Annotated in this window: 56 protein-coding genes and 1 pseudogene (2 of these 57 running past the window's edge); 34 read left to right on the top strand and 23 right to left on the bottom strand. The window is 72.8% G+C overall.

The window, feature by feature from the left end; genetic code table 11:
- Positions 1-427 carry the 5' portion of a TetR/AcrR family transcriptional regulator gene (locus AB0881_RS11820; protein WP_366616355.1) on the bottom strand. It extends 236 nt beyond the left edge of the window, so 427 of the gene's 663 nt are visible here — the first part of the coding sequence; it begins with the start codon at positions 425-427; its stop codon lies beyond the left edge, outside the window.
- Between the two features lie 54 nt (positions 428-481).
- Between AB0881_RS11820 and AB0881_RS11815 the strand changes: the two genes are divergently transcribed.
- Positions 482-1876, top strand: a complete 1395-nt coding sequence (locus AB0881_RS11815; RefSeq protein ID WP_366616353.1) for an MFS transporter — start codon at positions 482-484, stop codon at positions 1874-1876.
- A gap of 150 nt (positions 1877-2026) precedes the next feature.
- On the opposite strand, the pseudogene AB0881_RS11810 reads toward AB0881_RS11815, so the two are convergent.
- From AB0881_RS11810 to AB0881_RS11790, 5 genes and pseudogenes are all read right to left on the bottom strand, one after another.
- A pseudogene (locus AB0881_RS11810) lies at positions 2027-3019 on the bottom strand (winged helix DNA-binding domain-containing protein); the annotation flags it as partial.
- A gap of 60 nt (positions 3020-3079) precedes the next feature.
- On the bottom strand, positions 3080-3814 hold the full coding sequence (locus AB0881_RS11805) for a maleylpyruvate isomerase family mycothiol-dependent enzyme (protein WP_366616352.1): 735 nt from the start codon (positions 3812-3814) through the stop codon (positions 3080-3082).
- Between the two features lie 38 nt (positions 3815-3852).
- On the bottom strand, positions 3853-4029 hold the full coding sequence (locus AB0881_RS11800) for a hypothetical protein (RefSeq protein WP_366616350.1): 177 nt from the start codon (positions 4027-4029) through the stop codon (positions 3853-3855).
- A gap of 28 nt (positions 4030-4057) precedes the next feature.
- Positions 4058-4852: a methyltransferase domain-containing protein gene (locus AB0881_RS11795; RefSeq protein WP_366616349.1), complete on the bottom strand. Its 795-nt coding sequence runs from the start codon at positions 4850-4852 to the stop codon at positions 4058-4060.
- A gap of 23 nt (positions 4853-4875) precedes the next feature.
- A complete protein-coding gene (locus tag AB0881_RS11790) occupies positions 4876-5367 on the bottom strand; it encodes a pyridoxamine 5'-phosphate oxidase family protein (RefSeq protein WP_366616347.1) in 492 nt (163 codons plus the stop codon).
- Between the two features lie 131 nt (positions 5368-5498).
- On the opposite strand from AB0881_RS11790, the gene AB0881_RS11785 reads away from it, so the two are divergent.
- Positions 5499-6455 (top strand): alpha/beta hydrolase, encoded by a 957-nt coding sequence (locus AB0881_RS11785; protein ID WP_366616346.1) that lies wholly within the window; start codon positions 5499-5501, stop codon positions 6453-6455.
- Positions 6456-6750: 295 nt separating this feature from the next.
- Here AB0881_RS11785 and AB0881_RS11780 read toward each other — a convergent pair whose 3' ends face one another.
- Positions 6751-7179: an ATP-binding protein gene (locus AB0881_RS11780; protein ID WP_366616345.1), complete on the bottom strand. Its 429-nt coding sequence runs from the start codon at positions 7177-7179 to the stop codon at positions 6751-6753.
- Between the two features lie 101 nt (positions 7180-7280).
- On the opposite strand from AB0881_RS11780, the gene AB0881_RS11775 reads away from it, so the two are divergent.
- From AB0881_RS11775 to AB0881_RS11760, 4 genes are all read left to right on the top strand, one after another.
- On the top strand, positions 7281-8096 hold the full coding sequence (locus tag AB0881_RS11775) for a DUF5753 domain-containing protein (RefSeq protein ID WP_366616344.1): 816 nt from the start codon (positions 7281-7283) through the stop codon (positions 8094-8096).
- A complete protein-coding gene (locus tag AB0881_RS11770) occupies positions 8093-8284 on the top strand; it encodes a DUF397 domain-containing protein (protein ID WP_366616343.1) in 192 nt (63 codons plus the stop codon). Before AB0881_RS11775 ends, AB0881_RS11770 begins: the two co-directional genes overlap by 4 nt.
- Before the next feature lie 257 nt (positions 8285-8541).
- Positions 8542-8733 (top strand): DUF397 domain-containing protein, encoded by a 192-nt coding sequence (locus tag AB0881_RS11765; protein WP_366616483.1) that lies wholly within the window; start codon positions 8542-8544, stop codon positions 8731-8733.
- Between the two features lie 195 nt (positions 8734-8928).
- Positions 8929-9684: a hypothetical protein gene (locus AB0881_RS11760; RefSeq protein WP_366616342.1), complete on the top strand. Its 756-nt coding sequence runs from the start codon at positions 8929-8931 to the stop codon at positions 9682-9684.
- A 4-nt stretch (positions 9685-9688) separates the two neighbouring features.
- On the opposite strand, the gene AB0881_RS11755 is transcribed toward AB0881_RS11760, so the two are convergent.
- Together AB0881_RS11755 and AB0881_RS11750 are read right to left on the bottom strand one after the other, a co-directional pair.
- Positions 9689-11098 carry a protein kinase gene (locus tag AB0881_RS11755; protein ID WP_366616481.1) on the bottom strand — a complete coding sequence of 470 codons (1410 nt, stop codon included), beginning with the start codon at positions 11096-11098 and terminating at the stop codon, positions 9689-9691.
- A gap of 300 nt (positions 11099-11398) precedes the next feature.
- Positions 11399-11884, bottom strand: coding sequence for a hemerythrin domain-containing protein (locus AB0881_RS11750; protein WP_366616340.1), 486 nt, complete (start codon positions 11882-11884; stop codon positions 11399-11401).
- A 155-nt stretch (positions 11885-12039) separates the two neighbouring features.
- Between AB0881_RS11750 and AB0881_RS11745 the strand changes: the two genes are divergently transcribed.
- Both AB0881_RS11745 and AB0881_RS11740 read left to right on the top strand, forming a co-directional pair.
- A complete protein-coding gene (locus AB0881_RS11745) occupies positions 12040-12915 on the top strand; it encodes a TIGR03619 family F420-dependent LLM class oxidoreductase (RefSeq protein WP_366616339.1) in 876 nt (291 codons plus the stop codon).
- 31 nt (positions 12916-12946) lie between these two features.
- Positions 12947-13381, top strand: a complete 435-nt coding sequence (locus tag AB0881_RS11740) for a nuclear transport factor 2 family protein (RefSeq protein ID WP_366616337.1) — start codon at positions 12947-12949, stop codon at positions 13379-13381.
- 47 nt (positions 13382-13428) lie between these two features.
- Here the strand turns inward: AB0881_RS11740 and AB0881_RS11735 are convergent, their stop codons facing one another.
- Genes AB0881_RS11735 through AB0881_RS11725 form a run of 3 tightly spaced genes read right to left on the bottom strand, consistent with a single transcriptional unit; the run spans position 13429 to position 16165 of the window.
- Positions 13429-14193: a crotonase/enoyl-CoA hydratase family protein gene (locus tag AB0881_RS11735; RefSeq protein WP_366616335.1), complete on the bottom strand. Its 765-nt coding sequence runs from the start codon at positions 14191-14193 to the stop codon at positions 13429-13431.
- A gap of 9 nt (positions 14194-14202) precedes the next feature.
- Positions 14203-14961, bottom strand: a complete 759-nt coding sequence (locus tag AB0881_RS11730) for an SDR family NAD(P)-dependent oxidoreductase (RefSeq protein WP_366616334.1) — start codon at positions 14959-14961, stop codon at positions 14203-14205.
- A gap of 7 nt (positions 14962-14968) precedes the next feature.
- On the bottom strand, positions 14969-16165 hold the full coding sequence (locus AB0881_RS11725; RefSeq protein ID WP_366616332.1) for a thiolase family protein: 1197 nt from the start codon (positions 16163-16165) through the stop codon (positions 14969-14971).
- Positions 16166-16232: 67 nt separating this feature from the next.
- On the opposite strand from AB0881_RS11725, the gene AB0881_RS11720 reads away from it, so the two are divergent.
- From AB0881_RS11720 to AB0881_RS11705, 4 genes are read left to right on the top strand one after another with little or no spacing between them, the layout of a single operon-like run.
- Positions 16233-17393: an acyl-CoA dehydrogenase family protein gene (locus AB0881_RS11720; RefSeq protein WP_366616330.1), complete on the top strand. Its 1161-nt coding sequence runs from the start codon at positions 16233-16235 to the stop codon at positions 17391-17393.
- Between the two features lie 41 nt (positions 17394-17434).
- Positions 17435-18568 carry an acyl-CoA dehydrogenase gene (locus tag AB0881_RS11715; RefSeq protein ID WP_366616329.1) on the top strand — a complete coding sequence of 378 codons (1134 nt, stop codon included), beginning with the start codon at positions 17435-17437 and terminating at the stop codon, positions 18566-18568.
- On the top strand, positions 18568-19317 hold the full coding sequence (locus tag AB0881_RS11710) for an SDR family oxidoreductase (RefSeq protein WP_366616327.1): 750 nt from the start codon (positions 18568-18570) through the stop codon (positions 19315-19317). The genes AB0881_RS11715 and AB0881_RS11710 overlap by 1 nt, the downstream gene beginning before the upstream one ends.
- A 4-nt stretch (positions 19318-19321) precedes the next feature.
- Positions 19322-20125 (top strand): amidohydrolase family protein, encoded by an 804-nt coding sequence (locus tag AB0881_RS11705; RefSeq protein ID WP_366616325.1) that lies wholly within the window; start codon positions 19322-19324, stop codon positions 20123-20125.
- A 131-nt stretch (positions 20126-20256) separates the two neighbouring features.
- Here AB0881_RS11705 and AB0881_RS11700 read toward each other — a convergent pair whose 3' ends face one another.
- From AB0881_RS11700 to AB0881_RS11690, 3 genes are read right to left on the bottom strand one after another with little or no spacing between them, the layout of a single operon-like run.
- The gene (locus AB0881_RS11700) at positions 20257-20994 is read right to left on the bottom strand and encodes a FadR/GntR family transcriptional regulator (protein ID WP_366616324.1); all 738 of its coding nucleotides are present in this window, start codon (positions 20992-20994) and stop codon (positions 20257-20259) included.
- A gap of 50 nt (positions 20995-21044) precedes the next feature.
- The gene (locus AB0881_RS11695) at positions 21045-22019 is read right to left on the bottom strand and encodes an alpha/beta hydrolase (protein ID WP_366616322.1); all 975 of its coding nucleotides are present in this window, start codon (positions 22017-22019) and stop codon (positions 21045-21047) included.
- Complete coding sequence (locus AB0881_RS11690; protein ID WP_366616320.1) at positions 22016-23257, bottom strand: CoA transferase; 1242 nt, start codon at positions 23255-23257, stop codon at positions 22016-22018. The genes AB0881_RS11695 and AB0881_RS11690 overlap by 4 nt, the downstream gene beginning before the upstream one ends.
- 55 nt (positions 23258-23312) lie before the next feature.
- Here AB0881_RS11690 and AB0881_RS11685 point away from each other — a divergent pair, with 55 nt between their 5' ends.
- Positions 23313-25268 carry an FAD-dependent oxidoreductase gene (locus AB0881_RS11685; protein WP_366616319.1) on the top strand — a complete coding sequence of 652 codons (1956 nt, stop codon included), beginning with the start codon at positions 23313-23315 and terminating at the stop codon, positions 25266-25268.
- Here AB0881_RS11685 and AB0881_RS11680 read toward each other — a convergent pair.
- Positions 25261-26889: an NAD(P)/FAD-dependent oxidoreductase gene (locus AB0881_RS11680; protein WP_366616318.1), complete on the bottom strand. Its 1629-nt coding sequence runs from the start codon at positions 26887-26889 to the stop codon at positions 25261-25263. The two genes, AB0881_RS11685 and AB0881_RS11680, sit on opposite strands and share 8 nt — an antisense overlap.
- A gap of 96 nt (positions 26890-26985) precedes the next feature.
- Here AB0881_RS11680 and AB0881_RS11675 point away from each other — a divergent pair, with 96 nt between their 5' ends.
- Genes AB0881_RS11675 through AB0881_RS11665 form a run of 3 tightly spaced genes read left to right on the top strand, consistent with a single transcriptional unit; the run spans position 26986 to position 30934 of the window.
- Positions 26986-27774 (top strand): SDR family oxidoreductase, encoded by a 789-nt coding sequence (locus tag AB0881_RS11675; RefSeq protein ID WP_366616316.1) that lies wholly within the window; start codon positions 26986-26988, stop codon positions 27772-27774.
- 27 nt (positions 27775-27801) lie between these two features.
- The gene (locus AB0881_RS11670) at positions 27802-29898 is read left to right on the top strand and encodes an acyl-CoA dehydrogenase family protein (protein WP_366616314.1); all 2097 of its coding nucleotides are present in this window, start codon (positions 27802-27804) and stop codon (positions 29896-29898) included.
- Positions 29899-29926: 28 nt separating this feature from the next.
- The gene (locus tag AB0881_RS11665; RefSeq protein WP_366616313.1) at positions 29927-30934 is read left to right on the top strand and encodes an LLM class flavin-dependent oxidoreductase; all 1008 of its coding nucleotides are present in this window, start codon (positions 29927-29929) and stop codon (positions 30932-30934) included.
- Positions 30935-30942: 8 nt separating this feature from the next.
- Here AB0881_RS11665 and AB0881_RS11660 read toward each other — a convergent pair whose 3' ends face one another.
- From AB0881_RS11660 to AB0881_RS11650, 3 genes are all read right to left on the bottom strand, one after another.
- Entirely contained in the window at positions 30943-31134 is a 192-nt protein-coding gene (locus AB0881_RS11660) for a DUF397 domain-containing protein (RefSeq protein ID WP_366616312.1), read from the bottom strand.
- Between the two features lie 196 nt (positions 31135-31330).
- Positions 31331-31522, bottom strand: coding sequence for a DUF397 domain-containing protein (locus AB0881_RS11655; RefSeq protein ID WP_366616310.1), 192 nt, complete (start codon positions 31520-31522; stop codon positions 31331-31333).
- Complete coding sequence (locus tag AB0881_RS11650) at positions 31513-32322, bottom strand: helix-turn-helix transcriptional regulator (RefSeq protein ID WP_366616308.1); 810 nt, start codon at positions 32320-32322, stop codon at positions 31513-31515. Before AB0881_RS11650 ends, AB0881_RS11655 begins: the two co-directional genes overlap by 10 nt.
- A 137-nt stretch (positions 32323-32459) precedes the next feature.
- On the opposite strand from AB0881_RS11650, the gene AB0881_RS11645 reads away from it, so the two are divergent.
- Complete coding sequence (locus AB0881_RS11645) at positions 32460-32849, top strand: ATP-binding protein (protein ID WP_366616307.1); 390 nt, start codon at positions 32460-32462, stop codon at positions 32847-32849.
- On the opposite strand, the gene AB0881_RS11640 is transcribed toward AB0881_RS11645, so the two are convergent.
- Positions 32839-33420 (bottom strand): isochorismatase family cysteine hydrolase, encoded by a 582-nt coding sequence (locus tag AB0881_RS11640; protein ID WP_366616306.1) that lies wholly within the window; start codon positions 33418-33420, stop codon positions 32839-32841. The two genes, AB0881_RS11645 and AB0881_RS11640, sit on opposite strands and share 11 nt — an antisense overlap.
- Positions 33417-33872, bottom strand: coding sequence for a nuclear transport factor 2 family protein (locus tag AB0881_RS11635; RefSeq protein WP_366616305.1), 456 nt, complete (start codon positions 33870-33872; stop codon positions 33417-33419). The genes AB0881_RS11640 and AB0881_RS11635 overlap by 4 nt, the downstream gene beginning before the upstream one ends.
- A 161-nt stretch (positions 33873-34033) precedes the next feature.
- On the opposite strand from AB0881_RS11635, the gene AB0881_RS11630 reads away from it, so the two are divergent.
- Entirely contained in the window at positions 34034-35242 is a 1209-nt protein-coding gene (locus AB0881_RS11630) for an RNA-guided endonuclease TnpB family protein (protein ID WP_366616303.1), read from the top strand.
- A gap of 13 nt (positions 35243-35255) precedes the next feature.
- Here AB0881_RS11630 and AB0881_RS11625 read toward each other — a convergent pair whose 3' ends face one another.
- The gene (locus AB0881_RS11625) at positions 35256-36443 is read right to left on the bottom strand and encodes an FAD-dependent oxidoreductase (protein WP_366616302.1); all 1188 of its coding nucleotides are present in this window, start codon (positions 36441-36443) and stop codon (positions 35256-35258) included.
- A gap of 77 nt (positions 36444-36520) precedes the next feature.
- Between AB0881_RS11625 and AB0881_RS11620 the strand changes: the two genes are divergently transcribed.
- The 14 genes from AB0881_RS11620 (at position 36521) to AB0881_RS11555 (ending at position 51682) form a co-directional block, all read left to right on the top strand.
- A complete protein-coding gene (locus AB0881_RS11620; RefSeq protein WP_366616301.1) occupies positions 36521-37963 on the top strand; it encodes an aldehyde dehydrogenase in 1443 nt (480 codons plus the stop codon).
- Positions 37950-38780 (top strand): SDR family oxidoreductase, encoded by an 831-nt coding sequence (locus AB0881_RS11615; RefSeq protein WP_366616300.1) that lies wholly within the window; start codon positions 37950-37952, stop codon positions 38778-38780. Before AB0881_RS11620 ends, AB0881_RS11615 begins: the two co-directional genes overlap by 14 nt.
- A complete protein-coding gene (locus tag AB0881_RS11610) occupies positions 38777-40882 on the top strand; it encodes an acetate--CoA ligase family protein (RefSeq protein ID WP_366616298.1) in 2106 nt (701 codons plus the stop codon). The genes AB0881_RS11615 and AB0881_RS11610 overlap by 4 nt, the downstream gene beginning before the upstream one ends.
- A gap of 1 nt (position 40883) precedes the next feature.
- On the top strand, positions 40884-41672 hold the full coding sequence (locus AB0881_RS11605; protein WP_366616296.1) for an SDR family NAD(P)-dependent oxidoreductase: 789 nt from the start codon (positions 40884-40886) through the stop codon (positions 41670-41672).
- A gap of 167 nt (positions 41673-41839) precedes the next feature.
- A complete protein-coding gene (locus tag AB0881_RS11600; protein WP_366616294.1) occupies positions 41840-43126 on the top strand; it encodes a C4-dicarboxylate ABC transporter substrate-binding protein in 1287 nt (428 codons plus the stop codon).
- A gap of 109 nt (positions 43127-43235) precedes the next feature.
- Positions 43236-43778 carry a TRAP transporter small permease gene (locus tag AB0881_RS11595; RefSeq protein ID WP_366616293.1) on the top strand — a complete coding sequence of 181 codons (543 nt, stop codon included), beginning with the start codon at positions 43236-43238 and terminating at the stop codon, positions 43776-43778.
- Positions 43775-45277, top strand: a complete 1503-nt coding sequence (locus AB0881_RS11590; protein ID WP_366616291.1) for a TRAP transporter large permease — start codon at positions 43775-43777, stop codon at positions 45275-45277. The genes AB0881_RS11595 and AB0881_RS11590 overlap by 4 nt, the downstream gene beginning before the upstream one ends.
- A 13-nt stretch (positions 45278-45290) precedes the next feature.
- Positions 45291-46487, top strand: coding sequence for a cytochrome P450 (locus tag AB0881_RS11585; RefSeq protein ID WP_366616289.1), 1197 nt, complete (start codon positions 45291-45293; stop codon positions 46485-46487).
- Entirely contained in the window at positions 46484-46699 is a 216-nt protein-coding gene (locus tag AB0881_RS11580; RefSeq protein WP_366616287.1) for a ferredoxin, read from the top strand. The genes AB0881_RS11585 and AB0881_RS11580 overlap by 4 nt, the downstream gene beginning before the upstream one ends.
- Positions 46692-49091 (top strand): CoA transferase, encoded by a 2400-nt coding sequence (locus tag AB0881_RS11575; protein ID WP_366616285.1) that lies wholly within the window; start codon positions 46692-46694, stop codon positions 49089-49091. The genes AB0881_RS11580 and AB0881_RS11575 overlap by 8 nt, the downstream gene beginning before the upstream one ends.
- A complete protein-coding gene (locus AB0881_RS11570) occupies positions 49088-49669 on the top strand; it encodes a MaoC family dehydratase N-terminal domain-containing protein (protein ID WP_366616283.1) in 582 nt (193 codons plus the stop codon). Before AB0881_RS11575 ends, AB0881_RS11570 begins: the two co-directional genes overlap by 4 nt.
- Positions 49666-50103 carry an acyl dehydratase gene (locus AB0881_RS11565; RefSeq protein WP_366616281.1) on the top strand — a complete coding sequence of 146 codons (438 nt, stop codon included), beginning with the start codon at positions 49666-49668 and terminating at the stop codon, positions 50101-50103. The genes AB0881_RS11570 and AB0881_RS11565 overlap by 4 nt, the downstream gene beginning before the upstream one ends.
- A complete protein-coding gene (locus tag AB0881_RS11560) occupies positions 50100-51278 on the top strand; it encodes a thiolase family protein (protein ID WP_366616280.1) in 1179 nt (392 codons plus the stop codon). Before AB0881_RS11565 ends, AB0881_RS11560 begins: the two co-directional genes overlap by 4 nt.
- Positions 51275-51682 carry an OB-fold domain-containing protein gene (locus AB0881_RS11555; protein ID WP_366616278.1) on the top strand — a complete coding sequence of 136 codons (408 nt, stop codon included), beginning with the start codon at positions 51275-51277 and terminating at the stop codon, positions 51680-51682. The genes AB0881_RS11560 and AB0881_RS11555 overlap by 4 nt, the downstream gene beginning before the upstream one ends.
- On the opposite strand, the gene AB0881_RS11550 is transcribed toward AB0881_RS11555, so the two are convergent.
- On the bottom strand, positions 51679-52758 hold the full coding sequence (locus AB0881_RS11550; protein WP_366616277.1) for a Zn-dependent alcohol dehydrogenase: 1080 nt from the start codon (positions 52756-52758) through the stop codon (positions 51679-51681). The two genes, AB0881_RS11555 and AB0881_RS11550, sit on opposite strands and share 4 nt — an antisense overlap.
- A gap of 112 nt (positions 52759-52870) precedes the next feature.
- Between AB0881_RS11550 and AB0881_RS11545 the strand changes: the two genes are divergently transcribed.
- The gene (locus AB0881_RS11545) at positions 52871-53680 is read left to right on the top strand and encodes an enoyl-CoA hydratase/isomerase family protein (protein ID WP_366616276.1); all 810 of its coding nucleotides are present in this window, start codon (positions 52871-52873) and stop codon (positions 53678-53680) included.
- Positions 53677-54069: the start of an AMP-binding protein gene (locus AB0881_RS11540; protein WP_366616274.1), read on the top strand. Its footprint extends 1257 nt past the window's final position; the window shows 393 of its 1650 coding nt (coding positions 1-393); it begins with the start codon at positions 53677-53679; the stop codon falls past the right edge of the window. The genes AB0881_RS11545 and AB0881_RS11540 overlap by 4 nt, the downstream gene beginning before the upstream one ends.

Here is a 54069-nt window from a genome sequence, read left to right as displayed (position 1 = left end):
CGTCGACGGCCTCCTCCAGGCCCAGGCCGGCGGCGACGGCGGCGTCCACGATGTGCTCGGAGTACCAGAGGGCCGCCTCGGCCATGAGGTCGTCGGCGGTGAGGACCTCCACGATCCACGGGCAGCCCGCCAGCAGGTCGTGCATGGCGGTCGCGACCGTCACGAGCCGTTCGCGCGGGTCCGCGGGCAGCGGGTCGGGGCGCGGCGCCGAGGCCGCGATGTCGTCCAGCAGCAGGAGCAGCAGCTCCTCCTTGTCGCGCACGTGGTGGTACAGCGCCATCGGCGTGCTGCCGATCTCCCTGGCCAGCCCGCGCATCGTGAGCTTGCCGACGCCCTGCTCGGCCACGATCCGCCGGGCCGTCCCGACGATCTCCGCGCGCGAGATGCGGGGCGGCCTTCCGGTGGTCCTGCGCTCTGCGGTCGGCATGCCCCCATCATCGCGGCCTCGACAGCCGCGATCTTCCTCGGCTACTTTTTATACATGTATAAAAACTCCGTGGTGCTCGCGGCGGTGGCCGTCGCGCAGTTCCTCGTCGCCCTCGACATGGCCGTGGTGAACGTCGCCCTGCCGTCCATGCAGCAGTCCCTCGGGTTCGCTCCCGCCGACCTGGCCTGGGTCGTGCACGTCTACGCGCTCACGTTCGGCGGGTTCCTCCTCCTGGGCGGGAGGGCGGCCGACCTGTACGGGCGCCGCCGCCTGTTCGTCGGCGGCCTCGTCGCCTTCGGCCTCGCCTCCCTGGCCGGCGGCATGGCGCAGGCCCCCTGGCAGCTCATCGCGGCCCGCGCCGTCCAGGGCCTGGCGGCCGCCGCCGTCGCCCCCGCGGCGCTGGCCATGCTGGCCACGACGTTCCCCGAGGGCCGCGAACGGGTCCGCGCCCTCGGCGTATGGAGCGCGGTGAACGCGGCGGGTGGCGCCCTGGGCGTCCTCGCGGGCGGGCTGCTGACCGAGTACGCGGGCTGGCGCTGGGTCATGCTCGTCAACCTGCCGATCGTCGGCGCCGCCCTCGCGCTGTCCGGAGCGGCGCCCGCCGGCCGTCCCGGGATCCGCCGGCGGCTCGACCTCCTCGGGGCCGTCCTGGCGACGTCGGGCACCGGCCTGCTCGTCTACGGCGTCACCACCGCGCGATGGCCCCTGCTCGCCGTCGCCGCGGCGCTCCTGGCCGCGTTCGTGTACGCGGAGACCCGCACGTCCAGCCCGCTCCTGCGGCTCGGCATCCTGAAGAGCCGCTGGGTCGCGGGCGCGAACGTCTTCGTCTTCCTGGCGGCCGCCGGCCAGTTCGCGGCGTTCTACTTCGTCTCCCTCTACATGCAGCACGTCCTGCGCATGAGCGCCGCCGCCACCGGCGCGGCCTTCCTGCCGTTCTCCCTGGGCGTCATCGTCGGGACGGTCTTCGCGACCCGCCTGACCAACGGCCGGGGGCCCCGCGCGTCCCTGATCCCGGGCGGCCTGCTGGCGGCCGCGGGCCTGGCGTGGTTCGCCTGCCTCTCCCCGGGCGGGAACGTCTGGGCCGACGTCATCGGGCCGTCCATCGTCACCAGCATCGGCTTCGGACTCTGCCTCGGCCCCGTGGCCGCCGCCGCCACGACCGGTGTCGCGCCCCAGGAGGCCGGAACGGCGTCGGCCGTCCTCAACAGCGCCCGCCAGCTGGGCGGCTGCGTCGGCCTGGCGGCCCTTTCCAGCCTCGCCGCCCACCGCACCGGCTCCCGTACGGCCGCCGAGGCCCTCAACAGCGGCTACGCCCTGGGCCTGGCCGCGGCGGCGGCCCTGCTCGTCCTCGCCGTGCTGACCGCCCTCACCGTCCTGCCCCGCAGGCCGGCGACCGTCCCCGCCGAAGAGCCCCTTCGCGGCGGCACCCGCCTGGAGGAGCGCGCCTGATCCACCGGCCAGGGTCCGCGTGGTGGCGTCGGGGAGCCTGCCCCACCAGTGGTGGTAGCGCCGGTAGACCTCGGGCTGCCGGCCCGCCAGGAAGCGCAGCAGGGAACGGGCCTCCGCCGCGAGCCCCTCCCAGGCGTCCTCGGGGAGGGGATGGAAGGCGGTGGCCTCGATCCCCTCCCCGGCCGCCCGCCACACGCCCGCGACCCGCCCGTCCACCAGCAGCGTCGGCAGCACGTCCCCGTTCCGGCGGATGACGAGCGGCCGGTACTCCGGCGGGAGGACGTGGTCGCGGTCGGCGTGGGACAGCAGCACGCTGTCCCACATCGCCATCAGCCGCGGCGGCGCCGGCGTGTCCGCGGCGGGCCGCGGCGCCCCCGGCAGGTCGTACAGCACGGCCCCGCCGGGGCCCTCCAGCCGTTCCAGATCGTCGCCCATGGCCCGTACGGCCGCCGTGACCCGCGTCCGCCGGACGGTCGCGAACCGCGCGATGTCCGCCACCGTCCCCGGCCCGAACCCCTCCAGGTACCGGCGGACGAGCACCCGCAGCGCCGCGTCCGCCGCCTCCGGCTCGTCCAGCACCGGCCGCGCGCCCGCCGCGACGAACGACGGCCGCGCACCGAACGACCACGGCCCGCCGGCGGGCACGTGCACCAGCGGCGCGTACTGCCGCAGCAGCCGCCACGCCGTGCCGTCCATCGGCGCGCCCAGCCGCTCCGAGAGCCATCCCCGCAGCTCCTCGCCGGTCCGTGGCCGATCGGCGTACTCCAGCAGGTCCGGAAGCAGCGCCTGAACGTCCCCCGCACTCAGCCCCGCGACGGCGAAGCGCCGGTCACCGAGCCGGGACGCCCGCAGCGTGGGCTCCATGGCCTCCCGGAACGCCCGGTGATCGGCGCCGTGCACGGCGTGCAGCGTGACCCGCATCAGCGTCGTCCTGACCACGTCCCGCCGGGCCAGCGCGCCGTCCAGCTCGCCCGCGTCGAACCCGGCAAGCCGGTTCCAGAGGGCCACGTAGGGCGAGGCCGCCTCCTGCGCCTGCAGCGCCACGACCCGCCGCACCGCGTCCGCGACCCCGAGCGCCGCCCGGTCGAGCAGCAGCTGCCGTCCCAGCACGGCCCGGTTGAGCCCCCGCCCAGTGATCTTCATGCGGGAACGGTAACGCCGTCGGCGCCCACCGCCCAGACCAGGTCCGACTCTCGTTGAGCGTCAGAGGGCGTAGTTGCGGAGGTGGCGCAGCGCGATGGCGGCGTGCGGCCCCTCGGCGGCCAGCTTCGACTCCGCGGCGGGGAGCCGCCGCGCGCCCACCCGGCAGAACTCGCCGGCCTCCCCGCGGATCACCGACCCGGCCGCCGGGTCGCCGAACTCCCACAGGTCGCCGTCCGGGCCGGTCAGCTCGCAGCGGACGGGCCCGGCCCGCTCCCCGGCGGCGGCCAGGGCGTACGGCAGGGTGCGGTGGCCGAGCCAGGCGATGTGGCGCAGCCGCGCGGTGTCGGGGTAGGGGAGGGCCAGCGGGACGGTGATGTCGAGCGCGTGCGCCCAGTGCTCGGCGATCCGCGTCGTGGCGAGCGTGCGGGGCGACAGGGACGAGGCGACCCACGGCAGGCGGGTGCCGGGCGGGCAGGCGCGGATGGCCGCCAGCGCTTCGCGGGCGCCGTCCCGCCAGCGGGCCAGCAGCTCCTCGGGGGAGGTGCCGCGCTGGGCGGCGACCAGGCGGTCGGCGGCCTCGTCCACCGTGAGGCCGTCGTCGCGGGCGAACGCGGCGCTCTCGCCGGCGGCCGAGGCGATCGCGAGCTCGTTCGTCTGCGCCAGGTGGATCACCACGTCGGCGACCGTCCAGCCGCCGGCCGCCGACGGCGCGGCCCACGCCGCGGCGTCCAGGCCGGCCAGGACCCCGTCGAGGTGCTCGAACTCCGCCGCCAGATCGTCGAAGACGTCGCCCATGCCCCGACCGTACCGAATCAGATTCGGTACGGCCAGGGTCAGTGTGCGGCGAGGCGGGCGGCGAGCCCGTCGAGGAAGCGGTCGAGGCCGTAGGAGAAGCCGGCCTCGCGCAGCCCGGCCGGGTCGCCGTCCGGCCGCAGGCTCTCGGCCCACTCCCGCTCGGTGCGGCCGCTGCGGGCGAGCATGGACAGGTACGCCGCCTCGCTGATGCTCATGCCGATCACGTACGGCCCGGCCTGAGGCTCAGCGCGGGCGGCGGGCGCGGGCGCAGACCTGGCTGATCTCGATCTCGTACGGCATGCCCTCGCCGTCCAGCCGGTCGAGCACCCCGGCCCACCGGGACAGGTCGCCGCGGGTGGCGAGGCCCTCGCTCACCAGGGCCTCGCGGGCCGCCCAGGACGGGGGCCGCATGCCGGGCCGGAGCCCGATCGTGCGGCCCCGGTCGTCGGCCCGCGCCCCCTCCAGCCCGGCCGCGGTGAGCAGGTCGGGGAGGCGGCGGCCGATCGTGAGGTCGTTGCCGCGCTTGGCGTGCAGCGCGCGGTACGCCTCTTCGAGGTCCTCCAGCCCCGGCAGCACCGGCGCGCCCCTGCGCCCGGCGTCCACGTCGACCAGGTACACCGTCCCGCCCGGCCGCGCCAGGGACGCGAGGTGGTCGACGATCGCCTGCTCGCGGCCGCCGTTGTGCGCCAGCACGTGCCGCATCATGACCACGTCGAACGATCCCGGCTCCAGCCCCGTGGCGTCCGCGTCCCCCTGGGAGAACGCCGCGTTGGCGAGACCGGACCGGGCCGCCAGCTCGCGGGCCGCCGCCAGCGCGGACGCGTCCCGGTCCACCCCGCGCACGCCGCCGGACGGCCCGACGAGCCGGGCCAGGACGGCGCTGATCGCGCCCGGCCCGCACCCGACGTCCGCGACGCGGGCGCCCGGGCGGACGCCCGCCGCCTCCCACAGGTCCCGCTCGTCCTCCCGGGCGGCCTCGGCCATCTGGCCGTACCGGCCGACCTCGGCGTCGCTGAGGCGCAGCGAATAGTCGCTCATCCCCGCAGTATGCGCTCCGGGCGTCAGGCCAGCCAGCGGCCGTCGCGCATCAGGTCGCGCCCGGACAGCTCGTTCTCCTCGCGCCACGCCTGCACCCGCTGCGGAAGCACGCGGAACCACCGGTACGGCGAGCCCGCCGAACGCGGGTCGAAGCCCGTCCGCGCGGCGAACCGTTCGGCCCGCTCCGCCGGCAGCGCGCCCATCTCCAGCACCTCGACCGTGCCGTCGATCATGGCCACGTCGCGGGTGCGGCCGAGCCCCAGCCGGACGGTCCCGGAGGCGGCCAGGTTCCGGCCGGTCGGGCTCGCCGCCGGGGTGGCGAGCAGCAGCGCCTCGCCGTCCCAGTCGAACGACAGCGGCACCAGGTACGGCGCGCCGTCCGCCGACGCGCTGGCCACCCACACGTCGACGTCGTGGGCGAGCCGGTGCTCGGTGTCGCGGCGGCGCTCGGCGCGCGACCGCGCGGCGGCGGGGCCCGCCTTCTCCTCGGCCGTGTCCACGGAAGGGTCGGTCATCTCGCACTCCTGTCGTCCAGGGGGCCGCCGCCGGCCCGGCTCGGTCATCCGGTCTGATCGCCGTGCCCACAGTCTCTCGCGTCGCCGGACCCGTCCCGCCTACCCTTGCCGCACCCGAAGGGAGGGGCGCCGTGCGGTACGACGACTGGGGCGAGCGGTCGCCGCGCTGGGCCGGGATCCGCAGCGTCATGACCGAGGTCCACGGCACGCCGGTGCACTACCTGCGCGCGCCCGGCCCGCCCGAGGCGCCGGTACGGCTGCTCGTGCATCCGATGGGCGCGACCGGGACGTTCTGGATGGACGTCATCCCGCTCCTCGCGCCCCACGGAACGGTGATCGCGCCGGACCTGCCCGGCACGTTCAGCGGCCACACCGGCACGCCGCACCCCCGTGCAGCGAAGGCGCACGTCAACGCCCGGTTCCTCGCGGCGTTCACCCGCACGCTCGGGCTGGAGCGGACGCTCGTCCACGGCTGGTCCATGGGCGGGCTGGTGGCCCTCCTGTACGCAAGCCGCGCCGCCGGCGTGGAACGCCTGGTCCTGGCGAACCCGACCCTCCCCGGCCCCCTCACCACCGCGGAGGCGGCCGGCTGGCAGACCCTCGGCCGGCTCGCGCTGGCCACGGCCGTGCCGGTGCTGCGCGGCACGCTGCGCCTGTACGGCCGCAAGCTTCTGGAGGCCAAGCTCGCCAAGGGCGACCCGCTGACCTCGCCCGGCGGCAGGCTGGACCTGTCCGGCGGCGACCTGACGCGCGTGTCGCCCGAACTGGTCGAGCTCCACGCCGAGGAACGCCGGGCGATGCTCGACCGCCCGGACCGGCTGGCCGCCGCCATCGTCGCGTTCGCCTCGGCCACGGAGTCCATGTTCGTCGCCCGGCGTCCCGTACTCGACGCGATCGACGCCCTGCCCGTCCCCACCCTGCTCCTCTGGGGCGACCAGGACCCGCTCATCGAACGCCCCGTGATCGACCACCTCCTGGCCCGCCGCCCCGACTGGGAACTGCGCACGATCGAGGGCGCGGGCCACCTGATGCCGATGGAGACCCCCGCCGAATACGCCGAGGCCGTGACCCGCTGGACCGCCCCCTAGGATGCCCCGGGTTCGAGGACGCGCGCCGTCCGGCCCCTTTCGCGTCCAGCCCTCTGCCAGAAGTGAGGCAGGAAAAGCGTGAACTCGAAAACCGGCTCGACAGTTACCGAAGGAATCTCATGTCGGCTCGGCAGGCTGGGATGAGGACCAGGGCTGCCAGGACGCTGATATCGCGTGGCTACGGGAGATCGGCCAAGCGATCGATGCGGCGATCCGCGGTGCGTACGGTCGGCACGATCTGATCCCGTAGCTCGATGGGGATTTCGTGGATCGCAGGGCGGGCTCTTCTGGGGCGCTAGGGGTGTAGACGTGCCCATACCCACTTTCCACCCTTGGGGTCTCGGGTGTAGCCGCGGGCCGTGGAGAGGGCCTGTACGAGGGGTAGGCCCCAGCCGCCGTTGCTGTCGTACGACCCCTCTGTGACGTCGAGCGTTTCGAGGGTGAGTTCGACGACGGGCTTGGGGATCGGGAGCCGCCGGCTGGAGTCCCAGACCGCGATGATGATCCCTTCCATGTCCCGGCTGAGCTGGAAGCGGATCTCTCTGAGCGGGGTTGCTTCGGCGGCGTTGGCGATCAGTTCTGTGATGACGAGCATGGCGTCATCGAGAACGTGTGAATAGTCCCATTTGTGGAGCCTTTGCCCGGCCAATGTCCGCGCCAGTCCGATTGCGGCCGGTGATGCTAGCAGGGGCATGAACAGGTCGTCTGTCTTCGGTGCCAGCATTGTCGCCTCCCCGACATACTTTCCGGTTTCCGCGTCTCAGGTTGGCGTGAGCGCCCTACTGTTGCCCTGTCTCCGGAAAGGAACGAAACACAGGAGGATCAATGCCGATCGTCCGTGACCCCCTCGACCCCAAGATCTCGATGTGGCACTTCCTCGCCTTCTATATGCGCTGGTGGCGCGAGAAGGAGGGGCTGTCACTCGCACAATGCGGACAAATCATGAGTGCCGCCCGCTCGACTGTTTGCAACATGGAGGCGGGCAGGCAGCGGCCGCATGACGACCAAATGCGCCTTCTGGACAAAAAGTACAAGACGGGCGTTTTGTTTCAACTGCTTCTCTGGTATGCCCGTACGGCCCATGACCCCGACTGGTTCCGCCAGTACAGTCAGTACGAAACAGAGGGGTCCTGTCTCAGGTACTTTCATGGGCAAGCTGTCCCGCTCCCACTCCAGACCGATGAGTACACCTGGGCGCTAGTGGAGGCCTCAACCTCGCGGAACCGTGAGGACAAGATGGCCGACCGCCTTGCCCGCAAGAAGGCGATCCTTGAGCGCGAGAGCGTTCCAGACATCTGGATACTTCTGGACGAGAGCGTTCTGATCCGCCAGGTGGGTGGGCCTGAGGTGATGAAGGCCCAACTCGTTCACCTGCAGAAGATGGCCACTGAGCCGAACGTGATTCTGCGCGTGGTCCCGTTCACGGCAGGCGCGACCCTCGGACTGGATGGATCCCTCCAGATCATCAGCCTTGAGGGACGCGATATCGCGTACGCGGGGGCTCAGGGCGGGGGGCGGCTGATCGAATCACCGAGCGAGGTCAGGGCCGCGGCGGATAAGTTCGATCGTATCGGGGCGAAAGCCGCCTCCGAGGATGGGTCTCTTGACATCATCCAGCAGTATCTGGAGCGATACGAATGATCGTGCAGTGGCGGAAGAGTTCTCACAGCGGCGGAGTGGACGACGATGCTTGCGTTGAGCTGGGGCGGCTGGCTCAGGGTGTTGGGGTGCGGGACTCCAAGAACCCGACCGGTGGGCACTTGAGCTTGACCGCTGATCAGTTTGCTGCGCTGGTTGCGGGGATCAAGCAGAGGCCGTACGGCCTCTGAGAGGAGGGGGCGCGTCCAGCCGCAGCGTGATCGTCCGTGAGCGCGACGTCGCCTGCGGCTGGAAGTGCTTACCGTTCAAGAACATCCCCTTCAGACGAGTTGGTTCGGCCTCAGCAGGATGAGTTGACGTCGTGCCCTGCTTGCTGCGTGCCCACGGCGCGGCGCCTCGCAATGGTTGGCGTTCGATCGGATGGGTGGGAATCTGGACTCTCAGGAAGTTTCGCGTGATCTGATCCGGAAGCCTTGGAGAGTTGGCCGTGATCGTGCAGTGGCGCAAGAGTTCGTACAGCGGCGGGGCGGACGACAAGGCCTGCGTCGAGGTGGGGCGTCATGCGCAGGGTGTGGGGGTCAGGGACTCGAAGGATCCAGAGGGAGTGCGCTTGAGCTTGTCCGTCGATCAGTTCGCTGGGCTGGTTGAGGGGATCAAGCAAGGGGCGTACGGCCGCTGAGCGAGACCTCATCGGTTCGCGCGGTGCTGCCCTTCGCCGCCTTCTTCCTGGTCTTCGGGCGGCCTCCGCGCCCAGCGCGGGGCGGGGCGGCCGGGGCCCGCCGCTCGTACCGCCGTCTGGGAGGTGCCGGTCGCCGGATCCGGCGCACCGACTCGTGCGTCCCCCACGCGGCGGACGGTCCCCTAGGGTGCGGGGATGTCGTACGTGCTTCACGCCGTCGTCGGCGACTTCGACCGCCTCCGGAGCCTGTCGGCGGGGTTGCCGCGTGCCGTGGTGGCGCCGCTCCGGCAGCGGTTCGGGCTGCTGCCGGTGACCGGCGAGATCTTCGACGGGCTGGGCGGCGGGCGGCGGCAGGTGGAAGAGCCGTTCGTGTTCATGTCCCCGGGGCTCGCCGAGCTGCTGGCGGACTGGTCGCGGGGCGGCCCGGTCGCGTACGTGGAGGCGGACTTCTTCGGCGGCAGCGGCGACCAGGCCGCCGCCCTGTGGGAGGACGGCCGCCGCACCTGGGGTCCCGTGAACGCCTGGATCACGGCGGGCCCGGCCGAGAAGTGGCCGACCAACGCCGTGCTCGCGCGCCTCGGCGCGATCCCGGCGGGCGAGTTCGACCTCTTCGACACGGTCGGCTTCGGGCGGGAGCGCGACATGGAGGGGTGGCGCGAGGCGGGCCTGCGCGCCCTGGACGCCGCCGACTACGACGCCTGGGAGGCGGCGCGCCGCGCGCGGGACGAGGCCGCGGCCCGCGAGGCCGCCGAACGCGACCGGTACGTCCGGCGTGCCGACGTGCCGGTCGTGCTCGACGGAAAGGCGGTGATGGAGGTGCTCGGCATCCCGCCGTCCCGGCTGGTGGGCGCCGCGGTCCGGCACCTCCAGGAAGTGCACCTGGAACGCGGCCCCCTCACTCCGGACGAGGCCGCCGCCGAACTCCGCCGCTGGGCCGCCCGGACGCTCTGAGCCGTCAGCCGATGGTGAACTCGAAGACGAGCTGTCGGTCCGAGTCGCTGCCGCTCTGCTCCTCGGCGGAGATGCCGGCATACGAGATCTTCAGTGAGTCCCGGGTGATGACCTCCAGTGAGCAGCCGCTGAGATCGGTGCACTCCGATCGGGGATCCCCGAACATCACGGACCGCACGCCGGGCAGCGCGCGGAGCCAGGCGACCGACTCGTTGATCATGCGCTCCGTGTCGCAGCCACCGACACTGGTGGAGGAGGTCGAGAGGTCCTCGCACAGGATCGCCTCCACCTCCACCCGGCCTTTGCTGAGTCTCTCGAAGTCGGTCGCCTCGCCGGGGATCGTCCCCGACAGCATGCCCATGTTCGCCTCGTAGCGCGCGTTCTCCCGCATCTCCATGAGCAGCGGCGTCGCCGATCCGGCGAGGACGAGCAGCAGGACGGCGGCCCCCACGGAGAGAAGGGCGGCCTTCTTGGGCGGCAGGCGGCGCGGCGGCCGGGACGAGGACGCCTGCGGATCGGTCGGCTGCGCGAACGGCGGCTGCGGAACGTACCGCTTCGTCGGCGTCTGGACGGTCACCGGCGGCGGCAGCGGCGGCCCGTCCTGGGTGAGCGCGGCGAGCAGGGCGTACAGCTGGTCGCCGGAAGGGCGCTGCACCGGGTCCCGGTGCAGCAGCGTCCTGAGCACCGGTTCGAGCGGACCGGCCTGGACGGGCGGCGGCGGGTCCTCGGTGGCGATGGCGACGAAGACGGCCCCGGTGCTCGCGCCCTGGAACGGGGAGCGGCCCTCCACGGCGGTGTAGAGCGTCGCGCCGAGCGACCACAGGTCGGACGCGGCCGTGACCTCCTGGCCGCGCACCTGCTCGGGCGACATGAAGGCGGGAGTGCCGAGGACCGAGCCCGTTCCGGTGAGCGTCGCATCGCCCTCGACGGCCGCGATGCCGAAGTCGGTCAGGATGACGCGGTCGTCTTCCAGCAGGACGTTCGCGGGCTTGATGTCACGGTGGGTGATGCCCGCCTGGTGGGCCGCGCGCAGGGCGTCCAGCACCTGCAGCCCGATCCGCGCCACCTGCTGCGGCGGCAGCGGCCCCTCGGCCTTCAGCAGTTCCTCCAGGGAACGCCCTTGCACCAGCTCCATGACGATCCACGGGCGCCCGTCCTCACCGGGGACGCGGTCGTACACGGTGACGATCCCCGGATGCCGCAGCCGGGCGGCGGCGCGCGCCTCCCGGTCCACGCGGGCGATCCACGTCCGCCGCCCGGCGTCGTCCAGCTGCTCGGGCAGGCGCAGCTCCTTGACCGCCACCTCCCGGTCGAGCTGCTCGTCGTGCGCCCGCCAGACCGCCCCCATCCCGCCGCGCCCCAGCAACTCGACCAGCCGGTACCGCCCCGCCAGCACCGTCCCGTCCCGCTCCATCGACTCCACGACCGCCACCCCTCACAGGAACACCCGCGTCTACTCGACCTTCATCATCATCTCAGCCACCGGCCCCCACCGGCAGCGCCCGATCCGGCCGGATCCTCGCCACCACATCGGACGGCGCCGAACTCCGGGACCTCGACCGCGGCCAGGCGATCGGCAGCCGGGAGAGCCATGACGGCCCGCTGCCCCTCGACCTCCGCTGCGACCGCCGGCTGTCATCGCTCCGCGCGGCGAACGACCGCCCCTACATCGATGAGGAACGCGCCCCGCCGGCGGCGTGCGGGACGCCGACGTTCACCGGCGGTGGTCGTCGCGCAGGAGGAAGTCCGGCTGGGAACGGGTCCACGCGGGAGCGTCGAGGGCGTTGAGGGCCTCGACGATCCGCCGCTCCTCGTACGTGAAGTGCGTTTCCATCAGCGCGGCGAGGCTGTCGACCTCCGTGCGCAGCACCGCGGGGTCGGTGTCCGGGGCGTCGAGCAGCGCCTGGAGGCGCTGGAGGGACTCCTCCACCAGGCGGTGGTCGCGGCGGAGTTCGTCCAGGACCGGGCGCAGTTCGGGGAACCGCTCGGCGAGCCTGGGGAACGCGTCGTCGTCCTCGCCGGTGTGGTGGCGTTCGAGGGCGGAGCAGAAGGTGAGGCAGTGGGCGCGCAGTTCGCGGGGGCGTGCGCCGCCGGCGGTGTCGATGTTCTCGCGCAGGGCCTCCAGTTCCTCGCGGAGCCAGAGGTGTACTTCGATGAGCTGGTGACCGAACGCCGCCAGGCGCTCGTGGGGTGTCGTCAAGGTCGTCCCTTGTTCCGGCGCCTCCATGCCCTCGGCGGTCTGCTTGCCGGGCGCACCGCGACGCTGCGAAATGATCTACCAAGCGGGTCGGTGCCGGGTCAACCGGGGGCCTGGGAGGCATACCCAAAGTGGAACGTGTTCTATATCCTCGCCGCATGAGGTTCACCTATGTGGAGTCCATGACGGATCCGGCGTACTACCTGCCGCTGGCCAAGGCGGCGGAGGAGGCGGGGTACGCGAGTTTCGCGGTGGCGGACTCGCTGGTCTATCCGCGGGAGTCCGACGCGGTCTATCCGTACACGCCCGACGGGGACCGGACGTTCCTCGACGGCAAGGACTTCATCGAGACGTTCACGCTGATCGCGGCCATGGGGGCGGTGACGGAGCGGATCCGGTTCACGCCGTTCGTGCTGAAGCTGGCGGTGCGGCCGCCGGTGCTGGTGGCCAAGCAGGCGAGCTCGATCGCGTACATGACCGGGAACCGGCTGGGGCTCGGGGTCGGGGTCAGCCCGTGGCCGGAGGACTTCGAGGTCATGGGGGTGCCGTGGGAGCGGCGCGGCAAGCGGATGAACGAGGCCATCGAGATCATCCGCGGGCTCACGAGCGGGGAGTACTTCGAGTACCACGGGGAGTTCTTCGAGCTGCCCGCGGTGAAGATGGCGCCGGCGCCGACCGAGCCGATCCCGATCCTGGTCGGCGGGCACAGCGAGCCCGCGCTGCGGCGGGCGGCGCGGCTCGGGGACGGCTGGATGCACGGCGGCGGCGAGGCCGAGGAGCTCGACCGGCTGCTGGAGCGGCTGCGGCAGATCCGCGAGGAGGAGGGGACGGCGGACAAGCCGTTCGAGATCCACGCGATCTCGCTGGACGCCTACTCGGCGGACGGCGTCAAGCGGCTGGAGGACAAGGGCGTCACCGATGTGATCATCGGGTTCCGGATGCCGTACATCAAGGGGCCCGACACCGAGCCGCTGGCGAAGAAGGTGGAGAACCTGGAGCGGTTCGCCGAATCGGTGATCGCCAAGGTCTCTTGACTCGAAACGAGAACACGTTACAGTTTGCGCCATGACGGTCAGCTGGGAAGCTCCGGACGGTGACCACCCCGCGCGCCGGGCGGCGCGCGCCTCGATGGAGGCCGCCGCCGGCGGGCGCCGGGAGGAGTGGCTCGCGCTGTTCGCGCCGGACGCGGTGGTCGAGGACCCCGTCGGCCCCTCGATGCTCGACCCCGAGGGGAAGGGGCATCGGGGGCCGGACGGGCGCGCGCGCTTCTGGGACGAGAACATCGCCCGGGTGCGGAAGTTCCACTTCCAGGTGAAGGACTCGTTCGCGAACGGCCCCGCGTGCGCCAACGTCGTCACCATCACGACCACGATGGACGGCGGCATCACGATGACGATCGACTGCCTGACCGTCTACACCGTGGACGAGAACGGCCTGGTCACCTCGTTCCGCGCCCATTGGGAGCCGGACCGGGCGATGGGAACGCTGACCAAGGCGTGAATCCCGGTATACGATCACGCCGGTGACCGCCTGGGACCGACCCGGTTTCAGGTCGCGGTCCATTTCGGCGGGCGCTTCTCGACGAAGGCGCGGGCGCCTTCCTTGGCGTCCGCTGATTCCCGTACGGGATTGACGTGCTCCTCCTGGCGGTCGAACTGCTCGGCGAGCGTCCAGTCGGCCGATTCGACGAGGACGCGCTTCGAGGCGGCCAGGGCGAGCGGCGCGTTGGCCGCCACCTCCTCGGCCAGGGCGAGGGCCTCGGTGACCGCCTCGCCGGGCTCGGTGAGGCGGTTGACGAGGTGGACCTCCGCGGCCTCGGGGGCGGGCCACATGCGCCCGGTGAGAACGAGTTCCATCGCCAGGTGGTACGGGACGCGGTGCTGGAGCCGGAGCAGGCCGCCGGCGGCCGCGGTGAGGCCGCGCTTCACCTCCGGCAGGCCGAATCTCGCCTCGCGGGACGCGACGATCAGGTCGCAGGACAGGACGATCTCGAACCCGCCCGCCAGGGCGTACCCCTCGACGGCCGCGATGAGGGGCTTGCGCGGCGGCCTCCTGACGAGGCCGGCGAAGCCGCGGCCCTCGACGACGGGACGCTCGCCGCGGGCGAAGCCCTTGAGGTCCATGCCGGCGCAGAACGTCCCGGCGGAGCCGGTGATGACGGCGACGCTCAGGTCGGGGCGGGAGTCGAGGGTGTCCAGGGCCGCGGCGATCTCGTGGGCCATGGCCATCGACATCGCGTTGCGGGACTCGGGGCGGTTCATGGTGAGGAGGAGGACGCGGCCGCGCTCCTCGACCAGCAGGTCTTGGGTCATGGGGTGCTCCTAGCGGGGGGCCATGCGCATGGCGCCGTCGAGCCGGATGGTCTCGCCGTTCAGCATCCTGTTCTCGATGATCTGCAGGGCGAGGGAGGCGTACTCGTCCGGCACGCCGAGCCGGTTGGGGTGCGGGATGGTCTTGCCAAGGGATTCGCGGACCTCGTCGGAGAGCCGGGCCAGGATCGGGGTGTCGAACAGCCCGGGCGCGATCGTGGTGACGCGGATCAGCCTGGACGCCAGGTCGCGCGCGGCGACGAGCGTCATGCCGACGACGCCGGCCTTCGCGGAGGCGTACGGGATCTGGCCGATCTGGCCCTCGTACGCGGCGGCGGACGCGGTGAGGACGAAGACGCCGCGCTCGCCGTCCACGGGTTCGGTGGCGGCCATCCGGGCGGCGGCGAGCCGCAGCACGTTGAACGTGCCGACCAGGTTGATCCGGACGATGTTCTCGTACGTCTCCAGCGATCCCGGTTTCCCGTCGCGGCCGACGAGGCGGACCGGGCCGCCGCGGCCGGCGCAGTGCACGACGGAGCGGAGCGGGCCGCGGCTCTCGGCGAGGTCGAGGGCGGCCTCGACGGCGGCGGTGTCGTTGACGTCGGCCGGCGCGAAGTCGCCGCCGAGGTCCGCGGCCACGGCCTCGCCGGCCGAGCCGGGCAGGTCGAGGATCACGACGCGGGCGCCGCGTTCGGCGAGGCGGGCGGCGGTGGCGGCGCCGAGGCCGGAGGCGCCGCCGGTGACGACGGCCGAGGTTCCGTTGACTTCCATTGCTCCCTCAGAGGCGTTCGATGATGGTGGCGTTGGCCATGCCGCCCGCCTCGCACATGACCTGGAGGCCGTACCGGCCGCCGGTGTCCTCGAGGGCGTGCAGCATCGTGGTCATCAGGCGCGCGCCGGACGCGCCGAGCGGATGCCCGAGCGCGATCGCGCCGCCGCGCGGGTTGAGCCGGTCCTCGTCGATCCCGAACTCGGCCTGCCAGGCGAGCGGCACGGAGGCGAACGCCTCGTTCACCTCGACGTGGTCGATGTCGCCGATGGACAGGCCCGCGCGTTCGAGGATCCGGTGCGTGGCGGGGATCGGGGCGGTGAGCATCAGGAGCGGGTCGTCGCCGCACACGGCCATGGAGTGGACGCGGGCGCGCGGCCGCAGCCCGAGCGCCTCGCAGCGGGCGCGGCTCATCACCAGCAGGGCGCTCGCCCCGTCGGTGATCTGGGACGAGTTCCCGGCGGTGACGCTCCAGGAGATCTCCGGGAAGCGTTCCGCCATGTCGTCGCGCGCGAACGCGGGCTTGAGCCCGGCGAGCTTCTCGACGGTGCTGCCGGGGCGGACGCACTCGTCGGCGGAGACCGTGCCGGCGGGCGTCTGGATCGGGAGGATCTCGCGGTCGAACGCGCCGGACGCGGCGGCCCGCGCGGCGCGCTCGTGGGAGCGGGCGGAGTAGGCGTCCATGTCGGTGCGGGTCAGCTTCCAGCGGGCGGCGACGAGTTCGGCGGCGACGCCCTGGGAGACCAGGCCGGGCGCGAAGCGTTCGGCGACCATGGCGCCGTACGGGTCGGCGTCCATCCGGGCCGAGCCCATCGGCACCCGGCTCATCGACTCGACGCCGCCCGCGATGGCGATGTCGTACGCGCCGGCCAGGATCCCCTGCGCGGCGAAGTGCAGGGCCTGCTGGCCGGAGCCGCACTTGCGGTCGATGGTGGTGGCCGGGACGTGGGCGGGCAGCCCGGCGCCGAGCCAGGCCATCCGGCCGGGGGTGGCCGACTGCTCGCCGGCCTGCGAGACGCAGCCGATCAGGACGTCGTCGACGCTCCCGGGATCGACGTCCTGCCGGGCCAGGAGGCCGGTGAGGGTCTGGGCGAGGAGGTCCACGGGGTGGACGCCGGCCAGGGCGCCGCCGGGACGGCCCTTGCCCGACGGGGTGCGGACCGCGTCGACGATCACGACCTCGGTTGGTGCTTGCGCCTGGTGCATGGCTATTGATTATCATGATATGCATCAGAAAGTCCATGATGCCGATGGTCACTAAAGGGACGGTTCAATGACTGCCGACACCGGCGAGTACCACGAGGTCCGCGAGCTTGCGGCCAAGGTGGCCATGGAGGTGTTCGAGCCGATGGCCGAACGGCTCGACGCCACCCGCGCGCCCGTCTCGCCCGACGAGCGACGGCGCCTGGGCGACCTCGGTTTCCTGGGCATCGCCCTGCCGGAGCGGTACGGCGGCTCCGGCGCACCGCTGGCGCAGGCGCTCGCGGTCATCGAGGAGTTCGCGAAGGTCTGCCGGCCCGCCGCGTTCCAGATCTTCGAGGCCAACACCGGCCCGGCCCAGGTCATCAACCACCTGGGGACCGAGGAGCAGAAGGCGCGCTGGCTCCCGGCGATCATCTCCGGCGCCAAGACCATGGCGGTCGCGATCTCCGAGCCGGACGCCGGGTCCGCCGCCACCGACATGCGCACCCGCGCCGAGCGCACCCCCGAGGGCGACTACGTCGTCAACGGGTCCAAGCGGTGGATCTCCAACGGCGGCGAGGCCGACCAGTACCTCCTGTACTGCCGGCTCAGCGACGCGCCCGGCTCCAAGGGCATCGGCGCCGTCGTGGTCGAGAAGGGCGCGCCGGGCCTGAGCTTTGGCGCGCAGGAGAGGCTCATGGGCTTCCGCGGCATCCCGTCGGCGGACGTGATCCTCGACGACGTGCGGGTCCCCGCCGAGAACATGGTCGTCCCGGCCGGCGACTTCGGCAAGCTGTTCGGCGTCTTCTCGATCGAGCGCCTCGGCAACTCCACGATGAGCCTGGCGATCGGCCAGACCGCGCTCGACCGCACCATGGAGTACGTGCAGCAGCGCGAGCAGTTCGGCAAGCCGCTGGTGGAGTTCCAGACCGTCCAGGTCGCGCTGGCGGACATGCTGCTCCAGGTCGAGGCGGCCCGGCTGCTGATCGACCGGGCGGCGGCGAGCGCCGGCACCGGCCTGCCCGACCCGCTGCAGACCTCGCTGGCCAAGTGCACCGCCAACGAGATGGCCAAGCGCGTCACCGACCTGGCCATGCAGCTGCACGGCGGCAACGGCTACACCGAGGAGTACGGCATCGAGCGGCTGCACCGCGACGCGCACGGCTGGGCCATCGCCGGCGGCACGCCCACCATGCAGCGCATCCGCATCGTGTCCGAGCTGCTCGGCCGCAAGTTCGACCAGCGCGGCTGACCCGGCACCGAACGAGAGGCACCCACGTGGAACAAGGGCAGATGTTCGATCTCTCCCCGCGGCACCGCGAGATCCAGGAGGTCGCGCGCGCCGTCGCGGCGGAGGTCGACGCGTACGCCGCCGAGGCCGACGAGAGCGCGGCCGTGCACGGCGCCACGCGGGCGGCGCTGCGGGCGAGCGGGCTGGCCGCGCAGGTCGTTCCGGCCGCGTACGGCGGCGCGGGCGAGGTGCTCGACCCGCTGGCGATCGCGGTCGTCCGCGAGGCGCTGATGTACGGCTCGGCGCACCTGGACTCGATGTTCGGCATGCAGGGCGTCGGCAGCTACTCCCTCACCGTCGGCGGCTCGGACGAGCTGCGCGCCGAGTGGCTGCCTCGGGTGGCGTCGCTGGACGCGATCGCCGGGCTGGCGCTGACCGAGCCGGACGTGGGCTCCGACCTGCGCGGCGTGACGACGACGGTCAGGTCCGTCGCGGGCGGCGTGCGGGTGGACGGGCGCAAGTCGTTCATCACCAACGGCGGCGCGGCCGACTTCTACTGCGTGCTCGGCAGGGAGGGCGACGGGTACTCGATGGTGCTGGTCCCGGGCGACGCGCCGGGCCTGCGCATCGCGCCGGGCGCCGACCTGATCGCGCCGCACATCCTCGGCGAGCTGGAGTTCGACGGCGTGGTCGTCCCCGAGGGCAACCGGCTGGGCGTGCCGGGCAAGGCGTTCTCGCTGATGCTCCAGACGCTCGCGGTGTTCCGCGTGACGGTCGCGGGCTCGGCGGTCGGGCTCGGGCAGGCGGCGCTGGACGAGGCGCTGGCGCACGTCACCACCCGCGAGCAGTTCGGCAAGCCTTTGATCGACCTGGGCGCGGTGTCGCAGAACGTCGCGCTGTCCTGGACCGAGGTGGAGTCGGCGCGGGCGATCACCTACCGGGCGGCGGCGCTGGCCCAGTCCGACCCGCTCGGCCATCTGGACTACTCGTCGATCGCCAAGGTGAGCGCGACGGAGGCGGCCGGCCGGGTCGTCGACCGGTCGCTGCAGATCATGGGCCGGTTCGGGCTGGTCCGCGGCTCGAAGATCGAGCGGCTCTACCGCAACGCGCGGCCGCTGCGGGTGTACGAGGGCGCGACCGAGGTGCTGCTCGACTCGCTGGCGCGCCGGCTGGCCAAGAAGAAGGGGGCGTCCTGATGGACCTCGGCCTGACGGACACGGCGGTGCTGGTCACCGGCGCCAGCCGGGGGCTGGGCGCGGCGATCGCGCTCCAGCTGGCGGCCGAGGGCGCGCACGTGGTCGCGGCGGCGCGTTCCAGGGAGAGCCTGGAGGACGTGGCGGCGCGCGGCGGCGGCCGGATCTCGGTCGTCGAGGCCGACATGCGGGACGAGGCGGCCGTCGCCGGGCTGGCGGACGAGGTGGTGGCCCGGCACGGCCGGATCGACGGCCTGATCAACAACGCCGGGATCGCGCCCGCCGGGAAGTTCGCCGACCAGGACCCGGCGGTCTGGAAGGACGCGATGGCGGTCAACGTCCTCGCCCCGATGCTGCTGGCCCAGGCGGCCGGCCGGCACATGATCGCGCAGGGCGGCGGCCGGATCCTGAACGTCGCCTCGACCACCGGGGTGCGGGGCAAGCCGTACCTGGTGCCGTACTCCACGTCCAAGGGCGCGGTCGTCCGGTTCACCGAGGCGCTCGCGGCCGAGTGGGCGGCCAAGAACGTGCAGGTCAACTGTCTCGCGCCGGGCGCGTTCCGGACCGACGCGCAGAAGGCCGTGCTGGAGTCGCCCGAGCTGCTGGCGCGGCGGATCGCCAAGATCCCGGCCGGCCGCATCGCGGACCCGGCCGAGCTGGTGCCGCTGGCCTGCCTGCTGGTCTCCCCGCTGTCGTCGTTCACCACGGGCGCGGTCTTCGTGGTCGACGGCGGCGAATCCGGAAAGTTGTGACTTTATGATCATCGATGCGCACAGCCATGTATGGCCCGACCGGATCGCCGAAATGGCACTGGCCGGAAATAGGGTGCCGGGTTTGACCGCGCGCGGCGACGGGACCGTGGACGGCCTCACCGCCACCATGGAACGGACCGGCGTCGATATGAGCTGCTGCCTCGGCATCGCGAACGAGGCGCGGCACGTCGACAAGGTCAACGCCTTTGTGGCCGGGCTCACCTCGGAAAAGCGCTTCGGATTCGGGACGGTCCATGTCGGCCTGCCCGTCGAGGACAACATGGCCAGCCTGCGGCGGCACGGGGTAAAGGCCGTAAAGGTGCACCCGCTGTTCCAGGACTTCGCCCTGGACGACCGCAGGCTCTGGGACATCTTCGAGGCGTTCGGCGACGAGATCGCCGTCATCACGCACGTGGGGGAGGGCGGCGACGCGCGCACCAACGCCCTCTCCAGCCCGAGGATGATCGCGGACATCGCCCGGCGCTTCCCCGACCTGCGGCTGGTGGCCTGCCACTTCGGCGGCTACAAGATCCTCGACGATGCCGAGGAGATGCTGGCGGGCGCGGACGTGGTGCTGGAGACGTCCTGGCCGCCGAGCCTCAAGGAGCTCCGCCCGGAACGGGTCCGGAACCTGATCCGCCGGCACGGCGCCGAACGGATCGTGTTCGGCTCCGACTGGCCGATGACCGACCCCGGCGAGGAGATCGCCGCGATCGAGGCGCTCGGCCTCACCGACGACGAGACCAAGCTCGTCCTCGGCGGCACGATGGCGCGCGTCCTCGGCATCGACTCGCCCTGGAGCGGGTGAGCGGCCGGGCCGCGCCCCCTGGACACGAGGGGGCGGGGACCCGCTCCGGAAGGCGCCCGGACCGGTCCCCGCCCCCTCGTTCGCTGTTTCTTCCGTCCCTCGGACGCTCGCCGCTCGCCGCTCGCCGCTCGCTAGAGGTTGCTCCACACGATCGGTGCCGCGAGCACCTCGGGGAACTTGCGCTCGGCGTACCGCACGTACTCGTCGATGTGCCTGGTCATCGCCTCGGACGAGGCCGCCGGGTCGCGCGAGGCGATCGCCTCGTAGATCGCCAGGTGGGCCTTGTGGACGGCCGTGCGCCGCACCTCGGGGTAGTCGATGCCGATCGCCGAGCCGTCCAGGATCCCGAGCAGGGCGTCCACCACGTACCCGAACAGCGCGTTGCCCGACCCGTGCGCGATGAGGTCGTGGAAGCGCTTGTTCTCCTCCAGGAAGACCACCTGGTCGTCGAGGTTGTCCTGCATGGTGTCGACGCTGGCCTTGAGGGCCGCCAGGCTGTCGTCCGTCATCCGCTCGGCGGCCAGCCGCGCCATCATCGGCTCCAGCCCGCTGCGCGCCTCCGCGATCGTGCGGAACGGGGCGTTGCCGAACTGGAGCAGCAGCGTCAGCGCGGTGGCGAGGTTGCCGGCGTCCGGCTGCTGCACCACCGGGCCGCCGCCCGGGCCGGGCTTCAGCGAGATGACGCCCTGCAATTCCAGGAAGCGCAGCGACTCGCGGAGCGTGCCGCGGCCCACATTGTATTTCTCGAGCATGACGCGCTCGGGAGGCAGCCTGTCGCCCACGGTGTTGCCGCGCCGGTTGATATCGGCGACGATCCGCTGGGCGAGCAGCTCAGCGGTCTTCTTCGGGCGCAAATTGGCCGATGCCATGGGATTCCTCCGAGCGAACAGCTGCGACGTGGCCGCCGCCATGAGATGCGCTAATGATACGCAGCATTAGATGATGTCTCGACCATCCCCGAGAGCATGAATTCCACCACGCCGGACAGTTCCCGGACGGCCGAACGCGCCGCCGGCACCGCCCCGGTCAGCCGGAAGAACCCGTGCACGAGATCGGCGTGGTCGCGCAGGGTCGCCGGCACCCCGGCCGCGCGGAGCCGTTCCGCGTACGCGACCCCTTCGTCGTGCAGCGGATCGTGCCCCGCCACGACGACGTGCGCGGGCGGCAGGCCGGCGAGGTCGGCCGCCCGCAGCGGCGCCGCCCGAGGATCGTCCCGCGCCGCGGGATCGGGCACGTAGCGGTCCCAGAACCACCGCATCGCCGCGGCGCCGATCGGGAACCCGTCCGCCTGGCCCGCGTACGAGCCGCGCGTGAAGTCGTGGTCGGTGACCGGGTAGACGAGCAGCTGGAACGCGAGAGGAGGCCCGCCGCGGTCGCGCGCGTCCAGCGCGCACGCCGCCGCGAGATTCCCGCCCGCGCTGTCCCCGCCGACGCCCAGCGGCCCGCCGCCCGCGACGTGCCCGGCCGCCCACGCCAGCGCCCGCCGCGCGTCGTCGAACGGCGTCGGGAACGGATGCTCGGGCGCCAGCCGGTAGTCCACGCTCACGACCGTGCACCGGGCGTCGTGCGCGAGGTGGCGGCACAGCTCGTCGGAGTAGTCGAGATCCCCGGTGACCCAGCCGCCGCCGTGGAAGTAGACGAGCGTCCCGCGCGCCGACCCCGGCTCCGGCCGGTAGATCCGCGCCCCGATCTCGGCCCCGTCCACCGGCACGGCGGCGTCCTCCACCGAGTGGACGGCCGGGCCGCCCGAGCAGGCCGCGTTCCCCGCCCGTACGCGCTCGCGCGCCTCGTCCGGCGTGATGGTGTGCAGCGGCGCGAGCCCGGACGCCGCCGCCTTCTCCGCCATCGCGGCCAGCACCGGGTCCATCCGGGGCGTCCCGCCCGTCCCGCTCATTCCGCCGCTCCGCTGATCACGCCGTCGGCGGCGAGGCGGGCCAGCTCGGCGGCGGACAGGCCGAGGTCGCGGCCGAGGATCTCGCGCGTGTGCTCGCCGACCTCCGGCACGCCGTCGTACGACGGGCCCGCGTAACCGTCCATGTGCAGGATCGGGCCGGGCATCCGGGCGGCCGGGCCGAGGACGGTGTTCGCCAGCCCGACCAGCGTGCGCTCGGTGAAGTGGGGGTCGCGGCTGATGTCGCGGGAGTCGTTGACCGCCGCGGCGACCACCTCGTGCTCGTCCAGGATCGCGAGGACCTCGTCGCGCGGCCGGGTGCGGACCCAGCCGACCACGATCTCCTGGAGGGCGGCGTTGTTGGCCATCCGGGCGGTGTTGGTGGCGTAGCGGTCGTCGGTCTTGAGATCGGGACGGCCCATCGCGTCGAACAGCCGCATGGCGATCGTCTGGTTGGAGGCGGCGATCGACAGCCAGCCCCCGTCGGCCGCCTCGTAGATCCCGCGCGGTGACGCGGCGCCGGACGCGTTGCCGTGCCGCTGCATGATCTCGCCGGACGAGGTGTAGCGCAGCACGGCGTCGCCGAGGATGAACATCAGCGGCTCGTACAGCGCGATGTCGACCTCCCCGCCGGCCGCGCCCGCGCCGCCGGCGGCGCGCCGGTAGAGGGCCATCGCGGTGCCGAACGCGGCGGAGATGCCGGCGATCGAGTCGGCGAAGCCGAACGGGGGCGCGGTCGGCGGGGTGTCCGGCCAGCCGTTGAGGAACGCGTAGCCGCTGGCGGTCTCGGCGACGGTGCCGAAGCCGGGGCGGCCGCTGTACGGCCCGGTCTGGCCGAAGCCGCTGACGCGGGTCAGCACGAGGCCGGGGTTGTCCTTCGACAGCTCCTTGTAGCCCATGCCCCAGGACTCCATGCGGCCAGGGCGGAAGTTCTCGATGACGACGTCGGCGCCGCGCGCCAGCCGCTTCACCAGATCGCGCCCGGCGGGCTGCCGCAGATCGACGCCCACCGACCGCTTGCCTGAGTTGAGCCGGGAGAAGCCGATCGCCAGGCCCTCGTGGGCGGGCTGCCACTGGCGGGCGAAGTCGCCCGCGGCCGGGTCCTCGACCTTCACCACGTCCGCGCCGAAGTCGCGCAGCATCCGGCCGGCCGTGGGCGCGGCGTACATGGAGCCGAGTTCGATGACGCGGACGCCGGCCAGGGGGCCGGGCGCGGAAGCGGGACCGCCGGGCTTCTCCACAGAACCTCCCTTTGATAATTATGGTGATAAGAGATTAGCCCACCTGGAGGCTCCCGTGGAACCCTTCGAGCACCTGCTCAGCCCGGTCGACATCGGCCCGATGCGGCTGCGGAACCGCGTGATGGCCACACCGCACGCCTCCGCGATCGGCAACCTGTGGGGCGGCGAGGACGAGGCCGCGGCCAACATCGCGTACTGGACCGAGCGCGCCCGCGGCGGCATCTCCTGGATGGGCGGGATCAGCGCCGCGCTGGAGAACACGCTCGTCCCGGGGTTCGAGCCGACCGGCGTCGGTGCGGTCACCGCCGGCGTGTTCCGGTTGCCGGTGTTCCACGAGCGGGTGTCGCGGCTCGCGGACGCCATGCACGAGCACGGCGTGTACGCGACCGCGCAGATCATCCACCAGGGCGGCATGCCGCACGGGCCGTCCGCCGCGACCACCGCGTACGTGGACAACAAGGTGTCGCACGCGCTGGACCGCGGGGAGATCGCCTGGTTCGTCGAGGAGTACGCGGCGTCGGCGAAGCGGGCGCGGGCCGCTGGCCTGGACGGGATCGAGCTGCACGCCAACCACGACGACCTCATCGAATGGTTCCTGTCGCCGGTGTCCAACCGCCGCGAGGACGAGTACGGCGGCGAACTCGCCGGGCGGATGCGGTTCCTGCTGGAGATCGTCGACGCGGTGCGGGCGGAGACCGGCCCGGACTTCGTGGTGGGGGCGCGGCTGGCCCCGTACCAGGACCTCGCCGGCGGGTACGAGCTGGACGAGGGCGTGGAGATCGCGCGGGCGCTCGCCGCGACCGGCAAGGTCGACTACCTGTCGGTGGTCGTCGGCGACAACTGGGGCGCGCCGAGCTACATCCAGCCGCACCACTACCCCGAGGCGCACTGGAGCGGGCTCGCGGGCCGGATCCGGGCGGCCGCCGGGCTCCCCGTCGTCTACACCGGCCGGGTGACGACCCCGGAGGCGGGCGAGCGGGTCGTCGCAGCCGGCGACGCCGACGCGGTCGGGATGGCGCGGGCGCTGATCGCCGATCCCGAGGTGGTGGCCAAGGCGCGGTCCGGGCGGCGGGCGGAGATCCGGCCGTGCGTTGGCGCGAACGACTGCATCCACCGGCGGCTGGTCGACAGGATCGAGTTCGCCTGCGCCGCCGAGCCGCGCACCGGGCACGAGGCGGCCGGGCGCCCCGCGCGCACCGGCCGTCCGAAGCGGGTGCTGGTGGTGGGCGGCGGGCCGGCGGGCATGGAGCTGGCCGGGCTGCTGGGCGAGCGCGGGCACGCGGTGACGCTCCGGGAGCGCGGCGACCGGCTCGGCGGTCAGCTGCTCGTCGCGGCCAGGGCACCGGAGAACGCCGCGTACGAGGACTTCGTGGCCTGGCAGGAGGGCCGGCTCCGGCGCGCCGGCGTGGCCGTCGAGACCGCGACCGAGGCGACGGCGGCGAGCGTCCGCGACTTCGGCGCGGACGTGGTCGCCGTCGCGACGGGCGCGCTCGCGCGGGTGCCCGCGATCCCGGGCGCCGGGCAGCCGTTCGTTCTGGAGGCGCGCGACGTGCTGACCGGCCGGGCCGCGCCCGGCGAGCGGGTCGTCGTGATCGCGCTGGAGGACCACATGCAGCCGCTGAGCGTCGCCGGCGTCCTCGCCGACCGCGGCCACCGGGTCGAGATCGTCTACCAGACCCCCGGCCCGGCGCCGCTGGTCGGCAAGTACACGATCGGCGCCGCGCTGGAGAAGCTGTCGAACGCTGGGGCGCGGGTCACGCTGCGGAGCCGCGTCGCGCGCATCGAGCCGGACCGGATCGAGACCCACGACATCTACTCCGGCGTGCCGGCCGAGATCAGCGGGTTCGACTCGGTCGTGCTCGCGGCCGGCGGCGTCCCCGACGACGCCCTGTACCGGGAGCTGAAGGCGGCGGGCACCGGCGGCCTGCACGTGCTCGGCGACGCGTACGCCCCCCGGCGGATCACCTTCGCCACCCGGCAGGCGTACGCGCTCGCCCACGCGATCAGCTGAGCCGGAAGCCCTTGTAGCCGGCGTCGGCCACCTCGGCGCACACCTGCCGGTAGTGGCCGACGCCGCCGACGTAGGGCATGAACACGCGCGGCTTGCCGGGGACGTTGGCGCCCAGGTACCAGGAGTTGCCGATCGGGTAGAGCGTCGCGGCGGCGACCTCGTTGACGTGCTCGACCCAGGCGTCCTCGTGCTCCGGCTCGGCCTCGGAACGGGTGAGGCCGCTCGCGCGCAGGTGCTCGATGTGGTCGGCCACCCATTCCACGTGCTGCTCGATGGAGACGACGACGTTGCTGATGACCGAGGGGCTGCCCGGCCCGGCCATGAAGAACATGTTGGGAAAGCCGTGGGTGGACAGGCCCAGGTAGGTGCGGGGGCCGGCGGACCACTTGTCGCGCAGGCGCAGCCCGTCCCGGCCGCGGATGTCGATCTTGAGGAGGGCGCCGGTCAGCGCGTCGAAGCCGGTCGCGAAGACGAGCACGTCCAGCTCGTGCACCTCGCAGTCGCCCGTGCGCACGCCCTCGGGGACGATCCGCTCGATCGGCGCCGCGAGCGTGTCGACCAGGCGCACGTTGTCGCGGTTGAACGCCTCGTAGTACCCGATCTCCAGGACCAGCCGCTTGCTGCCGAACGGGTAGCCGCGCGGGCAGAGCCGCTCGGCCACGTCCGGGTCGCGCACGATCTCCCGGATCTTGGAGCGGACGAACTCGGCGGCCTTCTCGTTGGCGTCCAGGTCGGTGACCAGGTCCTTGAACGAGGCCAGGATGTCGGGGCCGCCCCGGTTCCAGTAGTCCTCCAGGATCGCGGTCACCTGGTCGGCGGGGGTCTCGTTCGCGAGCCGCTCGTGCAGGACGCGGTGCGTGCCGCCGGGGTGGTTGCGGGCCTGCTCGCGGTACTCCTCGAAGCGCGTCTTGAGGTCCGCGGTGTACGCGGGGTCCAGCGGCCGGTTCCGCGCGGGGACCACGAAGTGCGGCGTCCGCTGGAACACGGTCAGGTGGTCGGCGCGCTCGGCGATCCGCGGGATGACCTGGACGCCGGACGAGCCGGTGCCGATGACGCCGGCCCGCTTCCCGGCGAAGTCGACGCCGCCGTGCGGCCAGTCGCCGGTGTGGTGCACCTCGCCCGCGAAGTCGCCGATCCCGTCGATCTCGGGCAGCTTCGCCACCGACAGCTGCCCGGTCGCCATGATCACGTGCCGGGCGGTGATCCGGTCGCCGTGCCCGGTCTCGGCCGTCCAGGTGTCGGTGCCCTCGTCGAAGGCGAGCGCCGTGACGCGGGTGCCGAACGTGATGTCGCGCCGCAGGTCGAAGCGGTCGGCCACATGGTTGATGTAGCGCAGGATCTCCGGCTGGGCGGGGTAGCGCTCCGTCCAGTCCCACTCCTGGACCAGCTCGCCGGAGAACGAGTAGCAGTAGTCGACGCTCTCGATGTCGCAGCGCGCGCCGGGGTAGCGGTTCCAGTACCAGACGCCGCCCACGTCTCCGGCGGCCTCCACGACGTGGACGCGGTGGCCCGCGCCGCGCAGCCGGTGCAGCGCGTAGAGGCCGGCGAACCCGGCGCCGACGACGAGCACGTCGAGCTCCTGGGGCGGCGGGCCTGGCCGGGTGGTCGCTTCGCTGGGCATGCTCACTGCCGGACACTCCTGTGATAACTGTGATAATGAAATTAAGCTATTGTTCCCGCATTCCCGCGTCAAGGGCGGGGGACCAGGAGGCCGGGCATGCAGGACGATCTCACGGGCCGGACGGCCCTCGTCACCGGGGGCGCGAGCGGCATCGGCGCGGCGATCGCCCGCCGCTGGACGGCCGCCGGCGGGAGCGTGGTCATCGGCGACGTCGACGACCGGCGCGGTGCCGCGCTGGCCGCCGAGCTGGGGCCGTCCGCCGCGTACGTCCACCTCGACGTCACCCGGGAAGAGGACTACGAGGCCGCGTTCGCGCACTTCGAGGCACCCGGCGCGCCCGACGCGTTCTTCGCCAACGCCGGCGCCGTGGGCGCGACCGGCCGGATCGAGGACCACGGGCGCGACGCCTGGGACGGCACGCTCGAACTCCTGCTGACCGGCGCGTTCCTCGGGATCAAGCACGCCGTGCGGGCCATGCGCCCGCGCGGGAGCGGCGCGATCGTCTGCACGGGGAGCGTGGCGAGCGTGCGCGGCGGTCTCGGGCCGCACGCCTACACGGCGGCCAAGCACGCGGTCCTCGGCCTGGTCGAGTCGGTCGCGGTCGAGATCGGCCCGTACGGGCTGCGGATCAACTGCGTCGCGCCCGGCGGCACGGTCAGCGCCCTGTCGGCGGGCCTCGCGTCCGGCGACCCGGACGACCTGGACGCCGCGCACGCGCGGCTGGCCGCGGCCTCCTCCAGCGGCGTCCCCACCACCGCGGACGACGTCGCGCGGGCGGCGCTCTTCCTCGCCGGCCCCGGCGCCGCCCGGATCAACGGGACGCGGCTGGTGGTCGACGGCGGCGACGACGTCTTGCCGGCCAGGGGCCGCTCGTACTATCTATGATAATGAAATCAATGAAAGGGGTGCGCGTTGTCGACCGAGTTCAGTGCGGAGGCCGGGGAGTTCGCCAGGTCCGTCGCCGGCGTCGTGGAGTCGGCCTGGGGGAACGCCACCGCCGCTCCCTCCGGTGACCTCGCCGCGCTCTCCAAGCACGCCGCCGCCCAGGGCTGGTACGAGCTGGGCGGCGAGGGCGCGCTCGACTACCTCGCCGCCGCCGTCCGCGAGCTGGGCGCCCGCGCCTGCCCGCTGCCGATCGCCGACGCCTACGCCGCGTCCCGGCTGGCCGGCCCGGAGGTCCGGGAGCGGATCGCCACGGGCGAGATCCGGCCGCTCGTCGCGATCACGGACGACCCCGCCGCCACCGTCTTCGAGCACCTCGACGCGGCGCGCGACGCGACCCACGTGCTGCGGCTCGTACCCGGGAGCGCGTCCGCCGGCCTGCTGCCGATCGAGCGCGCGGAGCCCGCGCCGGGGCTGGCCGTACCGGAGTGGTCCCGCGTGACCGCCACGGCGGACGGCGCGGAGACGCTGGCGGGCGACACCGGCGCCGCGCTCACCGAGTACCGGCTCGCCCTGGCGGTCCGCGCGCTGTCGGCCGCCGCCCGCGCGCACGCCCTCGCGGTCGAGCACGCGAAGGTGCGCCGCCAGTTCGGCCGCGCGATCGGCGGCTTCGGGGCCGTGCAGCAGCGGGTCGCCGCCTGCCAGATCGACGTCGCCGCCGGTGAGGCCCTCGTCGCCGACGCGGTCGGGCACGCCCTCGAAGGCGGCGCCGAGGCGGGGCTGGCCGCCGAGCTGGCGATCCGGTTCGTCCGCGACACCGTCGTCCCGGTCATGTTCGGCGCGCAGCACACGCTCGGCGCCATCGGCTACTTCGAGGAGCACGAGGCGGCATGGCTGTTCCGCCGCGTGCACGCCGACACCGCCCGGCTCGGCGCCGCCGCCGGTCCTGGCGTCGCCCGCGCGCTGGTCGAGGACGGCCGGTTCCTGCCCGCGTTCACCCTCGGCCCGGCCGCCGAGGAGTTCCGCCGCGAGGTGCGCGCGCTGCTGGCCGCGCACGAGCGCGACGGCGGCGGGCACGACACCGAGGGCCTGCGCGCCGAGATGGCCGAGCGGCGCCTCTTCAGCCTGGCCTGGCCCGAGTCCGAGGGCGGGCACGCGGCGAGCGTGGAGAAGCAGGTCGTCCTCAACGAGGAGATGAAGTACGCGCGCGGCCCGGTGGACCGCGCCATGAGCGCCACCATGCTGCTCGGCCACTCGATCATCCTGCACGGCACGCCAGAGCAGAAGGCCGAGTTCCTGCCGCTGATCCGGGACGGCCGGATGGCGTTCTGCCTCGGCTACAGCGAGCCCGAGGCGGGCTCCGACCTCGCCTCCCTCCGGACGCGGGCCGTACGCGACGGCGACCACTGGATCGTCAACGGGCAGAAGTCGTGGACGACGCGCGGCAACACCGCGAGCCACGTCTGGCTGGCCGTACGGACCGACCCCGACGCGCGGCCCCGGCACGCGGGCATCACGATCTTCCTGGTCCCGATGGACAGGCCCGGTATCCAGGTCCAGGAGCACGTGGCGCTGTCCGGGGAGATCTCCTGCACCGTCTTCTACGACGACGTCCGGATCCCCGACACCATGCGGGTCGGCGCCGTTGACGGCGGCTGGAAGGTGATCACCGACGCGCTGGCCGCCGAACGGGTGATCATGGGCGGGGTGGCCGCGACGCTGCTGCGCCAGCTCGCCGACCTGCTCGACCGCCTCCGCACCGACCCCGCCGGACTCCTCGGCCCGGACGGCTCCGCCAGGCGCGAGCGGCTGGCCTCGCTGGCGGCGCGGCTCCAGGCGGCCCGTGCGCTGGTGCTCGCCGCGACCCGTTCGATGAACGACCGCTCCGGCCGGCTCGCGGCACCGATGGCCGCCGTGCTCAGCGGCGAACTGGCCGAGGACTTCGGCCGCGGCGTGCTGGAGATCCTCGGCCCGGCGGCGGCGCTCGGCCCGGGCGCGCCCGGCGCGGCCGGCGACGGCCTGTTCGAGCACGCGCTGCGGCTGGCCCCCATGTTCGTCATCGGCGGCGGGACCAACGACATCCAGCGCGGCCTCATCGCCCGCGCCCTGGGCCTGCCCCGCGAATGACCGTACACACGATCCTTGGAGGTAACCGGTGTTGAAGTTCGGGCTGGCCGTGATGAACGACTTCCCGCCCGGCGTCGTCCCCGCCGACCGGATCGCCCTGCTGCGCGAGCAGGTCAGGGCGGCCCGCGACGCCGGGATCTCCTCGGTCTGGGTGCTCCAGCACTACCTCGGCGGCATGCCGACGCTCCAGCCGGTCCCGCTGCTGTCCGCGCTGGCCGCCGACGCGGGGGACATGGCGCTCGGCACCAACATGTTCATCCTGCCGCTGCGGCATCCGGTCGAGGTGGCCGAGGAGTTCGCGACGCTCGACCACCTCACCGGCGGCCGCGCGGTCGCCGGGTTCGGGATGGGCTACCGGGAGAACGAGTTCGCCTCGTTCGGCATCCCGATGTCCGACCGGCTCGGCCGGTACGAGGAGGGCGTCCGGCTCGTCCGCGAGCTGTGGACGGGCGAGCCGGTCACGTTCGAGGGCGAGCACTTCCGCATCGACGACCAGCGGATCAGCCTGCCGCCCGTCCGGCCCGGCGGCCCGCCCGTCTGGATCGGCGCGGGCCCGCACCGCACCGGCGCGCTGCGGGCCGCGCGCCTCGGCGACGCCTGGATCGTCCCGCCGCATGTCACGCCCGAGAAGCTCCAGGTCGTCCTCGGCCACTACCAGAAGGAGCGCGACCGCCTCGGGCGCGGCCCGTCCGAACTGGTCGTCCGCCGCGAACTGGTCCTGGACGCCGACCGCGACCGCGCCCGCGCGATCGGCGTCGCGGCGCGCGGCGCCCTCACCCGCGAATACGCGCGCTACAACGCGCCGCAGAAGGGCGAGGCGTACCGCCACCTCCAGACCGACCGCGCCGCCGAGGAGGTCGCCGACGCCTCGTACCTCTTCACCGACCCGCCCGGCGCGATAGCCGCCCTCAAGGCCCTAGAGGCCCAGGGCCTCACCTACGTGATCCTGCGAGCCCAGTGGTACGACCTGCCCCAAGCCCAGGTCCTCAAGACCCTGGAAACCTTCCGAACCGAAGTCCTCCCCGCCTTCCGCTAACGCGGCCATCAGGCGGTGGAGAGAATTGCCGCGCGCACGGCCGCGCGCAGCGCAGCGCGGGTCACCAACAGAACGGGCCCGTTCGGGTCCTTGCTGTCGCGTACGCCCACCACGCCACCTGCGCCGGCCAGCTCGACGCAGTTGCCGCCGTTGGATGTGCTGTAGCTGCTCTTGCGCCAGTCGGCGCCGGTCAGGTCCATCGCTCCAGTACACCTTCGGCCGGTGCCGGGGTCACTGGTCTTGGCCGCCAGTACGCGTTGCCTCGTGGCTTGTGGCCCCTCACCAGGCCCGTTGGAGCCCGACACGTCACGAGCCAACCCACGGACCGGGGGATAGTCCAGGCCAGGCCCGGCCAAGGGGGCGGGGTTGGTACAGGGAACCGGGACGGGCCACGGGTCAGGCGGCGGGGAGAGCCGCCGCGCGCACCGCCGCGCGCAGGGCAGCGGTGGTCACCAGTAGTACGGGCCCGTTCGGGTCCTTGCTGTCACGTACGCCAACCACGCCGCGTACACCGGCGAGTTCCACACAGTTGCCGCCGTTGGACGCACTACGGCTGCTCTTACGCCACTCGGCGTCGGTCAGGTCCATTTCTCTTGGATCACCTTTCTAATCAGTTCACACGACATCTGCTCGGAGAGAGCACGTGAACGAAGAACGATCAGGGTTCGCCCTAGAGCGGACAACTCCGCAGGGTCATCCGTGGTGATTGCTCGGATGGCTGTCTCGACATAAGCGATCTCACTGCGGTCCGCCATCGTCGCGACCACGAACGCGCCTGTGTTGCCGTCATGCTCGCCACTTGACAACACTACTTGAACCGTGACGTTGGGCAACTGGCTCATTGCCAGGAGGTGCTCCAACTGCTCCTTCATGGTCTCGGCTGTGCCGACGGGTCGATAAAGCGCCTGTTCATCGAACAGGATCGCCAACATCGGCGGAGCCGTCCCGTCGTCCTTGGTAAGGATGGACTGACGCTTGAGTCGAGCGTCTGCCGCCTCCTGGATGCCGTGCAGGATGGCCAGCGCGTACGCCGGGGTCTGAGCCAGGCCAGGAACCAACGAGTGTTCCCAGCAGACCAGCACAGCCGCATCCGCTTCGACTTGGGGCCAGTCGAACCAGATGGGTACGGGGTGGCCGTCCTTGTTGAGGTCTTCCCACAGGCTGATGAGGGAGCCGCCCCCGTCGAGATGATCGTCGACGATCTCCACAAACGATCGAGTGGCTCGCTTCTTGCCGGTCTCGATCTTGCTGACTTGCGGACCGCTGACATTGGTGATCTGAGAGATGACCTCTTGCTTGACGCCCTTGGCGTCGCGTAGTCGGCGCATCTGGCGGCCGAACGCGATCAGGGCGGGGTTCTCTCGGGGACGCTGACGCCTGGGGGGCATGGCGTTTTCCTCTCGGTGGCATTTTCCGAGCCCGACCAGTGATCTTCCTCTGGCTTCCAGAACTGATCGGCAGGCACATCCTAGCCCGAAAGGTGACTCAATGTGGTTGCAATACCACGGAGCGCAAAGGGGCGATCATGGGCGAGGCGACACACCACGAGATCGTGATCAAGCGGCAACTGGAAGCGGTGGCCGAGGTACGCAGGTTCATCCGGCTCACGCTGGGGCGGTGGGGAATGGAGGACTACAACCCGTGTCTGGTGGCCAGTGAGCTCGTCACCAACGCCATCCGGTACGCGAGTACTGATGATGACGAGGTGACCGTACGGCTCGGGCTCCTGGGTGACGGGGCGTTGTGGCTGGAGGTGCAGGACTCCAGCAGCGAGATTCCACGCATCGTGGACGTGGCGCTGACCAGTGGGTCCGGGCGTGGGCTGTTCGTCGTCGAGCAGTTCACTCGCTACTGGGGCGTCCGACCCCTGGACGACCGGGGCGGGAAGGTCGTCTTCGCCGTCCTCAACCCTTGAGGCAGCGGTCGAGGGCGGTGCGCCATGGTTCGACTTGGCCGAAGCCGCGGGCTATCGACGCCAGGCCCGCCTTGTGCTGGTCGTTCGGGGCGCTTGTCGCGTCTTCGGCTACCGACACCTTGTAGCCGAGCTGGACGGCGGTGCGGGCCGTCGTCTCGACGCAGCCGTTGGTCGCCACCCCGGTGAGCAGTAGTCGGCGGGTGCCGAGGGCGCGCAGGACCAGGTCCAGGTCGGTGTGCAGGAACGCGTCGAAGCGGCGCTTGTCGACGACGGTGTCCCGCTCGGTGATCTCCAGCTCGGAGATCACCGCCGCGTCCCAGGTGCCCTCGGTGAACGCCTCCGGGCCGAAGACCGCCGCCATCGCGGGGTCGGCGTCCAGGCGGTTGCGGCGCCACACGTACCGGGTGAAGACGATCGGGACGCCGGCGGCGCGGGCGGCGGCGAGCAGCCGCGCGTGCTCGATGATGACCTCGTCCATGTTCCGCATCGACAGGCCCGCGACCTTGGCGGCGCTGCCGTACGGGTGGCAGAAGCCGTTCTGCATGTCGATGACGACGACGGCGCCGGTCACGGGAGCGGCCAGCCGGCGGCGAGGTCGGTGCCCACGTGCATCTCGATCGTCTTCTCCTCGAACAGTGCGGTCCCGTCCGCGACCCGGAGCCGGTCCAGGTACTTCCCCCAGCCGATCACCGAGCGGGCGTCGGCGCGGGCGGTGAAGATGAAGTAGGACGCGATCTCCACCAGGCCGGGTGCCAGCCAGGTCGTGCGAGGCGTGACGATGAAGTGCCGCTTCTCGGACGGGTCGGCCGCCAGCCGGTCGCGGTAGAAGGCGGCGATGGCGGCGCGGCCCGCGAAGTCGCCGAGCCGGGTGCGCAGTACGCCGTCCTCGGTGAACAGCGCGGCCGCGGACTCGGGCGTCGGCGCGTCGAGCGTCGCGGCGTAGGTGTGGAGGTGGTTGCGCGCGGCCTCCGTCTCCTCCAGGCGCGCCACCGCGCGGAGCAGGTCCTCGTGGTCGGTGTTCATCGGGGCTCTCCTTCGTGGATACCCCCGGCTTCAGCCGGGGGAGGAAACGAAACTCCTGCGGAGCAGGGCAGGCAGAGCCGGTCTGCCGCCAGGGCGGACCGGTGTCCAGCGGCCACTGGCCGACCCCTGCCGCTCACACCGGGGCTGTTACGCTGTGAGGCATGGTGCGGCAGGTCAAGCGGGCGTTCAAGTACCGCTTCCACCCCACAGACGAGCAGGCGGCCGAGCTGTCGCGCATGTTCGGCTGCGTCCGCCTCGTCTACAACAAAGCCCTCGAAGAGCGCACCCGGGCCTGGTACGGCGAGCAGCGCCGGATCTCCTACGTGCAGTCGTCGGCCGCACTTACCAGGTGGAAGAAGACCGAGGAACTCGCGTTTCTGAACGAGGTGTCCTCGGTCCCACTCCAGCAGGCGCTGCGCCACCTTCAGACGGCGTTCGGGAACTTCTTCGCCAAGCGCGCCAAGTACCCCCGGTTCAAGAGCCGCAAGAAGTCCCGGCAGTCGGCCGAGTACACCCGCTCCGGCTTCAAGCTCCGGGACGGGCGGCTGACGTTGGCGAAGATGGCCGACCCCCTTGACATCCGTTGGTCGCGTCCGCTCCCTCGGGGAGCGGTACCGACGACGGTGACGGTGTCCCGCGACAGTGCCGGGCGCTGGTTCGTCTCGATGCTGTGCGATGACCGCATCGCTCCGGCTCCGGCCACGACGAACGCGGTTGGCATCGACGCCGGGATCACCTCCCTGGTGACCCTGTCGACCGGGGAGAAGATCACCAACCCCCGGCACGAGCGCCGCGACCGCGACCGTCTCGCCAAGGCACAGAAGGAGCTGGCGCGCAAGGCGAAGGGCTCGGCGAACCGGGAGAAAGCCCGGCGCCGTGTCGCCAAGGTCCATGCGCGGATCGCCGACCGGCGCCGGGACTTCCTGCACAAGCTGTCGACTCGGCTCGTCCGTGAGAACCAAACGGTCGTGATCGAGGACCTCACCGTCCGCAACCTGCTGAACAATGGCCATCTCGCGCGCGCCATCTCGGACGCGGCCTGGAGGCAACTGCGCTCCATGCTGGAGTACAAGTGCGCCTGGTACGGGCGCGAACTCGTCGTGATCGATCGCTGGTTCCCCTCCTCGAAGCTGTGCGGAACCTGCGGAACGATCGCGGCGAAGATGCCCCTCAACGTGAGGGAGTGGCGCTGCGACTGCGGCGCCGCGCATGACCGCGACGTGAACGCGGCACGCAACATTCGGGCCGCCGGGCTGGCGGCGTCCGCCTGTGGAGACGGTGTAAGACCTCAACGGGAGTCCTCCCGGGCGGGGCGGTCGTCGGTGAAGCAGGAACCCCAGCGGGCGACCGCTGGAATCCCCCGCCCTTAGGCGGGGGAGGAAGTCAAGATCGCTCCATCATCTCGGACAGCGGGGCGCGGGCGGCGATCGGCCGCCGCGTGCGGGCGAGGGCGGCGGGCATGCCGAACGCGACGGCGCCCGTGAGCCGCCCGCCGGCGTCGGAGTAGAGGCCGAGCCAGCTCCCGGACTCGGGGGAGCCGGCGGCGACGGTCAGCTCGTCGGCGGGATCGGGCAGGCCGAGGCACTGGATTTTCACGCCGTACTGGTCGGACCAGAAGTACGGCACCTCCGCCAGCTCCTTCTGCCCGTCCGGGGGCGCCAGGAGGTTGCCCGCGACGAGCGCGGCGGTGTCGCCCGCGCTCGTCCAGTGCTCCAGGCGGACCGTCCTCTCGCGATACGGGTGCGGCATGCGGGCTACGTCGCCTACCGCGAAGACGTCCGGCGCGGACGTGCGGCCCGTACGGTCGCAGACGACGCCGTCGTCCAGGAGCACGCCGGAGCCCTCCAGCCATGCGGTGTCGGGTACGGCGCCGACCGCGACGACGATCAGGTCCGTGGCGATGGCCTCGCCTGTGGAGAGCATGACGCGCCCGTTGTCGGCGCTCTCGACGCGGGCGGGGCAGTGCAGCCGTACGTCGTTGCTGCGGTGGAGGTCCGCTACCGCCGCGGCCGCGGGCGGGCCCAGGACCCGGGCGAGCGGCGCGTCCAGCGCCTCGACCAGCGCGACCTCCACTCCCCGGGCGCGGGCCGCCGCGGCGATCTCGCAGCCGAGGACGCCGCCGCCGATCACCGTGACGTGGCGCGCGGCGCGCAGGCCCGCGCGCAGGGCCAGGCAGTCCTCGAACGTGCGGAGCACGTGGACGCCCGGCCCGGCGATGGCCGGGATCGTGCGCGGCCGTACCCCGGTGGCGATCACGAGCCGGTCGTAGGGGAGGGCCTCGCCGCCGTCGAGCGCTACCTGCTTCGCGGCGGTGTCCAGGGCGGTGGCCCGGACCCCGGTCCGCAGGTCGATGCCCAGGTCTTCGTACGGTGAGGTGCGCAGCGGGACGGGTTCGGGTGTCCCGTCCCCGGCGAGCAGCGCCTTGGAGAGCGGCGGCCGGTCGTACGGCCGGTGCGGCTCCGCTCCGGCGAGCGTGACCGGCCCCTCGTGGCCGCGCCGCCGCAGCCGTTCCACGGTGCGCAGGCCCGCGAGGCCCGCGCCCACGACGACGATCCGTCCCGCAGTAGCCATCCTTGACCCTCCCGATTCCAATACCTTATGTTTCATTATCATTAAATGCATGATCTTGGATACACGCGGGAGGGGCGATGAACGAACGTCCGGAGCTGTTCGTGGGAGGCCGCTGGGTCTCCTCCAAGGGCACTGAACGGGCCGCGGTCCGCAACCCCGCGACCGGCGCGTACGTGGGGAGCGCGGCGCTGGCGTCGCCCGCCGACGTCGATGACGCGGTGGCCGCCGCGCGCGACTCGTTCGACTCGGGGGTGTGGGCGGACGCGGCGCCCGAGCGGCGGGCCGAGGTGCTGCACAAGGCCGCCGACCTGCTGGAGAAGAGGGCGCCCGAGCTGGCGCGGAGCATCACCGGCGAGCTGGGCTGCCCGATCTGGTTCAGCGAGGCCGCGCACGTCCCCAACCCGATCCGGCACCTGCGCTACTACGCCGACATGGCGCGGGACTTCCCGTACGACGAGCGGCGCACCGACGGCGCCAACACCAGCGTCGTCACCCAGGAACCGGTGGGCGTGGTCGCGGCGGTCACGCCGTGGAACGGTCCGCTGAGCACCCCGACGCTGAAGACGGCGCCCGCGCTGGCCGCCGGCTGCTCGGTCGTGCTGAAGCCGCCGCCCGAGACCCCGCTCACCGTGTACGCCCTGGCCGACGCGCTCGCCGAGGCCGGGCTGCCCGAGGGCGTGCTGAGCATCGTCCCGGGCGGCCGGGAGGCCAGCGCCCACCTGGTCGCGCACCCCGAGGTCGACAAGATCGCGTTCACCGGCAGCAGCGCCGCCGGCAAGAAGATCATGGCGGTGGCGGCGGACCGGATCGCCCGCGTCACGCTGGAGCTCGGCGGCAAGTCGGCCGCGATCATCTGCGACGACGCCGACCTCGACGCAGTGATCCCCAAACTGCTGCCGATGGCGCTGATGGTGAACGGCCAGGCGTGCATCGCCCAGACCCGCGTGCTGGTGCCCCGGCACCGCGAGGCCGAGATCGTCGACGCGCTGGCGGACGCCCTGCGCGGCCAGAAGGTCGGCGACCCCGCCGACCGCGAGACCCGGATCGGCCCGATGGTCAGCGAGCGGCAGCGCGACCGCGTCGCCGGGTACGTCACGACCGGCCGCTCCGAGGGCGCCCGCGTCGTGACCGGCGGCGAGCGCCTCGACCTGCCGCCCGAGCTGGCCGGCGGCTGGTTCGTCCCGCCGACCCTGCTCGCCGGCGTCGACAACGCGATGCGCGTCGCCCAGGAGGAGATCTTCGGCCCGGTGCTGGCCGTGATCGCGTACGAGGGCGACGAGGAGGCCGTCCGCATCGCCAACGACTCCCGCTACGGCCTGTCCGGCTCGGTCTGGAGCGCCGCCGAGGACCGCGCGCTCGCGATCGCCCGCCGGATCCGTACCGGCATGGTCAGCCTGAACGGGCGGCCGCAGGCGTTCGGCACGCCGTTCGGCGGCTACAAGGAGTCGGGCGTCGGCCGCGAGATGGGGCCCGAGGGCTTCCGCGCCTACCTGGAGACGAAGTCCATTGCGACCGGCTGAACGCGGCGGCCGGCTGGCCGGCAAGGTCGCCGCCATCACCGGCGGCGCGAGCGGGATCGGCGCGGGCACGGCCCGCCGCTTCCACGCCGAGGGCGCCCGGGTGCTGATCGCCGACCTCCAGGAGGGGCCCGGCCGGGCGCTGGCGGAGGAGCTGGGCGAGGGCGCGGAGTTCGTCCGTACCGACGTCACCCGGGAAGAGGACGTCGCCGCGCTGGCGGACCGCGCCGTCGAACGGCACGGCGCCCTCGACGTCATGTTCAACAACGCCGGGATCATGGGCGCGCTCGGGCCCGTGGACCGGACGCGCATGGCCGACGCCGACCTGACGATCGCGGTCAACCTGCGCGGCGTGCTGTGCGGCATGAAGCACGCCGCCCGGGTGATGAAGCCGCGCCGGAGCGGCGCGATCATCTCCACCTCCAGCCCCGCCGGGATCGTCGGCGGGGTGGGCCCGCACGTCTACAGCGCGGTGAAGGCCGGGATCGTCGGCCTGTCCGGCTCCGTCGCGGCCGAGCTGCGGCGGTACGGCGTCCGCAGCAACGTCATCGTCCCGGGCGCCGTCGTCTCCGCGATGACCGCCGGCCTGGTCGCGGGCGGTGCCGCCGACCTCGCCGGCGCCGAGGCGGCGCTGGACGGGACCAAGTACATGGACCGCCCGCTGCGCCCGGCCGACGTCGCCGCCGCCGCGCTCTACCTCGCGAGCGACGAGGCCGCCCTGGTCACCGGCGTGGTGCTGCCGGTGGACGCGGGCATGACCGGCGCCGGCGGGCCGTCGCCGTTCGCCACCGGGAAATACGAGGAGCCGACCTTCAAATGATCACCCCCGACCGGCTCAGGGCGTTCCTGGAGCCGCGCTCGTTCGCGCTCATCGGCGCCAGCGACAAGTCCACGTTCTCCGCGCTCGTCCACCGGAACCTCACCGCGGCCGGGCACGGCGAGAGCACGTACCTCGTCAACCGGCGCAACGGCGAGGTGCACGGCCGTCCGACGTACCCGACGTGCGAGGCCGTCGGAAGGCCGATCGACCTGGCGTTCGTGATGGTCCCGGCGGCCGCCGCGCCCGGCGCCGTACGGGACGCGGCCGCCGCCGGCGCGCGCGGCGTGCTGGTGCTCAGCTCCGGTTACGCGGAGGCGGGGGAGGAGGGCAAGGCACGGCAGCGCGAGCTGGTCGCGCTCGCCGAGGAACTCGGCATCGTGCTCATGGGCCCGAACGTCCTCGGCTTCGTGAACGTGGCTGCCGGCGTGCCGGCGATGGCCCTCGCGGACCCGCCGGCCGTGCCCGGCAACGTCGCGCTCATCTCCCAGAGCGGCGCCAGCTGCGGCGCCATGAAGGACTTCGCCGCGCTCGCCGGCGTCGGCCTCTCGCACGTCATCACCGTCGGGAACGAGGCGATGGTGACGGTCGGGCACCTGGTCGACTGCCTGGTGGACGACGACCGCACCGAGGCGATCGCGGTGTTCATGGAGGGCATCCGCGACCCCGGGGTGTTCGAGCGCGCCGCCCGCCGGGCCGCCGCGGCCGGCAAGGCGCTGGTGATCCTCAAGGCGGGCCGCAGCGAGCTGGCCGCCCGCGCCGCCGCCTCGCACACCGGCGCGCTGGTCGGCGACGACCGGGTGGTGGACGCGGTGTTCGAGCGGCTCGGCGTGATCCGGGTCGACACGATCGAGGACATGCTGGTCACGGCGGGCGTCGCCGCGCACACCGGCCCGCTGGAACGGCCCGGCCTCGGCGTCGTCTCGATCTCCGGCGGGGCCTGCGACATCATCGCCGACCTCGCCCAGGACGCGGGCGCCGAACTGCCCGAGCTGGCCCCGGCCACGGTCGAGCGGCTGGCCGCCGTGATGCCGGCGTACGGGGCGTCGCACAACCCGCTCGACATCACGGGCGCCGCGATCATGAACCCGGAGCTGTGGCGGGAGTCGGTCGCCGCGGTCGGCGCCGATCCCGGCGTCGGCGTGGTGGTCGCCGTCAACAGCCTGCCGTGGCGGGAGGACGGCGCCCCGTTCTACGGCCAGAAGTTCGTGGACGCGATCGGCGCGGGCATGGCCGAGAGCAAGGCACCCGCCCTGTACCTGACGCAGGTGACGCAGCCGATCGGCGCGCAGACGCGGTCCGTGCTGGATGCCGGCGGGGTCGCCCACGTCGTCCCGGGGCTGCGGCTCGGCGTGGACGCCGTCGCGCGCGTCGCCCGCTGGTCCGCGCGGCGCGGGCGGGACGAGGCCGCGGCCGTGCCGCCGCCCGCCGTGGCGCTGCCGGACGGCGACCTGTTCTCCGAGGTGGACGCGCGGAACCTGCTCGAAGCGGCGGGCGTGCCGGTCGTCCCGGCGCGGCACGTCCACTCCGCGAAGGAGGCGGCGGACGCGGCGGCGGAGTTCGGCACCCCGGTCGCGATGAAGATCGTCTCGGTCGACATCGCGCACAAGTCCGACCTGGGCTGCGTGCGGCTCGGCGTCACCGCCGAGCGGGCGGGCACCGCGTACGAGGAGATCGTCGAGGCGGGGCGGGGGCACCGGCTCGACGGCGTGCTCGTCTCGCCGATGCGCGCGGCCGCCACCGAACTGCTGGCCGGCGTGACCCGCGACCCCGACTGGGGGCTCATGCTCGCGGTCGCGCTCGGCGGCGTGCTGGTCGAGGTGCTCGACGACGTCGCGCTGGCCCCGCTGCCGGTCTCGCCCGCCCGCGCCCGGTCGATGCTGGACGGCCTGCGCGGCGCGGCCGTGCTGCGCGGCGTCCGCGGCCGGCCCGCCGCCGACCTGGACCGGCTCGCCGAGGTGATCGCGGCCGTCGGCCGCCTCGCCGAGGCGCTCGGGCCGGACCTGGAGTCGCTGGAGGTCAACCCGCTGCGGGTGGCCGGCGGCGAGATCGAGGCCCTGGACGCGCTGGTCGTACGCAGGCGGCCCGGTAACGAGGAGGACTGACATGCTCACTGGCAAGCGGGTGCTCGTGACCGGCGGCGGAGCCGGCATGGGCCGGGAGATCGCCGTGGAGGCGGCCCGGCGGGGCGCCGCGTTCGTCGCGGTCGCCGACATCGACGAGGCCGCGGCCGGGGAGGCCGCCGCCGAGGTGCGGGCGGCGGGCGCCGCCGCGCTGGCCGTCCGGGTCGATCTGGCCGACTCCGCCCAGATCGAGGCCATGGTGGCGGACACCGTCGCGGCCGCGGGCGGGCTGGACACGCTCGTGAACAACGCGGGCGTCCTGGACGGCACGTTCAGCGCCGAGACGACCCTGGAGACGCTGCCGGAGGACGCCTGGGACCGGGTCTACGCGGTCAACATCAAGGCCGTCTTCCTGGGGATGAAGTACGCCGCGCCGCATCTGCGCGCCTCCGGGCGCGGCCCGTCGGTCGTCAACGCCGCCTCGGTGGCGGGGATGACCGGCTACCGGTCGCCGGCGTACAGCTCCAGCAAGGGCGCGGTGATCCAGCTGACCCGCTCGGCCGCCATCGACCTGTCGCCCGAGGTGCGCGTCAACGCCTTCTGCCCGGGATCGATCGAGACGCCGATGAGCCGCGCCCACCTGGAGGCGGCGGACGATCCCGAGCTGCGGCTGCGGGAGATGACCGGCACGCACCTGATCCCGCGGTTCGGGCGGCCCGGCGAGGTCGCCAAGGTCGTGTGCTTCCTGGCCTCGGACGACGCCTCGTTCATGACCGGAGCGATCGTCCCGGTGGACGGCGGGACCACCGCCTGGCGCGGCGTGCGCTCCTGACCGTCCCGGCCCCGCTCGCCCCGAATTATTCGATTGATGCGCATAGACTCTTGACCCTGGGCTAATTCAGGCGAATGATATGCAGCATGTCCGCCGGTGATGCGGATCACTCCCGAACGCCCCGAGTTGGACGTGGAAGCGTCACAACCTGAAACGCCGGAGTACAAGTGGTCGTACAGCGTGGAAGACGGCGGGCCGCGGCCATCGCGGCACTGGGCGCGGCGGGCGCGCTGGCGCTCTCCGCCTGCGCGGAGCCGGTCGAGACGAAGCCGATGGCCGGGACCGGGCCGAGCGTGCGGTACGGCGCGACGCAGGAGGAGTACAAGGCGGCCTTCCGCGACATCCCGCCCATCAAGCTGACCACCCAGTCGCCGTCCCCCAAGGGCTCGGTGACCGGCAAGAACGTCGAGGACTACCTCAAGGCGGTCACCGACTGGTCCGGCGGGAAGATCACCTGGGAGGTCAGCTACTCCAACGGCGTCGCGCCGCCCGAGGAGGTCGACGACGCCCTCCGGGACGGCCGGCTCGACCTGGGCCAGGTGCTGCCGATCTACGAGCCGTCCGACTACCCGGCCAACGCCGCGCTGATCCAGACCACGTTCCTGTCCGAGCAGACCCCGGTCACCGGCGCCCTCCAGTCCAACGCCTGGCCCAACGAGGTCGCCTTCGAGATCCCCGAGATCATGAAGGAGTTCCGGGACGCGGGCATGGAACCGCTGATGCCGCAGTACGACTCCGGCTCGAACGTGCTGTTCTGCCGCGACGAGCCGCGCGGTCTGAAGGCCTTCCACGGCCGCCAGGCGGCGTCCGGCGGGCAGGCGCAGACCGCCGAGATCACCTCGCTCGGCGGCTCGGCCGTCTCGGTGCCCTACACCGAGCTGTTCGAGGGGCTTGAGCGCGGCATCGTCGACTGCAGCGTCTCCAGCCTGACCGTCGGCGTGCTCAGCGGCTTCATCTCCGCCGCCCCCCACGTCACCATCGACCCGCAGGCCGGCCTCGCCACCGCGCCGGGTGCGATGGCGATGAGCGGCCGGGCCTGGAAGCGGCTGCCGCTGGCCGCCCGGCAGCTGCTGTTCGACCGGCTGGACGTCTTCATGACCTCCAACATCCGGGACAAGATCTGGCCCAACAGCGTGGCCGCCGTCAAGGCCGCCAAGGCCGCGGGCGGCTCGGTCGCGCCGTTCGAGCCCGACGCGCGCGGCTCGGTCAACGCCGCCAACGCCCGCATGCTCCGCAAGATCTCCCGCAGCGACAAGATCGACGACCCGGACGCCCTGGTGGCCGCCGCCCGCGCCGCGTCCGCCCGCTGGCTGAACATCGTGCGGGCGGGCGGGACCGGCGCCGACGTCACCTATCCGGAGTTCGACACCTGGTACAAGCCCGGCAGGGTCGACGTCGACGCGTTCATGAAGCGCGCCTTCGAGGAGATCTTCCTGCCGCACCGCCCGTCCTGACCCGCGAGAGGCCCGCCCCCCGCCGCCCCGCCGGGCCCGCCCCCGGCCGGCCGTACGTACGGATTTCGGCATGCCTCAGCCCCGAGGCACCCCCATGTTCGGAGCCGACATGAGCACTGAGACCACCGCCGCGCCGACGGCGGCCGCGCCGCCCGAGGAGCCGGCCCGCCGCCGCCTCGGCCCGCAGGCCGCCATCGACCTGCTCGCCATCCTCGCGATCTTCGTGATGATGCTGCACGTCACCGTGAACGCGCTGACCAGGACCTTCCTCGACCTCCCCATCCCCAACACGCTGGAGGTGGTGGAGTACTGGTACCTGCCGATCGTCGTGTTCTGCGGCTTCCTGGCCGCGCAGAGCCGGGGCGAGCACATCGCCGCCGAGCTGATCTTCGACCGGCTGCCCCGCGCGACCCGCCCGTACCTCGTCGCCGCGAGCTCCGTGCTGTGCTGCGCGTGCTCGGCGGGCTTCGCGTGGTGGGGGCTGGGCGAGGCGATCCACGCGTTCGAGATCGAGAAGACCGCGGGGGTCAGCGACCTGGTCGCGTGGCCGCCCTACTTCCTGGCCCCGATCGCGTTCGGCGGCCTCACCGTCCAGTTCGCCCTGGCCGCCTACCGCGCGGCCGCCCACCGGAAGGACGGGGCCGCGTCATGACCGAGCCCGCGACCAAGCCCGCCGCCGAGCCGGGCCCCGTGCCCGCCGCGCCCGCCCGCGGGGAGGGCGGCGACGGCATCGGCTCCTGGATCCTGTTCGGCCTGATGATGGCCGTCCTCGCCGGATCCCTCGTCATGCTGTTCATGCCGCTCAAGCCGGAGGCGGTCGGGATCGTCGCCTGCGTCACCATGCTCGCGCTGATCTTCCTGCGGGTGCCGGTGGCGATGGCGATGATCTTCCCGGCGCTGCTCGGCATGTACGCGCTCAAGGGCATGCCGCTGGTGGAGAGCACGTTCAGCACGCTCCCGTACAGCCACATCACCGACTGGACGATGAGCGTCGTCCCGATGTTCGTGCTCATGGGCCTGCTGCTGTGGCGCGCCGGGCTGACCGACAGCGTGTACGCGGCCGGCCGGCACTGGCTGTCGTGGCTGCCGGGCGGGCTGGCCGTCGGCACCAACGTCGCGGGCGCGGGCCTGGCCTCGGTCAGCGGCTCCTCGGTCGGCACCACGTACGCGCTGGCGCGGATGGGCATCCCCGAGATGCTCAAGGCCGGGTACGACAAGCGGCTGGCGATCGGCTCGGTCGTGGTGGCCGGACTGCCCGGCCAGCTGATCCCGCCGAGCATCATGCTGGTCATCTACGCCGGCATCGCCGAGGTCTCGATCGGCCCGCAGCTGTACGCGGGCATCGGCCCCGGCATCCTGGTGGCGGTCCTGTTCAGCCTGATGATCGTGGTCTTCTCGGTGCGGTGGGCCCGGGCCGGCGGCACCGCCGCGGCCGGCGAGCCCGCGGTGACCTGGGGCGACCGGTTCCGCAGCCTGGTCGGCATCTGGCCGGTCCCGCTGCTGGTCGTGGTGATCGTCGTCGGCATGTTCGCGGGCGTGTTCACCGCGACCGAGGCCGGCGCCGTCGCCGCCCTGGTCTCGCTGCTGATCTCGTTCTACTGGGCGCGCGGCAGGCGGCCGCTGCGCGCGGTCGCCAACGCCGCGCTCGGCACGGTCGCCAGCGTCGGCGCCATCTTCCTCATGCTGGTGGGAGTCGGCGCGCTGTCGCGGATGCTCACCCTCACCGGCATCAGCACCGGGTTCGCCGAGGCGATCCAGGCGATGAACCTCGGCCGGGTCGAGTTCCTGCTGCTCATGACGGTCGTCTACCTCGTGCTCGGGGCCATCATGGAGCCCCTGACGATCATGATGCTGACCGTTCCTATCCTGCTGCCCACGCTGAAGGCGCTGGACATCGACACGCTCTGGTTCGGGGTGTTCGCGGTGTTCCTCGGCGAGCTGGCCGTGGTGAGCCCGCCGGTCGGGATCCTGGCGTTCATCATCCACTCCATCGCCAAGGACCCCGAGGTCAACCAGGGCCAGGACATCTCGCTGAACGACGTGTTCAAGTCGGTCGGCTGGTTCCTGCCGATGGCGCTGATCGTGGTGCTGATCATGATCTTCTTCCCGGAGATCTCCACGTTCCTGCCCGAATGGATCGCGACACACTAGGGGGTGCGGACACATGACCCAGGTACGGGGCTGCCCGGTCAGCCATACCGAGTACGGCGAGGACTCCGAGCTGTACCACCACTACGCGCTGCTGGACGCCGAGCGCGAGGCCGCCCGGTTCCACTACAACGACACGCGGCCGCGCGGCTTCTACATGCTCCAGCGGTACGAGGACGTCCTGGAGGGGTTCCAGAAGCACGCCGTCTGGACGACCCACGCCCGCAGCGCGCTCAACCCCGGCTCGGCCATCGCGCTGCTGCCGCAGGACCTGAACGGCCAGGACCACGTCAAGCTGCGCCGCGTGCTGAACCCGTTCTTCTCGCCCGCCGCCGTGAAGCGGATGGAGGAGCTCGCCCACACGCGCTGCGTCGAGCTGGTCGAGGAGGTGCTGCCGAAGGGGGAGTGCGACTTCGTCGCCGAGTTCGCCATCCGCTACCCGACCGACCTCTTCCTGGCGCTGCTCGGCCTGCCGGTCAGCGACGGCGAGTTCTTCCTGCCCTGGTCGGAGACGCTCTTCGCGGGCTTCTTTGGCGGCGACCCGCGGGAGACCGAGGAGGCCAGGCGCAAGATCCTGGACTACTTCGACACGGCCGTGAACGAGCGCCGGGCCGCGCCGCGCGACCCCAAGGAGGACATGGTCTCCCGGCTGATCGAGGCGCGGATCGACGGCGAGCCGATCTCCCAGGAGGACATCCTCACCATCTGCATGACGCTGATGCTGGCCGGGCTGGACACCACCCGCAGCGCGCTCGGCTACATGTTCACGCACCTCGCCACGCACGAGGAGGACCGGCGCCGGATCATCGCCGAGCCGGAGGTGGTCCCCGCCGCCGTCGAGGAGTTCATCCGGCTCTACCCGCTGGTCTTCCAGGCCGGCCGCGAGGTGCAGGAACCGGAGGACTTCCACGGCCTCGAACTGGAGAAGGGCGACGTCGTCTGGCTCGGCATCGCCCAGGCCAACCGCGACCCGCGCAAGTACCCGGACCCGGACCGGTTCGTCATCGGCCGCAAGGGCGTCAACCAGAACCTCGCGTTCGGCGCCGGCCCGCACCGCTGCCTCGGCATGCACCTCGCCCGCCTGGAGCTGGCGGTCGTCCTGCGCGAATGGCACCGGCGGATCCCCGACTACCGGATCAGGCCCGGCACGGTGCTGACCGAGCGCGGCGGCCAGCTGACGATGCCGAGCCTTCCCCTCGAATGGACGGTGTGACCGTGTTCCTGAAGATCGACGCCGACAGGTGCATGGGCCACGGCCGCTGCTACTCGGTCGCCGAGGGCCTCCTCACCGACGACGAGGAGGGCTTCGTCGCCCAGCGCGGCCAGGTCCTGGAGATCCCGGCCGACCGGCTGGCGGACGCCGAGGCGGCGGCCGACGCCTGCCCCGAGGGCGCGATCCGCGTGGTGGCCGCCGCCGATGCTTGAGCACATCCGCGTTCTGGACCTCACCGACGAGCGGGGCCTGATGTGCGGCCGGCTGCTGGCCGACCTCGGCGCCGACGTCGTCCAGGTGGAACGCGAGGGCGGCTCCCCGGCGCGCGCCACCCCGCCGCTCGCCGGGGGCACCTCGCTCTTCTGGGAGACCTACGCCGCCGGGAAGCGCGGCGTCGTGGCCGACGCGGAGACCGTGCACCGGCTGGCCGGCGCCGCGGACGCGGTCGTCATGTCCGCTCCCGGGGAGGGGCCCGAGCCGGAGGCGCTCCTGGCCGCGTACCCGCATCTGGTCTGCACGGTCGTCAGCCCGTTCGGACGTACCGGGCCCAAGGCCGGGTACGCGGGCTGCGACCTGGTCGTCTGGGCGGCCGGCGGGCCGCTGGACCCGCACCGCGACGGCGACCGGCCGCCGCTGCGGATCAGCGCGCCGCAGGCGTACGCGCAGGCGGGCGCCGACGCCGCGGCGGGCACGCTGCTGGCCGTCCTCGCCGCCCGCGGCACCGGCCGCGGCCAGATCGTCGACGTCTCCGCGCAGGCGTCGGTGGGCGTCGCGACGCTGGCCCGCGTCCTCGCGCACGCGGTCGGCGACGAGAACCCCGAATGGCACCGGCAGCCGGTCTCCGGCCGGACGGACCAGAGCGGCAGCGGCGCGGCGACGCCCAACTCGATGAAGAAGTGGCGGGTCAGGGACGGCCTGGTCGAGCTGCACCTGTCGATGGGCCCGGCCGCCGGGACGTTCACCAACAACCTGTTCGGCTGGCTCAGGGCCGAGGGCGCGGTGGACGAGAGGATCGCCTCCTGGGACTGGCGGACCGTCCCCGACCGCATGGCGGCCGGCGAGCTGACGGGCGAGGACCTGGACGAGGCGCGCGCCGCCGTGCGGGCGTTCCTGCTGACCAGGACCAAGAACGACGTGCTGGAGGCCGCCATGCGGCACCGCCTCCTCTGCGTCCCCGTCTTCGACATGGCCGACGTGGCGGCCAGCCCCCAGCTCGCCGCCCGCGACTTCTGGTCGGAGGTCGAGATCGGCGGCCGCACGGTCCGGATCCCCGGCCGGATGGCGCGGGTCACCGGCCCGGACGGGCCGCGCGTCCGCCGCCGCGCGCCGAAGCCCGGCGAGCACACCGCCGAGGTCCTGCGGGAGTGGACGGGGACGCGGCGCACCGTCGCCGTCTCCGAACCGGAACCCGCGAGCGCGCTGGACGGGCTCAAGGTGCTGGACCTGTCGTGGGTGGTGGCCGGGCCGCTGATCGGGCGGGCGCTGGCCGACTTCGGCGCCCAGGTCGTCCGGGTCGAGTCGAGCAGGCGGATCGAGACGGCGCGGCTGATGCAGCCGTTCTACGGCGGCGTCCAGGACCGGGAGAACTCCGCCCTCTTCGGCAACTGCAACGCCGGCAAGCTCGGCATGACGCTCGACCTGAAGAGCGAGGAGGGGCGCGGCGTCGTCCGCGACCTCGTCGCCTGGGCCGACGTCGTCGTGGAGTCGTTCTCGCCCGGCCAGATGGCGAAGTGGGGACTGGAATACACGACGCTGGCGAAGGACAGACCGTCCCTCATCATGCTCAGCACCTGCATCGCCGGGCAGACCGGGCCGTGGACGGGCCTGGCCGGGTTCGGGAACGTCGGGTCCTCGCTGAGCGGCCTGCAGAACCTCGTGGGCTGGGAGGACGCGCTCCCGATGGGCCCGTTCGGCCCGTACACCGACTACGTGGGCCCGCGGCTGGCGCTGGCGACGCTGCTCGCGGCGATCGAGAACCGGCGGCGCACGGGCCGCGGCGCGTACATCGACGCGGCGCAGATCGAGGCCGGGGTCTTCTTCCTGTCGCCGCAGGTCGCGCACCACGGGTACGACGGGACGATCGCGCGGCGGCGCGGCAACCGCGACGAGGCGTACGTCCCGCACGGCGTGTACGGCTGCGCCGGCGGGCGGTACGTGGCGCTCGCGGCCCGCACCGACGGGGAGTGGCGGCGGCTGGCGGCGGAGATGGACCGTCCCGACCTGGCCGGGCTCACCACCGGGGAGCGCCGCGACCGCGAGGAGGAGCTGGACGGGGCGCTCGCCGCGTGGACCGCGGGGCAGGACGCGCGCGACGTCGAGCGGCGCCTCCAGGCGATCGGCGTGCCCGCGCACCTGTCCCAGTCGAGCGCCGACTTCGTCGCCGACCCGCAGCTCAGGGAGCGCGGCCACATCGTCGCCCTCGACCATCCGCTGCACGGCACGGCGTACGTCGAGGGCCCGCGCTACCTGCTGTCCGGCACGCCCGGGACCGTACGGCGGCCCGCGCCGACGCTGGGACTGCACAACGAGGTCGTGCTCCGGGACGTCCTGGGCTACTCCGGGGAGCGCGTCCGCGAGCTGATGGAGGGGGGAGCGCTCAAGTGAGCGAGGACTGGAACGAGGACTGGAAAGAGGACTGGAGACCGGTGGTCGACGCCGTCGGGCGGGACTTCTCCGACGGCACGACCACGTGGGGCGCCGATCCGGTCGAGCCCGGCGCGATCCGCCGCTACCTGGAGCCGCTGGAGTTCGGCTGCGCGCTGCACACCGACCCGGAGGCGGCGCGGGCGGCGGGCTTCGCCGACGTGACGATGCCGTACACCGGCGTGATCGCGTGGACGATCCCGGCGGCGTGGCGGCCGGGCGAGACGCTGTTCGACAGCGACGACCGCGACGCGCAGCCCGTGCACAGCGCCATCAACAACCAGGACATGCCGCTCGGGCCGCGGACGACCGGGTTCTTCGGCACCGACATCGAGGTGGACTTCGAGCGCCCCGTCGTGGCGGGCGAGCGGATCGGCCGGCGGGGCCGCCGGCTGGTGGCGTGCACGCCGAAGGAGACCGCCGTCGGGCGCGGCGCGTTCATGACCTGGGAGAGCGAGGTCGTGACCGGGCGGGACGAGGTCGTGGCCCGGATCCGCATCGGGACCTACGCCTACGTCCCGAAGGAAGGAGGGACATGAGGGCGTTCGAGGACGTCGAGCCGGGGGAGCGGCTGCCGGAGGTGGCCTACCCGCTCACCGTCTACCGGCTGGTGATGGCCGCCGGGTCCAACCGGGACTTCAACTCCATCCACCACAATACCGAGTACGCCAGGAGCACCGGCGCGGCCGAGATGTACGCCAACACCTCGTTCCTGCTGGGCGCCTGGGAGCGGTGCGTCCGCGACTGGATGGGCGCCGGCGGGACGATCCGCGGCATCCGCGGTTTCCGGATGCGCGCGTTCAACGTCGTCGGCGACACCATGCGCGTGCTGGCCGAGGTGAAGGAGAACAGGATCGAGGACGGCGCGGGCGTCGTGGAGATCGCGATCCGCTGCGAGAACTCGTCCGGCGTCACGGTCGGGCCGGGCATCGTCGAGATCACCCTCCCGCGCAGGGACGAGGAGGCGGCATGAGGCCCGGACGCACACCGGTCATCGCCGGGCTTGGATTGACCGAGTTCGGCAAGGTCTACGGGAGGTCGCCGGCCGACTTCGCGATCGACGCGATCGCGCGGGCGGCCGCGGACGCGGGGCTGGACCTGCCCGACATCGACGGGCTGCTCGTCAACCCCGGCGTGGGCAACGACATCGACCTGCGGCTCCAGTCGAGCCTCCAGATGCGCGACACCCGGGTGCTGGCGACGATCCAGGGTTTCGGATCGTCGGCCGGGCAGATGGTGCAGTACGCGTCGATGGCGATCGCGTCCGGCATGGCCGACGTGGTCGCCTGCGTGTACGCGGACGCGCCGCTCAAGGAGGGGAGGAGCGCGGGCGCGTCGTACTCCGGCCAGAAGCGCGCGATGCGCGGGGTCGGCGCCCTGCCGGCGGCGGCCGGGCTGAAGGCGGCGCCGGAACGGTACGCGGTCGCGGCCCGCCGCCACATGGAGGCGTACGGGACGACCAGCGAGCAGTTCGGCGCGGTCGCCGTCGCGGCGCGGCAGTGGGCGGCGATGAACCCGCACGCCCAGATGCGCGACCCGATCACCCTCGACGACCACCAGAACTCGCGGATGATCGCCGACCCGCTGCGGCTGCTGGACTGCTGCCTGGTCAGCAACGGCGGCGTCGCGGTCATCCTGACCACCGCGGACCGCGCGGCGGGGCTGCGCCGGCCGCCGGTGCACATCTGGGGCTGGGGGCAGGCGCACCCGGGGTACGTGAACCGGCGCGGCAGCGAGTTCGGGCTGGTCACGGGCGCGGCCCGGTCGGGCGCCGACGCGCTGAAGATGGCCGGGGTCGGGGTCGGCGACATCGACGTCCGCGAGCTGTACGACTGCTTCACGTACACGACGCTCGTGACGCTGGAGGACTACGGGTTCTGCGGCAAGGGCGAGGGCGGCGAGTTCGTCGCGAGCGGGGCACTCGCGCCGGGCGGCAGCCATCCGACCAACACCGGCGGCGGCGAGCTGTCGTCGTTCTACATGTGGGGGATGACGCCGCTGTCGGAGGCGATCGTCCAGGCCCGCGGCGAGGGCGGCGAGCGGCAGGTGCCGAAGCACGATCTGATCATGGTGAGCGGGAACGGCGGGGTGCTGGACTTCCACTCCACGCTGATCCTCAGCCCGCACGCCAGGAAGGAGGGCCGATGAGCCTGGCTCCGGTGGTCCGCGACGAGGAGTCCGGGCCGTTCTTCGACGGCGCCGCCGAAGGGACGCTGATGCTGCGCTACTCGCCGAGCAGCGGCGAGTGGTCCGAGCCGGCCGCGCGGGTGTGCTCGGTGACGCAGGCCCGCGACCTGGAGTGGCGGGCCGCGTCCGGGCGGGGCGAGCTGGTGTCCTGGACGGTCAAGCCCGGCCGGCGCCGCGACGACCTGGTGACCCCGGACGTGGTGATCGGGATCGTGGAGCTGGCGGAGGGGCCGTGGCTGACGCTGCGGCTGGTGGACGCCGAGGGCGCCGCGCTGCGGGCCGGCCTGCCGGTGACGGTCGGCTTCCGGCGGCCCGAGGACGGGGAGGGCGAGGCCCTCCCCGTGGGGCTCGTGGGCACCGGCTAGAACGTGAGGACCGTGCGGGCGCCGAGCGGGTTGTCGAGCTTGGCGAGGCCCTCGTTCACCCGGTCCAGGGGAACGGTCTCGCTGATCAGCTCGTCCAGCCGCAGGCGCCCGTCCACGTAGAGGCGGCAGTAGAGGGGGATGTCCAGGCGGAACCGGGTGGAGCCCATCTTGGTGCCCTGCAGCCGCTTCTCCAGCAGCAGGTCCACCGCCGGGATGCGTACTTGGACGTCGGGACGCGCGACGCCGACGACGGTCGCGGTGCCCATCGTGTCGAGCATCCGGAACGCCTGCTCGATGGTCGCCGAGATCCCGACGACCTCGATGGCGTGGTCGACGCCGCCGCCGGTCAGCTCCCGTACCGCCTCGACGGGATCGCAGGCGCCCGCGTCGACCGTGTCGGTCGCGCCGAACCGCTTCGCGAGCTCCAGCTTGGGCGCCAGCCGGTCGACCGCGATGATCCGGGACGCGCCGGCGAGCCGGGCGCCCTGCACGACGTTCAGGCCGACGCCGCCGCAGCCGATCACCGCGACGGTCTCGCCCGGCTGCACCTTCGCCGCGCGCCGTACGGCGCCGATCCCGGTGATGACCGCGCAGCCGAGGATGGCGGCCTTGTCCAGCGGCATCTCCTCCGGGAGCTTGACGAGCGTGCGCTCGTGGACGAGCAGCCGCTCGCCGAAGCCGCCGAGGCCCACGAACGGCTCGACGGGCGCGCCGTCCAGCGAGAGCCGGGGCGGCTCGCCGGCCGGGCGGGACCGGTTCTTGTTCTCGCAGTGCTGGAGCTCGCCGCGCTGGCACCACCGGCAGTGCCCGCAGAACGCGGACGCGCAGGCCGCGACGTGGTCGCCGGGCTTGACGTAGGTGACGTTCGCGCCGACGCGCTCGACGATCCCGGCGGGCTCGTGGCCGAGCAGCAGCGGCAGCGGGAGGGCGTTGGCGCCGAGTTGCATGGTGCGGTCCGAGTGGCACACGCCGGACGCGGCGACGCGCACCAGCACCTCGTCCGGGCCCGGCTCGGCGACCTGGACGTCCTCGATGACCAGGTCCTTCTCGAACTCGTGCAGTACCGCCGCCTTCATGGGCCGCTCCTTAAGCCGATCGTGGTGTGATCCGGACGTTACAGTTGATTTATGATTATGAAAAGCCTAGATTGGCCGCCGTTGGACGGCAGGACGAGGCAAGGGAGGCCCGGTGGCGGCCATTGAGGTGGAACGGCGCGGGCCGGCGGTGTGGATCCGGATCGACCGGCCCGAGCGGCGGAACGCCTACGACCTGGAGATGGCCCGCGCGATGACCGCGGCCGTCGAGAGCGCCGCCGACGCCGCGGCCGTGGTGATCACCGGTACGGGCGGCGCGTTCTGCGCCGGCGGCGCGCTCGACCAGCTCGGCGACCCCGACCCGGCCCAGCTGCGCGCGCTGTTCGCCGGTTCGCTGCGGCTGGTGGACGCGATCCGCGCCTGCCCCCGCCCGGTGATCGCGGCGGTGGACGGCGCGGCCGCGGGCGGCGGCAACGAGCTGGTCGTGGCCTGCGACTTCGCGATCGCGACCCGGCGCTCGACGTTCGGCCAGACCGGCCCGCGGGTCGGCTCGGCCGGGGTGCTCGGCGCGACCAACCTGCTGGCGGTCCAGATCGGCGAGAAGCGCGCCAAGGAGATGGCGCTGCTGTGCCGCCGCTACTCCGCCGAGCAGGCCCTGGACCTCGGGCTGGTGAACGAGGTCGTCGAGGACGGCGCGCTGGAGGAGGCCGTGGACCGCTGGCTGGCCGAGATCCTCCGGCTCAGCCCGCGCTACCTGGAGATCGCCAAGATCAGCTCCAACCAGTGGTGGAACCAGTCGAAGGACAACATGAGCGCGAGCCTGGGGATGCTCGTCCAGGCGATCGGGAGCGAGGACATGCGCGAGGGCGCGCGGGCGTTCCTGGAGAAGCGCTCCCCGGACTTCCGCGGCGGCCGGAACGCCACCGCCGCGGCCGAAGCAGCAGCCGAAGGGGCCCAGCAGTGAGCTTCCGTCACTACCGCGACCTGCGCGCGGTCTTCCCCGACCGCACGGACTGGGCGCTGCCGACCGTGCTGCGCCACCACGCCGCCGAGCGCCCCGACGCCGTCTGGCTGGACGCGCCGGAGGAGGGCGCCACCTGGACCTACGCGCGGATCCTCGCCGAGGCGGAGGCGGTCGGCCGGGCGATGCTCGCGGCGGGCGCGGCCAAGGGCGACCGCGTCGTGATCGTCGCCGCGAACTCGTCCCGCTTCGTCCGCACCTGGCTGGGCAGCGCCCTCGCCGGCCTGGCCGAGGTCCCGATCAACACCGCGTACGAGCGCGACTTCCTCGCCCACCAGGTGCGGACCGTCGAGGCCCGGCTGGCGGTGATCGACGACGTCTACGCCGAACGG

This window comes from Spirillospora sp. NPDC029432 (assembly GCF_040703975.1).
Taxonomy (GTDB): Bacteria; Actinomycetota; Actinomycetes; order Streptosporangiales; family Streptosporangiaceae; genus Spirillospora.
Note: the sequence above shows the minus strand (reverse complement) of the source record. Positions and strands in the feature narration are given on the sequence as shown.

Bases quoted from the DNA above. Each gene is read 5' to 3' on its own strand.
- AB0881_RS11815 (WP_366616353.1), top strand. From the start codon at position 482: ATGTATAAAAACTCCGTGGTGCTCGCGGCGGTGGCCGTCGCGCAGTTC.
- AB0881_RS11805 (WP_366616352.1), bottom strand. From the start codon at position 3,814: ATGGGCGACGTCTTCGACGATCTGGCGGCGGAGTTCGAGCACCTCGAC.
- AB0881_RS11800 (WP_366616350.1), bottom strand. From the start codon at position 4,029: ATGAGCATCAGCGAGGCGGCGTACCTGTCCATGCTCGCCCGCAGCGGC.
- AB0881_RS11795 (WP_366616349.1), bottom strand. From the start codon at position 4,852: ATGAGCGACTATTCGCTGCGCCTCAGCGACGCCGAGGTCGGCCGGTAC.
- AB0881_RS11790 (WP_366616347.1), bottom strand. From the start codon at position 5,367: ATGACCGACCCTTCCGTGGACACGGCCGAGGAGAAGGCGGGCCCCGCC.
- AB0881_RS11780 (WP_366616345.1), bottom strand. From the start codon at position 7,179: ATGCTGGCACCGAAGACAGACGACCTGTTCATGCCCCTGCTAGCATCA.
- AB0881_RS11775 (WP_366616344.1), top strand. From the start codon at position 7,281: ATGCCGATCGTCCGTGACCCCCTCGACCCCAAGATCTCGATGTGGCAC.
- AB0881_RS11770 (WP_366616343.1), top strand. From the start codon at position 8,093: ATGATCGTGCAGTGGCGGAAGAGTTCTCACAGCGGCGGAGTGGACGAC.
- AB0881_RS11760 (WP_366616342.1), top strand. From the start codon at position 8,929: ATGTCGTACGTGCTTCACGCCGTCGTCGGCGACTTCGACCGCCTCCGG.
- AB0881_RS11755 (WP_366616481.1), bottom strand. From the start codon at position 11,098: ATGGAGCGGGACGGGACGGTGCTGGCGGGGCGGTACCGGCTGGTCGAG.
- AB0881_RS11745 (WP_366616339.1), top strand. From the start codon at position 12,040: ATGAGGTTCACCTATGTGGAGTCCATGACGGATCCGGCGTACTACCTG.
- AB0881_RS11740 (WP_366616337.1), top strand. From the start codon at position 12,947: ATGACGGTCAGCTGGGAAGCTCCGGACGGTGACCACCCCGCGCGCCGG.
- AB0881_RS11735 (WP_366616335.1), bottom strand. From the start codon at position 14,193: ATGACCCAAGACCTGCTGGTCGAGGAGCGCGGCCGCGTCCTCCTCCTC.
- AB0881_RS11730 (WP_366616334.1), bottom strand. From the start codon at position 14,961: ATGGAAGTCAACGGAACCTCGGCCGTCGTCACCGGCGGCGCCTCCGGC.
- AB0881_RS11725 (WP_366616332.1), bottom strand. From the start codon at position 16,165: ATGCACCAGGCGCAAGCACCAACCGAGGTCGTGATCGTCGACGCGGTC.
- AB0881_RS11720 (WP_366616330.1), top strand. From the start codon at position 16,233: ATGACTGCCGACACCGGCGAGTACCACGAGGTCCGCGAGCTTGCGGCC.
- AB0881_RS11715 (WP_366616329.1), top strand. From the start codon at position 17,435: ATGTTCGATCTCTCCCCGCGGCACCGCGAGATCCAGGAGGTCGCGCGC.
- AB0881_RS11710 (WP_366616327.1), top strand. From the start codon at position 18,568: ATGGACCTCGGCCTGACGGACACGGCGGTGCTGGTCACCGGCGCCAGC.
- AB0881_RS11705 (WP_366616325.1), top strand. From the start codon at position 19,322: ATGATCATCGATGCGCACAGCCATGTATGGCCCGACCGGATCGCCGAA.
- AB0881_RS11700 (WP_366616324.1), bottom strand. From the start codon at position 20,994: ATGGCATCGGCCAATTTGCGCCCGAAGAAGACCGCTGAGCTGCTCGCC.
- AB0881_RS11695 (WP_366616322.1), bottom strand. From the start codon at position 22,019: ATGAGCGGGACGGGCGGGACGCCCCGGATGGACCCGGTGCTGGCCGCG.
- AB0881_RS11680 (WP_366616318.1), bottom strand. From the start codon at position 26,889: ATGCCCAGCGAAGCGACCACCCGGCCAGGCCCGCCGCCCCAGGAGCTC.
- AB0881_RS11675 (WP_366616316.1), top strand. From the start codon at position 26,986: ATGCAGGACGATCTCACGGGCCGGACGGCCCTCGTCACCGGGGGCGCG.
- AB0881_RS11660 (WP_366616312.1), bottom strand. From the start codon at position 31,134: ATGGACCTGACCGGCGCCGACTGGCGCAAGAGCAGCTACAGCACATCC.
- AB0881_RS11655 (WP_366616310.1), bottom strand. From the start codon at position 31,522: ATGGACCTGACCGACGCCGAGTGGCGTAAGAGCAGCCGTAGTGCGTCC.
- AB0881_RS11650 (WP_366616308.1), bottom strand. From the start codon at position 32,322: ATGCCCCCCAGGCGTCAGCGTCCCCGAGAGAACCCCGCCCTGATCGCG.
- AB0881_RS11645 (WP_366616307.1), top strand. From the start codon at position 32,460: ATGGGCGAGGCGACACACCACGAGATCGTGATCAAGCGGCAACTGGAA.
- AB0881_RS11635 (WP_366616305.1), bottom strand. From the start codon at position 33,872: ATGAACACCGACCACGAGGACCTGCTCCGCGCGGTGGCGCGCCTGGAG.
- AB0881_RS11630 (WP_366616303.1), top strand. From the start codon at position 34,034: ATGGTGCGGCAGGTCAAGCGGGCGTTCAAGTACCGCTTCCACCCCACA.
- AB0881_RS11625 (WP_366616302.1), bottom strand. From the start codon at position 36,443: ATGGCTACTGCGGGACGGATCGTCGTCGTGGGCGCGGGCCTCGCGGGC.
- AB0881_RS11620 (WP_366616301.1), top strand. From the start codon at position 36,521: ATGAACGAACGTCCGGAGCTGTTCGTGGGAGGCCGCTGGGTCTCCTCC.
- AB0881_RS11610 (WP_366616298.1), top strand. From the start codon at position 38,777: ATGATCACCCCCGACCGGCTCAGGGCGTTCCTGGAGCCGCGCTCGTTC.
- AB0881_RS11605 (WP_366616296.1), top strand. From the start codon at position 40,884: ATGCTCACTGGCAAGCGGGTGCTCGTGACCGGCGGCGGAGCCGGCATG.
- AB0881_RS11595 (WP_366616293.1), top strand. From the start codon at position 43,236: ATGAGCACTGAGACCACCGCCGCGCCGACGGCGGCCGCGCCGCCCGAG.
- AB0881_RS11590 (WP_366616291.1), top strand. From the start codon at position 43,775: ATGACCGAGCCCGCGACCAAGCCCGCCGCCGAGCCGGGCCCCGTGCCC.
- AB0881_RS11585 (WP_366616289.1), top strand. From the start codon at position 45,291: ATGACCCAGGTACGGGGCTGCCCGGTCAGCCATACCGAGTACGGCGAG.
- AB0881_RS11575 (WP_366616285.1), top strand. From the start codon at position 46,692: ATGCTTGAGCACATCCGCGTTCTGGACCTCACCGACGAGCGGGGCCTG.
- AB0881_RS11565 (WP_366616281.1), top strand. From the start codon at position 49,666: ATGAGGGCGTTCGAGGACGTCGAGCCGGGGGAGCGGCTGCCGGAGGTG.
- AB0881_RS11560 (WP_366616280.1), top strand. From the start codon at position 50,100: ATGAGGCCCGGACGCACACCGGTCATCGCCGGGCTTGGATTGACCGAG.
- AB0881_RS11555 (WP_366616278.1), top strand. From the start codon at position 51,275: ATGAGCCTGGCTCCGGTGGTCCGCGACGAGGAGTCCGGGCCGTTCTTC.
- AB0881_RS11550 (WP_366616277.1), bottom strand. From the start codon at position 52,758: ATGAAGGCGGCGGTACTGCACGAGTTCGAGAAGGACCTGGTCATCGAG.